At 37.8% G+C, this 57,671-nt stretch carries 36 protein-coding genes (1 of these 36 running past the window's edge); 11 read left to right on the top strand and 25 right to left on the bottom strand.

Going from position 1 to position 57,671, the window contains the following annotated elements; translation table 11 throughout:
- Both Q0093_RS05165 and nadB read right to left on the bottom strand, forming a co-directional pair.
- Positions 1 to 1,371: the 5' portion of an anaerobic ribonucleoside triphosphate reductase gene (locus Q0093_RS05165; protein ID WP_294178060.1), read on the bottom strand. Its footprint begins 837 nt before the window's first position; 1,371 of the gene's 2,208 nt are visible here — the first part of the coding sequence; its start codon is at positions 1,369 to 1,371; its stop codon lies off the left edge, out of view.
- Between the two features lie 331 nt (positions 1,372 to 1,702).
- Positions 1,703 to 3,277 carry an L-aspartate oxidase gene (gene nadB / locus Q0093_RS05160; RefSeq protein ID WP_297928772.1) on the bottom strand — a complete coding sequence of 525 codons (1,575 nt, stop codon included), beginning with the start codon at positions 3,275 to 3,277 and terminating at the stop codon, positions 1,703 to 1,705.
- Between the two features lie 104 nt (positions 3,278 to 3,381).
- Here nadB and Q0093_RS05155 point away from each other — a divergent pair, with 104 nt between their 5' ends.
- Positions 3,382 to 3,810 (top strand): PH domain-containing protein, encoded by a 429-nt coding sequence (locus Q0093_RS05155; protein WP_294178064.1) that lies wholly within the window; start codon positions 3,382 to 3,384, stop codon positions 3,808 to 3,810.
- A 76-nt stretch (positions 3,811 to 3,886) separates the two neighbouring features.
- On the opposite strand, the gene xyl3A is transcribed toward Q0093_RS05155, so the two are convergent.
- Both xyl3A and Q0093_RS05145 read right to left on the bottom strand, forming a co-directional pair.
- Entirely contained in the window at positions 3,887 to 6,493 is a 2,607-nt protein-coding gene (xyl3A, locus tag Q0093_RS05150; RefSeq protein WP_297928769.1) for a xylan 1,4-beta-xylosidase, read from the bottom strand.
- 38 nt (positions 6,494 to 6,531) lie between these two features.
- Entirely contained in the window at positions 6,532 to 7,542 is a 1,011-nt protein-coding gene (locus Q0093_RS05145) for an NAD(P)-dependent oxidoreductase (protein ID WP_297928767.1), read from the bottom strand.
- Positions 7,543 to 7,739: 197 nt separating this feature from the next.
- Between Q0093_RS05145 and Q0093_RS05140 the strand changes: the two genes are divergently transcribed.
- The 3 genes from Q0093_RS05140 (at position 7,740) to queG (ending at position 12,618) form a co-directional block, all read left to right on the top strand.
- Positions 7,740 to 10,997: a DUF2723 domain-containing protein gene (locus Q0093_RS05140; protein ID WP_297928766.1), complete on the top strand. Its 3,258-nt coding sequence runs from the start codon at positions 7,740 to 7,742 to the stop codon at positions 10,995 to 10,997.
- Positions 10,998 to 11,072: 75 nt separating this feature from the next.
- Positions 11,073 to 11,696 carry a polysaccharide deacetylase family protein gene (locus tag Q0093_RS05135; protein WP_294178070.1) on the top strand — a complete coding sequence of 208 codons (624 nt, stop codon included), beginning with the start codon at positions 11,073 to 11,075 and terminating at the stop codon, positions 11,694 to 11,696.
- The gene (gene queG / locus Q0093_RS05130) at positions 11,677 to 12,618 is read left to right on the top strand and encodes a tRNA epoxyqueuosine(34) reductase QueG (protein ID WP_297928763.1); all 942 of its coding nucleotides are present in this window, start codon (positions 11,677 to 11,679) and stop codon (positions 12,616 to 12,618) included. Before Q0093_RS05135 ends, queG begins: the two co-directional genes overlap by 20 nt.
- Here the strand turns inward: queG and nadA are convergent.
- Complete coding sequence (nadA, locus tag Q0093_RS05125; protein WP_297928761.1) at positions 12,607 to 13,596, bottom strand: quinolinate synthase NadA; 990 nt, start codon at positions 13,594 to 13,596, stop codon at positions 12,607 to 12,609. The genes queG and nadA overlap by 12 nt on opposite strands.
- Before the next feature lie 472 nt (positions 13,597 to 14,068).
- Here nadA and Q0093_RS05120 point away from each other — a divergent pair, with 472 nt between their 5' ends.
- The gene (locus Q0093_RS05120; RefSeq protein WP_297928759.1) at positions 14,069 to 14,596 is read left to right on the top strand and encodes an RNA methyltransferase; all 528 of its coding nucleotides are present in this window, start codon (positions 14,069 to 14,071) and stop codon (positions 14,594 to 14,596) included.
- Positions 14,597 to 14,606: 10 nt separating this feature from the next.
- Here the strand turns inward: Q0093_RS05120 and Q0093_RS05115 are convergent, their stop codons facing one another.
- Complete coding sequence (locus tag Q0093_RS05115) at positions 14,607 to 15,110, bottom strand: DUF4294 domain-containing protein (protein ID WP_022600061.1); 504 nt, start codon at positions 15,108 to 15,110, stop codon at positions 14,607 to 14,609.
- Positions 15,111 to 15,452: 342 nt separating this feature from the next.
- On the opposite strand from Q0093_RS05115, the gene Q0093_RS05110 reads away from it, so the two are divergent.
- A complete protein-coding gene (locus Q0093_RS05110; protein ID WP_297928757.1) occupies positions 15,453 to 16,232 on the top strand; it encodes a radical SAM protein in 780 nt (259 codons plus the stop codon).
- A 52-nt stretch (positions 16,233 to 16,284) separates the two neighbouring features.
- Here Q0093_RS05110 and Q0093_RS05105 read toward each other — a convergent pair whose 3' ends face one another.
- From Q0093_RS05105 to Q0093_RS05095, 3 genes are read right to left on the bottom strand one after another with little or no spacing between them, the layout of a single operon-like run.
- Positions 16,285 to 16,806: a DUF4251 domain-containing protein gene (locus Q0093_RS05105; protein WP_297928755.1), complete on the bottom strand. Its 522-nt coding sequence runs from the start codon at positions 16,804 to 16,806 to the stop codon at positions 16,285 to 16,287.
- A gap of 32 nt (positions 16,807 to 16,838) precedes the next feature.
- On the bottom strand, positions 16,839 to 19,151 hold the full coding sequence (locus Q0093_RS05100; RefSeq protein WP_297928753.1) for a two-component regulator propeller domain-containing protein: 2,313 nt from the start codon (positions 19,149 to 19,151) through the stop codon (positions 16,839 to 16,841).
- A gap of 17 nt (positions 19,152 to 19,168) precedes the next feature.
- Positions 19,169 to 19,750, bottom strand: a complete 582-nt coding sequence (locus Q0093_RS05095) for a non-canonical purine NTP diphosphatase (RefSeq protein WP_294178087.1) — start codon at positions 19,748 to 19,750, stop codon at positions 19,169 to 19,171.
- A gap of 156 nt (positions 19,751 to 19,906) precedes the next feature.
- On the opposite strand from Q0093_RS05095, the gene Q0093_RS05090 reads away from it, so the two are divergent.
- Positions 19,907 to 21,478 (top strand): phosphoethanolamine transferase, encoded by a 1,572-nt coding sequence (locus Q0093_RS05090; RefSeq protein ID WP_294178089.1) that lies wholly within the window; start codon positions 19,907 to 19,909, stop codon positions 21,476 to 21,478.
- A 13-nt stretch (positions 21,479 to 21,491) separates the two neighbouring features.
- Here the strand turns inward: Q0093_RS05090 and Q0093_RS05085 are convergent, their stop codons facing one another.
- Entirely contained in the window at positions 21,492 to 22,361 is an 870-nt protein-coding gene (locus Q0093_RS05085) for a YitT family protein (RefSeq protein WP_297304662.1), read from the bottom strand.
- Positions 22,362 to 22,707: 346 nt separating this feature from the next.
- Positions 22,708 to 25,476 (bottom strand): leucine--tRNA ligase, encoded by a 2,769-nt coding sequence (gene leuS, locus Q0093_RS05080; protein WP_297928750.1) that lies wholly within the window; start codon positions 25,474 to 25,476, stop codon positions 22,708 to 22,710.
- A 328-nt stretch (positions 25,477 to 25,804) separates the two neighbouring features.
- Between leuS and dusB the strand changes: the two genes are divergently transcribed.
- Together dusB and Q0093_RS05070 are read left to right on the top strand one after the other, a co-directional pair.
- Positions 25,805 to 26,788 carry a tRNA dihydrouridine synthase DusB gene (gene dusB / locus Q0093_RS05075; protein ID WP_297928748.1) on the top strand — a complete coding sequence of 328 codons (984 nt, stop codon included), beginning with the start codon at positions 25,805 to 25,807 and terminating at the stop codon, positions 26,786 to 26,788.
- 26 nt (positions 26,789 to 26,814) lie between these two features.
- Complete coding sequence (locus Q0093_RS05070) at positions 26,815 to 27,561, top strand: head GIN domain-containing protein (protein ID WP_294178096.1); 747 nt, start codon at positions 26,815 to 26,817, stop codon at positions 27,559 to 27,561.
- Between the two features lie 102 nt (positions 27,562 to 27,663).
- Here the strand turns inward: Q0093_RS05070 and Q0093_RS05065 are convergent, their stop codons facing one another.
- The 8 genes from Q0093_RS05065 to mnmD form a co-directional block, all read right to left on the bottom strand.
- A complete protein-coding gene (locus tag Q0093_RS05065; protein WP_297928746.1) occupies positions 27,664 to 29,430 on the bottom strand; it encodes a T9SS type A sorting domain-containing protein in 1,767 nt (588 codons plus the stop codon).
- 56 nt (positions 29,431 to 29,486) lie between these two features.
- The gene (locus tag Q0093_RS05060) at positions 29,487 to 30,806 is read right to left on the bottom strand and encodes a RagB/SusD family nutrient uptake outer membrane protein (RefSeq protein WP_297304668.1); all 1,320 of its coding nucleotides are present in this window, start codon (positions 30,804 to 30,806) and stop codon (positions 29,487 to 29,489) included.
- Between the two features lie 12 nt (positions 30,807 to 30,818).
- Positions 30,819 to 34,097 carry a SusC/RagA family TonB-linked outer membrane protein gene (locus tag Q0093_RS05055; protein WP_297928743.1) on the bottom strand — a complete coding sequence of 1,093 codons (3,279 nt, stop codon included), beginning with the start codon at positions 34,095 to 34,097 and terminating at the stop codon, positions 30,819 to 30,821.
- Between the two features lie 215 nt (positions 34,098 to 34,312).
- Positions 34,313 to 36,961, bottom strand: coding sequence for a zinc-dependent metalloprotease (locus Q0093_RS05050; RefSeq protein ID WP_297928741.1), 2,649 nt, complete (start codon positions 36,959 to 36,961; stop codon positions 34,313 to 34,315).
- Positions 36,962 to 37,326: 365 nt separating this feature from the next.
- Positions 37,327 to 39,672 (bottom strand): type I DNA topoisomerase, encoded by a 2,346-nt coding sequence (gene topA, locus Q0093_RS05045; RefSeq protein ID WP_297928739.1) that lies wholly within the window; start codon positions 39,670 to 39,672, stop codon positions 37,327 to 37,329.
- 378 nt (positions 39,673 to 40,050) lie between these two features.
- The gene (locus Q0093_RS05040; protein WP_297928738.1) at positions 40,051 to 41,787 is read right to left on the bottom strand and encodes a hypothetical protein; all 1,737 of its coding nucleotides are present in this window, start codon (positions 41,785 to 41,787) and stop codon (positions 40,051 to 40,053) included.
- 20 nt (positions 41,788 to 41,807) lie between these two features.
- Positions 41,808 to 44,807, bottom strand: a complete 3,000-nt coding sequence (locus Q0093_RS05035; RefSeq protein ID WP_297928736.1) for a tetratricopeptide repeat protein — start codon at positions 44,805 to 44,807, stop codon at positions 41,808 to 41,810.
- Positions 44,808 to 44,922: 115 nt separating this feature from the next.
- Positions 44,923 to 45,591 (bottom strand): tRNA (5-methylaminomethyl-2-thiouridine)(34)-methyltransferase MnmD, encoded by a 669-nt coding sequence (gene mnmD, locus Q0093_RS05030; protein ID WP_297928734.1) that lies wholly within the window; start codon positions 45,589 to 45,591, stop codon positions 44,923 to 44,925.
- Between the two features lie 81 nt (positions 45,592 to 45,672).
- On the opposite strand from mnmD, the gene Q0093_RS05025 reads away from it, so the two are divergent.
- Complete coding sequence (locus tag Q0093_RS05025; protein ID WP_297928733.1) at positions 45,673 to 48,066, top strand: TonB-dependent receptor; 2,394 nt, start codon at positions 45,673 to 45,675, stop codon at positions 48,064 to 48,066.
- A 55-nt stretch (positions 48,067 to 48,121) separates the two neighbouring features.
- Here Q0093_RS05025 and Q0093_RS05020 read toward each other — a convergent pair whose 3' ends face one another.
- Genes Q0093_RS05020 through mutS form a run of 3 tightly spaced genes read right to left on the bottom strand, consistent with a single transcriptional unit; the run spans position 48,122 to position 52,957 of the window.
- The gene (locus Q0093_RS05020; RefSeq protein ID WP_297928730.1) at positions 48,122 to 49,015 is read right to left on the bottom strand and encodes a TIGR01777 family oxidoreductase; all 894 of its coding nucleotides are present in this window, start codon (positions 49,013 to 49,015) and stop codon (positions 48,122 to 48,124) included.
- 50 nt (positions 49,016 to 49,065) lie between these two features.
- Complete coding sequence (locus Q0093_RS05015; protein WP_297928728.1) at positions 49,066 to 50,328, bottom strand: peptidase U32 family protein; 1,263 nt, start codon at positions 50,326 to 50,328, stop codon at positions 49,066 to 49,068.
- A 13-nt stretch (positions 50,329 to 50,341) separates the two neighbouring features.
- Complete coding sequence (gene mutS / locus Q0093_RS05010) at positions 50,342 to 52,957, bottom strand: DNA mismatch repair protein MutS (protein WP_297928726.1); 2,616 nt, start codon at positions 52,955 to 52,957, stop codon at positions 50,342 to 50,344.
- Between the two features lie 286 nt (positions 52,958 to 53,243).
- On the opposite strand from mutS, the gene Q0093_RS05005 reads away from it, so the two are divergent.
- On the top strand, positions 53,244 to 54,083 hold the full coding sequence (locus Q0093_RS05005; RefSeq protein ID WP_297928725.1) for a hypothetical protein: 840 nt from the start codon (positions 53,244 to 53,246) through the stop codon (positions 54,081 to 54,083).
- 78 nt (positions 54,084 to 54,161) lie between these two features.
- On the opposite strand, the gene Q0093_RS05000 is transcribed toward Q0093_RS05005, so the two are convergent.
- The 3 genes from Q0093_RS05000 to Q0093_RS04990 form a co-directional block, all read right to left on the bottom strand.
- Positions 54,162 to 54,689 carry an NUDIX domain-containing protein gene (locus Q0093_RS05000; RefSeq protein ID WP_297928723.1) on the bottom strand — a complete coding sequence of 176 codons (528 nt, stop codon included), beginning with the start codon at positions 54,687 to 54,689 and terminating at the stop codon, positions 54,162 to 54,164.
- Between the two features lie 11 nt (positions 54,690 to 54,700).
- A complete protein-coding gene (locus tag Q0093_RS04995) occupies positions 54,701 to 56,395 on the bottom strand; it encodes a S41 family peptidase (RefSeq protein ID WP_297928722.1) in 1,695 nt (564 codons plus the stop codon).
- A 75-nt stretch (positions 56,396 to 56,470) separates the two neighbouring features.
- On the bottom strand, positions 56,471 to 57,451 hold the full coding sequence (locus tag Q0093_RS04990) for an adenosine kinase (RefSeq protein ID WP_297928720.1): 981 nt from the start codon (positions 57,449 to 57,451) through the stop codon (positions 56,471 to 56,473).
- Between the last annotated feature and the right edge of the window lie 220 nt (positions 57,452 to 57,671).

Genomic DNA, 57,671 nt, shown 5'->3' with positions numbered 1-57,671 from the left:
GCTTTTATCTCGAATATTCATACATTCGATCGCCAACCGAACGATATTGATTGTCGTAAAAGAAATATTTCCACGTCCTATCGATGTTTTTTCTCCGAAACGATTCTCAAAAACACGGGTACGACAACCCATTGTCGCCACTTCATATTTATAACGCTCCGGATCATCGATACGCCATTCCTCATGGTTATTGAAAGTTGCATCCAGATTCAAGAAATTAGGGAAAAAGCGACGGGCACTTACCTTACATGCCAATTTATAAAGGTCATAATTACGGTCTTCCGGCAAGTAACTTACTCCACGTTTTTTCTTCCATATCTGTATAGGAAAAATAGCTGTCGCACCATTACCTACACCCTCATACGTAGATCCCAGCAATTCACGAATGATGCAACGTCCTTCGGCCGAAGTATCAGTTCCGTAATTAATAGAGCTGAACACCACTTGATTGCCTCCCCGAGAATGAATCGTATTCATGTTATGAATAAAAGCCTCCATAGATTGATGCACCCGACTTACCGTACGGTTGATTGCATGCTGCACGACACGTGCATCCCCTGTAAGACCATCAAGAGAACGGATAATATAGTCATCCAAATCTACTTGATAAAGATGAGAATAATCAGTACCGTTCATATCGGAAATTACTTTTATTTCTTCGATAAAACTGTTTCTTACGAACGGAGCTAAATAGAAATCAAAAGCCGGAATCGCCTGTCCGCCATGCATCTCGTTTTGAGCCGTTTCCAAAGAAATACACCCCAAAATACTTGCCGTCTCTATTCGTTTTGCCGGCCTGGATTCTCCATGTCCTGCGAAAAATCCATTCTTTAAAATCTTATCCAACGGATGTTGTACGCACGTGAGGCTTTTAGTAGGATAATAATCTTTGTCATGTATATGGATATATGAATCTCTTACTGCCGTTTTGACTCTTTCACTTAATAAATAGTCATCTACAAAAGGTTTTGTAGTCTCACTTGCGAATTTCATCATCATACCTGCCGGAGTATCGGCATTCATATTAGCATTTTCGCGAGTTATATCGTTCGATTTAGTCTCTATAATTTCAAGAAAAATATCGCGGGTTTTCGCTTTGCGGGCAATACTTCTTTGATTACGATAGGCAATATAACGCTGAGCTACATCTTTACGGCTACTTTTCATCAATTCCACTTCGACACAATCCTGTATCGCTTCCACACTCATTTGTTCGCTTCCCCGACATACGATACGATCGGTGATCTGACGGATCAAACTCATATCTTCACCCTTATCGGTATGCAACATTGCCTTACGAATAGCTGCAATAATCTTTTCTTCATTGAAACCCACGATACGTCCATCGCGTTTTACTACTGTCTGGATCATTTTTTTGAGACTAAAATTTATTTTTTATACCGTTTTTATTATCTCTGAATAATGATGTAAAGGTAAAAAATTTATTTCTTATATAACAAGATAATTTCTATTTTTGAAAACTTTTTATATCAATAAAATTTTTATATAACTAATTATCAAACTTTTAATTTTTAAAATTAGAAACTTTTTAAAATAATATCAATACAAAATTTTTCAAAATTGAAAATTATGTATATCTGTAAAACAAAAAAGTTACCGAAAAAATATTACGGTAACTTTCTCAAAGTTTATGATAACAGACTAAGAGTCTGTCTAAATTTTCCAATAAAAAAATATCTGATTAAATTTTATTTTTCTTCGGATAATCTATCGTATAATGCAGACCTCTGCTCTCTTTACGTGCCATAGCCTGCTTGATGATCAAATACCCTACATTAATGATATTACGCAATTCGCATATTTCCCGAGTCACGACCGAACGCTGAAAAAGGTCTTCCGTCTCACGATAAAGAATCTCTAACCTGTCCAACGCTCTTTTCAGGCGCAGATTGGAACGCACTATACCGACGTAAGCCGACATAAGTTGTTCTACTTCCCGCACACTTTGCGTTATCAATACCATCTCTTCGGGCAATGATGTACCCTCATCGTTCCAATCGGGAATATTTTCTTGTATCTTTATATCGGGCAATACTTTCACCGCATGTTTTGCCGCAGCATCCGCGTAAACTACCGCTTCTATCAACGAATTGGAAGCCAATCGATTCGCACCGTGTAAACCGGTACAGGAGCATTCGCCGACAGCATACAAATTTTTTATAGACGTACGGGCATCCAAATCTACCTTAACACCTCCGCATAAATAATGTGCGGCCGGAGCTACGGGGATATAATCTTTTGTTATATCGATTCCGAGACTCAGGCATTTCTGATAGATATTAGGAAAATGTTTTTTGGTCTCTTCCGGGTCTTTATGCGTCACATCAAGATATACACATTCATCTCCGCGAGTTTTCATTTCGTTATCGATGGCACGGGCTACAATATCACGAGGAGCTAACGATCGGCGGTCATCGTATTTCTGCATAAACTCTTTTCCATCTTTAGTTTTCAATACAGCTCCATAACCGCGCATCGCCTCGGTAATCAAGAAACTGGGACGCTCTCCCGGATTATATAATGCAGTAGGATGAAATTGGATAAATTCCATATCTTTTACATCGCCTTTTGCACGATATACCATGGCGATACCGTCTCCCGTAGCAACAGGCGGATTTGTAGTAGTCCGATAAACATTTCCTACACCTCCCGTAGCAATCAGGGTAGTTTTCGAAAGAAACGTATGGATATGGTTTGTATTTTGATCCAGTACATAAGCACCGTAACACTCTATATTACCGGAATGACGGGTTACATTTACTCCCAGATGGTGTTGTGTTATAATTTCGATCGCAAAATGATTTTCAAAAACTTTAATTTTCGGATGATTTTTCAAAGCTCTGATTAAACTATCCTGAATTTCAGCTCCGGTATTGTCCTGATGATGCAAAATACGAAATTCGGAGTGCCCTCCTTCTTTGTGAAGATCGAACTTTCCATTCTCGTCTTTATCAAAACTTACTCCCCAATCGATCAACTCTTTAATCTGACCGGGAGCTTCCCGCACCACTTTCTCGACCGCAGCCCGATCGCTGATCCAATCTCCCGCAATCATCGTATCTTCAATGTGCTTCTCAAAATTATCGACCAACGTATTGGTTACAGATGCGATTCCTCCCTGCGCATAAAACGTATTCGCCTCTTCAAGGCCTGTCTTGCAAATCACAGCTACACGACCTTTTTCAGCTACTTTCAAAGCAAAACTCATCCCTGCTATACCCGAGCCTATTACCAAAAAATCAAATTTATGTGTCATATTTTTCTTTTTTTCGATACGATTGCCGAGCGTATCCGAACTTTTCTAAACACAAAGGTAAAAATAAAGTAGCAATGTTGTATCTTCGTAAAAAATCTATTTTTATGCAACGTACATTCAAATCAAAAATAGGGATTCTCACCCATATATTACTGCTGATAACGATCATTCTTCTTTTTTACAGCATGTGGATAAAATCGATCGTTTTTTTAGTCATCATGCTCATTATAAACGTATTGTTCGTTCCTTCTTTTATACATACGGAATATATATTCAATAATAATATGTTATATATCAAATCGGGATATTTACCTGTAATAAAAATCAAGTTAGATACTATATCGGAAATTATTTCTTACCCGAAGAAAACTTCATTATTTTCTACGAATCCTATAAAAAGATACGCTTTATCAAGTGACCAGATTATACTATACTGCAAAGATAATCGGAGAATAGCCATTTCCCCTTATGATAAAGAAGGGTTTATTCGTGAAACAATCAAACGCAATCCCGATATAAAAATCTCTGAATAAAATTGATAGAAACAAAAAGATCTGCTTAAGCGAGACTATTTAAGCAGATCTTTTTCATATTATATTTTTCTATTTATCATTTGATTTCTAAACCGAGTTTTTTCAACTGCTTATCATCGGATGTTCCGCCATAAAGAATTTCATATTTTCCCGGTCGTACTTCCATTTTCTCAGTCACTGGATTAAAAAACTCGAAAGAAGAAGCCGGCAAATCTATTTTTACAGGTACGGTTTGCCCCGCTTTTACCGAAACACGTTTATATCCTCTTAATGATTTAGAAGGACCTTCGGGATCTTGCAAATTGCGTATATATACTTGAACTACTTCATCCCCGTCTCGCAGACCCGTATTTTTCAAATTCAGACTCAAAAATACCGAATCATTTACGTTCATAGACTTTTTATTCAATTTAGCTTTCGAATAACTGAAACCGGTATAACTCAATCCATGTCCGAAAGGATATAAGGGTTTTCCTTTAAAATAACGATAAGTACGCCCTTGACCTTCGGACATATTATAATTTTCAAAATCAGGAAGATCATCGGAAGATGCATAAAAAGTCAACGGCAAACGCCCGGCAGGATTGTAATCTCCGAAAAGCACATCGGCAACCGCTGTACCTCCCTCCTGTCCCGGATACCAAGCCTGAAGAATAGCATCCATATTTTTATCTTCCCAAGATAAAGCCATAGTACTTCCCGAACACAATACAAAAATTACGGGCTTTCCTGTTTCTTTCAAAGCTTTCATCATATTTTTCTGTACTTGAGGAAGATCTATATTCGTGCGGTCACCATTTTTGAATCCGGGATATTTCACTCCCATTTCTTCTCCTTCGAGAGAAGAAGATATACCTCCTACAAAAATAATAGCATCTGCATCTTTCACTTTTTCAGCGACAGCTTTATAATCGATTTGACGGCTCAACCCTACATCGAATTTAAGTGCTCCTTTTCCTCCTCCCTGATAGTATTCGATAAGAATATCATATTTCTTTCCTTTTTCGACATTCATGCGATAATCTTTTCTGGAAGCAGGTCCGTTTTTCCAATCCGAAATAATTTCTTTTCCGTCGACATAAACACGACAACCGTCATCTGCCGATATAGTAAAGACAACCTCTTCGGTTCGTTCAGGAACAAATACAGACTCGAAACGGGCTGAGAAATCTTTTAAATTCACTCCGGGCATAAAGACTGTTTCTCCTCCCGTATCGAAATTAAATGGTTCGCTCACTTGACCAGTTGCCACAACATCTCCCGACAAATCCCGATTATTCCAGAAAGTCGCTTTAAAGCCTTTTTTACCATCATATCGGCACTGATCGAAATAACTGAGAAAAACTTCGGTATCTACATAATCGCATCCCTTTTCATAAATTACGCTTCCTTCAGGCAACTTAGCTTTAATTCCTTCCAATATAGTAACCGATCTGTCGGGCGTTCCATTATAATTTGCCCAAAGCATTACCGAATCATTGGCATTCGGCCCCATTACCGCTACTTTCTTTATATTTTTACTCAGAGGCAACGTATTATTTTTATTACTCAGCAATACCATACTTTTGCGTGCCATTTCCAAAGCCTTTGCTTTATGTTTATCACAACAAACTACCGAATAAGGAATAGAAGACCAAGATACCAAAGAGTCGTCATCGAACATTCCCAATTCGAAACGGGCACGAAGCAAACGGAAAACAGATTCATTGATCTTAGTTTCGGTAATCAATCCTTTTTCCAGAGCTTCATCCAAAGCCCAATAAGAACCTCCACATTCTAAATCTGTTCCGGATATAACCGCATCCGCCGATGCTTCTGCCGCAGACGCATGAGTTTCATGTCTGCCTTTGGTATAAAAATCGGCAATAGCTCCACAATCGGAAACGACAACATCATCGAATCCCCATTCATCTTTCAATATATTTATCAACAGAGTCTTATTAGAACAGCAAGGTTCTCCTTCAAAACGGTTATAGGCACACATCACCTCTTTTACCTTTCCTTCGGTAACAAGAGCCTTAAAAGCCGGAAGATATGTTTCTCTTAAATCGCGTGGAGATATATTTTCGGCATTGTAACTATGCCTATTCCATTCAGGTCCGCTATGAACAGCATAGTGTTTCGCACAAGCATGAGCTTTATCATATTTTTGAGTGCCGTCCCCTTGAAGACCTTTTACAACGGCAAGTCCCATTTTTGTCGTTAAGAAAGGATCTTCTCCATACGTTTCCATACCGCGTCCCCAACGAGGATCACGAAAAATATTGATATTCGGAGTCCAGAACGTAAGTCCTTTATAACCGTTATACATTCCTTTTCTCTGAAAATCATGGTATTTTGCCCTACCCTCATCCGAAACCATATCGAACATTTCATAAACCGCCATATCGTCAAAAGTCGCCGCCAAACCTATTGCCTGCGGAAAAACCGTCGCTTTTCCTGCACGTGCAATTCCATGTAAAGCTTCATTCCACCAATCATACGGACGAACACCTAAACGTTCTATACCTCCAGTGTTATTGTGCATTTGGGCAAACTTTTCTTTCAAAGTCATTCTGCTCAACAAATCCAAAGCTCTTTCATCCGGAGATAATTCCGGATTTTTATACGGAGGATTCTCAGCTTTAAAAGAAAAAGCCGAAAAAAACAGCAGTGTAAATAAAATTACTTTTTTCGATTTCATGTGTGTGTTATTGTTTTATGTAACTAAAAATTTATCGATTATAACCAACCCGATTTTTTATACCAGTTTACAGTTTCATAAACACCTTTTTCCAAAGGAAAATCAGGTTCAAATCCAAGTTCCTTTTGTAAAGGAGTTATATCACAAATCCAGTTACGCTGCTTCATAATATTATACTTATCTCTATTAAGCGTACTGGCAGAACCTGTCAGAGATGCAAAAAACTCGGCACAATAAGAAACAATTTTTAGGAAGACAAGAGGCAAACGGATAGGTATGACAAACCGCTTTTCCATAGCTGAAGCTATATATTTGCGAAATTGGGTAGAAGTATAAGCTTCTCCGTCAGAAATGAAATATCCTCGTTGTTTAACACCTTTATCTATAGCCAGAAAAATAGCCTTTACCAAATCTCGAACATAAATGAAAGTTATCAATTGCTTTTTATATCCGACAGAAAAGTCAAATCCGAATTTGATAGTTTTCATCATCAAATAATAATCTTTTTCACGAGGACCATATACTCCGGTAGGACGCATTATCACATAAGGAAAATTCGATAAGGAATAGAGATGTCGTTCTGCTTTAAGTTTACTTTTCCCATAACGAGTATTGGGATGCGGAATATCACTCTGCCGTATAGGAGTAAAACCTGTTTCATCACCTATTCCCCATGCTCCCAGACTACTCATCATGATAAATTGTTCAGGTACGGTTTCGGTTTCGATCAGAGCTTCGGTGAAATTTTTTACGAAACCGTAATTGATTAGATCAAAGTCTTCTGGATTTTTACATTTTGTCACTCCTAAATTATGAACAATATAATCCCACGCACCGAACTTTTCTTTTTGTTCTGAAAGTTGCTTTTTTAATAGCTCCTTATCATTAAACTTAAGATCTATAAATTTTATATTTTCGTCTTTCAAATATTCTCTATTGGTAGAGGCGCGAATACCAGCCCAAGTCTCATAACCTCGCCTCAAAGCTTCTTCTACTATAAAACCTCCTATAAAACCTCCTGCACCTGTAACCAATATTTTTTTGAGCATAAATATTTTCATTTTATATGTGATAAAAGTAATAATAAAAGAAGAATTAACAAAAAATCATATCTTATTATTGCATTTTATTCTCTTGAAGAGCTTTAATAGAGAGATTATTACAATCTTTAAAACATTTTGTTGACAATCTTTTCCTATATTTGCAACGCATATAGAGCTTATAGCCTCTTCATCAAATAAAATCTATGAAGCAATACAAATTACTGAACAACGTTTTTGGTTGGGTCGTGTTTGTCATATCGGCCGTAACTTACATTTTAACGCTGGAACCGACAGCCAGTTTTTGGGATTGCGGAGAATTCATTTCTTCCGCATATAAACTCGAGGTAGGACATCCGCCCGGAAATCCTATTTTCATGTTAACGGGAAGATTTTTCGCAAATTTTGCCTCTGATCCTACTCAGGTAGCCTACATGATAAATCTGATGTCGGGACTGCTTAGTGCAGGTACTATATTATTATTATTTTGGACTATAACTCACCTTGCCCGAAAAATAGTAGTAAAAGAAGGGGAAGAAATGAGTATGGGACAAATGATCGCTATTTTAGGAAGCGGACTTGTAGGTTCTTTAGCCTATGCCTTTAGCGATACTTTCTGGTTCTCGGCAGTAGAGGGTGAGGTTTATGCTTATTCTTCTTTCTGTACGGCTCTCGTATTTTGGCTCATCTTGAAATGGGAAACTGTAGCCGATGAACCTCATTCTTACCGGTATATAGTACTTATAGCTTATCTTATAGGTATATCTATTGCCGTACACCTTCTTAACTTATTATGTATTCCGGCCATCGTATTGGTATATTATTATAGAAAATTCAAAAATCCGAATGCAAAAGGCTCTCTTATAGCCATTATCATTTCATTCGCTATAATCGTAATTTTATTATATGGATTGATTCCGGGATTCGTAAAAGTTGCCGGATGGGCAGAACTTCTATTCGTAAACGTATTCGGTGCACCCTTCAATACCGGTGTCATTATTTATTTCTTCCTCGTAATAGGATGTATTTCTTGGGCTATTTACGAAACATACAGCCAAAAAAACAAGTTCCGTTTACGGCTCTCTTTCTTAATAAGCGTCATTATGGTAGGTATCCCTTTTATAGGAGATAAAATATGGGTAGGCATATTATTATCTATCATTTTAGCTTGTTATCTTTTCTTTAAAGAAAAACTACCGGTTCGTGCCCTAAATACTATTTTGGTATCTATTATGGTCATTTTCATAGGTTATTCTTCTTATGCTCTGATAGTGATTCGTTCTTCCGCAAATACTCCTATGGATCAAAATTCTCCTGAAGATGTATTCAAATTGGCAAGTTATCTGAATCGTGAGCAGTATGGAGATCGCCCTCTTCTGTTCGGAAATACATTCGTATCGGATGTAGCACGCGACAGTAACGGAGCACCTATGTCTAAAGAAGGTCCGGCAATATGGAGAAGAAACATAAAAACCGATAAAAACGAAAAAGACAAATATGTAATCATCGACCATAAACGGGATTATATATATACTCCAGAACTGGATATGTTTTTTCCTCGTATGTACAGCAGTAGTCCTCAACATATAGAAGCCTATAAAGAGTGGACTAATTTCAAAGGAAAACCTGTTAAAGTAAAAAATTATCAAGGAGAGACCCATACCGTCTATAAACCTACTTTCGGAGAGAATTTAAAATTCTTCCTCGATTATCAATTGAATTTTATGTATTGGCGTTATTTCATGTGGAATTTTGCAGGACGCCAAAATGATTTGCAAGGAAACGGGGAAGTAAGTAAAGGTAATTGGATCAGCGGTTTTAATTTTATAGATAAACACCTGGCCGGGGATCAGACTAATCTTCCTTCTGAACTGGCGAACAATAAAGGACGCAATGTATTTTACATGATGCCACTCATACTGGGTCTTATAGGATTATTCTTTCAAGCATATTCGGGGAAAAAAGGTATAGAAGGATTTTGGGTAACATTCTTCTTATTTTTCATGACCGGTATAGCTATCGTCATTTATTTGAATCAAACTCCTTACCAACCGCGTGAAAGAGATTATGCTTATGCCGGTTCTTTTTATGCATTTGCGATTTGGATAGGCTTAGGCGTAGCGGCAATAAGTAAAGGACTCGAAAGGTATCTTTCTCCGAAAGTAGCATCTTCCATAGCCACTGTACTTTGTCTTATAGTACCTATACAAATGGTAAGCCAAACATGGGACGACCACGATCGTTCGGGGCGTTATACTTGTAGAGATTTCGGTAAAAACTATCTCTCTTGTATAGAAAAAGACGGAATTATTTTTACTAATGGAGACAACGACACCTTCCCTTTATGGTACGTACAAGAAACAGAAGGTTATCGTACCGATGTACGTGTATGTAATTTAAGTTACTTGCAAACCGATTGGTATATAGATCAGATGAAGAGTCAGGCTTATGAATCAACTCCTCTTCCTATATCTATGAAAGAATACCAATACGGTAACGGAAAACGCGAATATGCTTACTTATATAACGTTACACAACAACCCATGTCGGTAAGCGATGCAATGAACTTCTTCTTGTCCGATGAAGAATGGACTAAGAAAATACCTGAAGCACAAGGTACTTTCAACTATTTCCCCACCAATGCTTTTTATATACCTGTAGATTCTGCATCTGTATTGAAATCGGGAACTGTAATTCCTGAACTGAAAGACAGTATCGTTAAAAGAATGGACTTGTCATACGCGAACAAAAATTCCATGACATTAAACGAAATAGCCATTCTGGATATGATCAATACAAATGCGAAAGACGGCTGGAAGCGTCCTATATATTATGCAGTGACTGTAGGACCGGAAATGTATATGAATCTCAAACCTTATTTCAGCCGTGTAGGATTGGCATATCGTATCTTACCCATCAAAAATCCGAATGGAGACAGTTCTATCGATACGGAAAAAATGTACGACAATATGATGAATAAATTCGTATGGGGAGGCATAGAGAATCCTAACGTTTATTTAGATGAAAATATAAGAAGAATGTGCTTTACCCTACGTATGATGTTTGTAGAACTCATCGGCCAGTTAATGGAAGAAGGTAAAACAGATAAAGCACTGAAAGCGTTGGATTACTGTATGGAAAAAATTCCGAGTACAGCAATTCCTCATGACTACATTTCTACTCAATTGGCTATGAATTATTATCAATTGGGACAAAAAGAAAAAGCGAAAAAACTATTGGAAGAGATAGCCGACAATTCTTTTGAATACCTCAAATGGTACACGACTCTCACTCCCAATCAATTGAGATCAATAGATAGAGATGTACAAATCAATCAATTTATTCTTATAAAAAATGTCATACCGATGTTTATTTCTCAGAATGATCAAGAATCGGCAATGAAATATGTCAATAAACTAAAAAGCATAGGTATAGATCCTACTGCCATGCTGCAACAACAATAAAAATATAAATATTAGGTAAATAGGATATTCTCGTTATAAGAGAGAATATCCTATTTGTTTTAAAAAGTTTTGGTCATGTTGATAGAACAGCCGCCCTATTTATACAGAATGCTTTACCCGGAAACAATATGGCGTATTCCTGTTCCGGGAAAAGAGAAAAATATATATCTTACTTTCGACGATGGTCCTATTCCCGAAGTAACTCCTTGGGTACTCAATTTATTAGATCATTATCAAGTAAAAGCCACCTTTTTTTGCGTAGGAGAAAATGTTGCCCGAAATAAAGAATTATACGAAGAGATAAAATTGCGGGGACACTCTACGGGAAACCATACAATGAATCATATACAAGGTATAAAATATACTACTCAAAACTATGTGAGAAATGTAGAAGCAGCTAATCAACTCATAAAAAGTCAATTATTCAGACCGCCTCACGGCCACATGCGTTTTTCTCAACTTCTTACTCTACAAAAACTCGATTATCATATTATCATGTGGGATGTGGTAACTCGTGATTACAGTAAAAAGTTAAACGGAGAAGAAGTTTTTAATAATGTGAAGAAATTTACAAGAAACGGATCTATTATAGTTTTCCACGATTCCCTCAAATCTCAAAAAAATTTACGCTACGCTCTTCCAAAATCAATCGAATGGTTATTAGAAAAAGGATATAATTTTGAACGAATTTTCCCTTAAAAATAAAATCTTCGAAAAAGCCTTCGCCTTAGGTTTTTCGGCTTGCGGCATAACTCCTGTAAAAGAAGTCGACGCAACTCATCGTTTACATTTCGACAAATGGCTGCAAAAGGGTAAAGAAGCCCAAATGCAATATATGAGAAATTATAAGGACAAAAGATTCGATCCTCGTTTATTGGTAGAAAATGCACGTTCTGTTCTCGTTGTAGCTTTGAATTATTATCCTTCTATACACATTCCTGAAAATCATCCTCAATTCGCATTATATTCTTACGGACAAGATTATCACATCATCCTAAAAGAAAAATTAAGCGAACTGTTTTCCTACATAAACACATTGATTTCCATAGAGGGAAGAATATTCTGTGATACAGCTCCTGTTATGGAACGTTATTGGGCTCAACAGGCCGGTATAGGATTTATAGGAAAAAATACACAACTGATCATACCGGGAAAAGGGTCTTTTTTCTTTTTAGGAGAAATAATTTCTTCTCTCGAACTACCATGGGATACTCCCATGCAAAACAGATGCGGACATTGCAATTCGTGCATCGAACACTGTCCTACACAAGCATTGATTCCGGGCGATTTTACGACACTTGACTCTAATAGATGTATATCATACCAAACGATAGAGAACAGGTCTGATATTCCATTTGAAATAGGCTCTAAAATGAATAATAGAGTATATGGTTGCGATACTTGTCAGAAAGTATGTACTTGGAATAAGTTCTCTGTCCCTACGGCAATACCTGAATTTGAACCTTCTGCCGAGTTTTTATCTCTCGATAAGGAGAAACTCGAACATCTGACGCACGAAGACTTTAACCGTATATTCAAAAAATCGGCTGTCAAACGGGTAAAATACGAAGGACTTCTAAGAAATATAAATATACTTCGAAAAAATAAATCAAAGTCCTAATTTGGCCGAAATATCGAGCATTCTCTGAATGGGTAATACAGCCTTTTCTCTTATTTCGGCATCTACCGTAATTTCAGGTTGCTCATATTTAAGACAATTATATAATTTCTCTATCGTATTCAACCGCATAAAATTGCATTCATTGCAAGCACAAGTACTGTCATTAGGCGGTGCGGGAATAAAAATCTTGTCAGGATTTTGTTTTTGCATTTCATGTAAAATACCTGATTCCGTAGCCACGATAAATTGTTTTGCGTCAGATTGAGTAGCAAATTTCAGCAATGCAGCCGTAGATCCTATTTTATCGGCCAATGTCAATATCACGTTTTTACATTCGGGATGAGCCAACAACAAAGCATCAGGATACTCTTTTTTCAATTCCACAATCTTTTCAACAGAGAACTGTTCATGGACGTGGCAAGCTCCATTCCATAATTTCATATCACGTCCTGTAACGCTATTTATATAATTTCCGAGATTTCTATCAGGACCGAATATGATTTTTTCTTCAGCAGAAAAACTTTCTACTATTTGACGTGCATTTGTAGAAGTAACCACTACATCGGTGAGTGCCTTAACTGCTGCAGAAGTATTAACATAAGAAATAACTGTATGTCCGGGATTTTCTTTGATAAATTCGGCAAAATCAGCAGCATCGCAACTATCGGCCAAAGAACATCCGGCATTCAGATCGGGAACAAGAACCTTTTTATCGGGACAAAGAATCTTTGCTGTTTCGCCCATAAAGTGAACTCCGCATAATATGAGGATATCGGCTTTTGTCTGGGATGCCCATTGAGCCAAAGCCAAACTGTCTCCTACAAAATCGGCCATGTCCTGTAAATCGCCCGATTGGTAATAATGAGCGAGTATTACGGCATTTTTTTCTTTCCGTAACCGATCGATCTCTTTTTTCAAATTCATACCTTCCGGAACGGGGAGATCGACATATCCCTTATCGATGTTCACAATATTCATAATTATATTTCTTCTTTTATTTATTTAAAACTTAAAATAGATGATGATGATAGCTTGTTGATAGTATTCATATCTTTTTGGTACGAACTATTGTATATTAAGTTATTAAACTTTTATGTTCTTTTATAAAGAATATATCAACATCTGTTTTATCTTATTATGAGGGTTTTATAGTTACAATTAACGATACGTTAATAAGTGGCAAAGTTAAAAACTTTCTTTTATTTACTGTATGGATAAACTCTTATTTTGCAGTTGATATATTCATTTAAAACTTTTGTGTTTTTAATTTGTAACTTCGGTTTCTCGTTTCATATAATAGAATATTTTAATTGTCCTATGTTTAATGAGAAAAAGTTATTCTTTATTTATCCGATGTTTTTCACAAGTTATCAGCATATTTTTAATAGGGTTTGCACAAAGAGAAAATTATATCTTTGCAATATATTAAGATGCGTAATATTTAGAGATAATGAAAAAGAAGACTATTTTAGAACTTGATAGAATTTCGCAGGAAGAATTTAAAAAGAAAAACAAGATACCTCTTATAGTGGTTCTGGATAATGTAAGGAGTCTGAATAATGTAGGATCGGTCTTTCGTACGAGCGATGCTTTTTTAGTGAAGGCTGTTTATTTATGTGGCATTACCGCTACTCCTCCTCATCCTGAGATACATAAGACGGCTTTAGGAGCAGAAGATAGTGTCGAATGGCGTTATTTCGAAGATACTAACGATGCTGTTGATAAATTACATGAAGAAGGGTATGTAGTGTATGCCATAGAACAGGTTGAGAACAGTATCATATTATATGATTTACAGTTGAATAAAAATTCTAAATACGCTGTCGTTCTGGGTAATGAGGTGAAAGGAGTGCAACAAAATGTTGTTGATAAATGTAATCAAAGTATAGAGATACCTCAGTTCGGGACAAAACACTCCTTAAATGTATCGGTGACAGCAGGATTAGTTATATGGGATTTCTTTAAAATGTTGAAATAAATTTTATGTATTAAAGTTGTCCCGATTCTACTAATATACATATTCTTTCCAGCATTTTGTCGCTACCTTCCGGTTCCCATTCTTTTTTAAGGCTTACTCCGAATAAACTTCCGAAGGTTTGCCATACATTTGCCCGGAAACCTCCTAAAAAAGCTTTTATAAGATTGAAGGAAGATTGATTACATTCTCTGTCTATGAGTTTTATGAGCAATTTAGCTTGAGAATATGTAAATGTTTTCAATACGGGTTTATATTCTTTGAAAAGTTCTTTTTCCATACGTTTTAAATGAGCTTTTCTTTCTTTTTCAGGTAGGGTTTGTATATACTCATAAGTTTCTATCAGTGCATTATATACGAGTTTTGCATAAGGCAGAGTTTTTTTTACATCACGTACGGTTCTCCAATAGTATTTTTCTTCTTTACTATTCTTGAATTTTAAAGGAGGAAAACAATAAACAGGTCGCATAAGTACCATCCATACAGTATCTCCGTTTTCTATAATTGTTCTGTACATCTGGTTATAAGCTACGGACTGACTATGTATAGGGGAGATTAATCCGCATAAACATACTATGCTACATATTATGACTACTACTTTCTTCATCAGTTACAAAAATAGTGTATTAGTAAGTATGAATTTTATTTTTTGCATTATTTATTATATAGTTTCGGCTTGTTAATAACTAGTAATTTATCTGTTTATAAGATATTGATTATATTATATAATATATTGTATATAAGTTTATTATTTTGTTTATTAACAATTAGAGTAAAATAGTTGATATAACAATTGACAATTCGTTTTTGTTACAGAAAAAGCGAATGATTATTTTTGTAGTCGGTAAAAAGGAAAAATATGTCAACTATTCTATTCAGAGAGATTGTTTTCGGACCGGTACACAGCCGGAGATTGGGTGTTTCTTTAGGAGTGAATCTTTTACCCGATGACGGTAAGGTATGTTCTTTCGATTGCATTTATTGCGAATGCGGTTATAATGCCGACAAGCGGGGTAAAAACGGTTTGCCTACTCGGGAGGCTGTATATAACGCATTGGATGATAAATTGAAACTTATGGCCGAAAGAGGTGAAAAACCCGATGTCATCACTTTTGCCGGTAATGGAGAACCTACTTTGCATCCGCAGTTCGAAGAGATTATAGAAGACACCATAAATTTGAGGAATAAATATTTTCCGGAAGCCAAAGTAAGTGTTTTGTCCAACGCCTGTCATATAGGAAAAGAGTCTGTTTTCAGGGCTTTGAACAAAGTGGATAATAATATATTGAAATTGGATTCTGTGTTTTTAGATACTATAAAGCTCATTAATGAACCTAATCAACATGAATTTTCTGTTGATAAGTTAGTTGATAATCTGAAACGTTTTAATGGAAATTTGATTATACAAACTTTATTTTTACGTGGAGAACATAAGGGTAAAAGAATTGATAATACAACAGATAAAGAAGTGGATGCATGGTTAGAAACCGTAAAATCTATAAATCCTAAACAGGTAATGATTTATAGTATAGATAGAGAAACTCCAGAGAAAAATCTTGAAAAGTTATCTAAAGAAAAACTTGAAGAAATAGCTCGAAAAATACGTCAAGCCGGTCTGGATGTTTCAGTTTCGGCTTGACGTTATGATATTTATTTTTGAAATTAAGAGCCTGTCTTAATTTTGTTTATAATTAAAAAGGCTCTAAAACAATATTTCCATTGTAAGAAATGCCTTGTTTATTGTTTGGTTGCACATGTATGTATGCACTACCTGACGAAGGCCACATATCTATGGATATTTTGAAAACATCTTCGTTTCCTCTTATATTGAAGTTAACGGCATATTTTCCTTTTTTAAGAGCACGAAGTTTATAATTTTCGTATTTATTCTGTGCTTTTATCCCTCCTTCTCCGCCACCGTAAGGAACGGAATAGGCAACTCCGAAATAAGGAAGTTCTATATATGCCGAATCATTACTTATTTTTACAAAATAAGGAGAGGTGAGATATACTGTCTTTCCGTTCATCGGAGAAGCTGAAATGACCGATATTTTATATTTTTTATTCTGTATGGCATCTAATATTTTTTTACTCTCCGTTTGTTGTGTTTTTTCTTTCTGAATAGAATTTGCCGATACTGATTTTTTGTTTTGTGCCGTTGCAAAAGCGATGCAGATAACGGCTGACATACATAATATTAAAATCTTCTTCATAACAAATTTTTTTTAAGTTCAGGAAAAAGTCATCAGTTTACTATTAATATTTTGGTAACGACACCTTCTTTTCCATTGCTAGACGAAGCGAATACCAAATATACTCCTGTTTTTACCCTATCTCCGTTTCTGTTCAGTCCGTTCCAAACCATTTGACCGCCTTCCGAATAATTTTGATAAATAAGATTTCCGGTCGTATCGGTAATTTTGACTAAAGATCTTTCTTGTAATCCTGTAATTGTTATAACTCCTGTATAATCGGGACGAACGGGATTCGGGAATGCATATACATTGGAGAAATCTTCTTTAGGTTCGGTCGCATCGGAACGATAAGAAACCAATCCTTTTTCAGTTCCGAAAAATACCTCTCCGGTAATTTTATTTATGGCTATCGACAGGACGTTGTTCGAGGGTAATATGCTATTGTCCATATTAAAGTGATGTATGGTTTCAAGACCATCTTCACTAACTAAATATACTCCCGAAGATTGAGTAGCAATCCATTTGCGGTTAGCTCCGTCCACAGCGATGTATTGTATATTTTCATCGTTTAGGAGTAAATCTGCCGCGTTTGTTCCGTCATTTCTCGGTATTTTTATTCGTGTACATCTAAAATCGGATTGCATGAAATTATCGGGATTATTTAGTACGATAGGCCCTCTGTTCGTACCTATCCATAATTGTCCGTTTCTGTCTTCTGCAGCGCAAATAAAGTCGTTTCCGTCTATTTGTTTATTATCCTGATCCGAAAAGGTAGAAAATTTTCGAGTCTGGTCATCACTCATATTTTCCAAAGTATTATTCGTATTAAAAGCGAAAACAAAAGAAGTTTTGGGAACGATAACCCATTTGGAAGAAGAGTGTTTGCATAATATTATTTGTTCGGTATATTGCTGTGTTACTATATCGGGGTAATTTAGTTTTATCCAATTTCCGTCTTTTTTCATGACGAGAATGCCCGGTGTACTGTAATTAGCCATCCACAAGTTTTTAGATGAATCGAAATTTAAACAATTTACTTTATGACTCCATCCGCCGGAAATGGGAGAACTATCTTCTGTTCCGTTCCAATGAGTATCATATTGATTGTTTTTAAAACGGTACAAACCTTCGAACCACGTTCCTATATAAAAAGTTTCAGGATCTTCAGGATCTTCGGCAATATTGTAAGTCGTACAGAACTTTATATCCGGATGTATGGTCGTAGGGATATTATCAGTTTCTATATTAGACCATTTATTATTTTCGTAAATCGATATGTGGGAATCTATATATTGGTCATAAATATTTTTACTGCTTACACCCTGTGTACTGACATATAATTTGCCGTTGTCGGTCATAGTTAAGAAATAGGGAATATTGACAGTAGAGTAGTTGAGGTTGTCTATATTTTTAGATTGCTGAAAAGATTCGTTGTTTCTTTTAAATGCGGCAATGCCTTTTTTATGCAATATCCAATATGTATTTTGTCTATTATTCATACTTACATCTATCGGAATAACGTCCGACATATTATAATCAGAATAAATGATTTCATCGGTTTTTTTATTGTTTTTATCATATACTATTATGTTATTTGTTCCGCAAGCCATATAGCCGGTATTCGTTTCTTTTATAGAGGATATATCGCCTTTATTGTAAATAGCGGTAGGATTATTTTCTGTATCGAAGTAAATGATATTCTTATTAATATCCAACATCCACATCCCGTTTTCTAATGAAAGCAATTGAGTGCCTTCGGTCGAATAACATTTTTCCCAATTGTCGAAATCATATAATACATCATCCAGTTTACAACGATAAAGCCCTTCTCCTTGTACCAGACAATAAAAATATTCTCCCATTACTGCAGCAGAATTAATGGCTTTATTGAAATTATAGGTCGTTTTTATCTCTTTTTTGGGAACATTCAGTATAACGATGCCGAAATCTGTAGAAAGATATATTTCATCTTTATAGAAAGTTATGTCATTAATACTTTTAGAAGAAGTTATGGCTGTATTTTTTATATAGGGTATGTTATATACCGATTCTCCTATTATAAGATCTATATTGCTGTTTGTATAAGCAATTGTCATTATATCGTGTTCATCGTTGTATTTTATGAGTTTTATATCGTTATCGAAAAGTATGTTTAACCGATTCAATTCTCTGAATTCTTCATCTTCTTTACCATAAGAAAATAGATATCCGTCCGAAAGAAAATATATTTTGTCTTTTGTCTCTGTTATTTGTGAGGGAGTAAGAAATACCGGATAAATTTTCCATGCTCCTACTTCTGTCTGGGCAAAAGACAGAAAAGAGTAAAGTAATATACCGACAAAAAAGAATAGTTTTTTCATCATAATCGAGTCACTCTTTTTTATTGTGTAGGTTGTAAAAAGTTTATAAGTTTCTTTACAGCTAAAGCTCTGTGGCTTATTTTATTTTTTATGTCATTTCCTAATTCTGCAAATGTTTGAGTATATCCGTCCGGTACAAATATAGGATCGTATCCGAATCCTGATTCTCCTTTTTTTTCGGTGATGATTTGTCCTTCTATTTTTCCTTCGAAAAGATACTCTTTATTACCTGTTATTAATGCTATGCAAGTTCTGAAACAGGCTGAACGATCGTTTTTGTCCTTTAAATTTTCAAGGACTTTCTGCATATTTTTCTCTGAGTTATGATCATTTCCGGCATATCGTGCCGAATATACTCCGGGTTCATTGTTTAAGGACTTTATTTCGAGCCCCGTATCGTCTGCAAAACAGTCGTAACCGTATTTTTCTTTTATATATCGGGCTTTGATAAGAGCATTTTCTTCTATTGTGCTTCCGGTTTCAGGAATGTCTTCATGACAATTTATATCATCAAGACTTAAAATATTCAGTGTATGATCGAGAATATTCCTGATTTCTTCTAATTTGTGTTTATTATTTGTTGCGAAGACGATCTGTTTCATAATAGAATAACTTATTGTATATAACGTTATAAATAAACTTATTATTGTTGTTTCTTTCTGAAACAAAAGTATAAAATATAAAATGAATATTCTATATAATGATTATCTTATTGTTATAGGATAAAATTATCTATTTTTGTTTTTAAAATAGATTTTATGAAATCGATATGGGGATATAAGTTTTTTCGGGAGTTCGGAAATATATTATATAAGAATAAAAGTTATTATTGTTTTTTGATCGGTATAGGCTTTTATTGGGCTTTGTTTTTTACATTATCCGATTTTATATCTATACCATGTTCTTCTTTTAAGGATTACGTAGGTAACGGAATTCAATGGGCTTGTGTTTCGTTTGTTCCGTTTCTTTGTTGGGTATTTGTTTCTATGAACAAATATCTGTTTGCTCTTCTTTTTCCATTATTCAGTATTATATGTGCCGTACTTACTTATTTTAGATATGCTTATAAATTCGTTTTAAACAGTATGATGCTATATACAGCCTTTAATAATGATGTGCGTATAACGGCAGAGCTTATTTCTCCTTATTTGGTGTTATTTGTATTGATAAATCTGGTTATTTCGTTTTTATTCGTACGGTATCTTTGGAGAATGAAGATATATAGAAAGTCTTGTTTGTTTTCTTTTAATGCATTTTGTGCATTTTCTCTTTTCTTTCTGATGTTTCAGGGTAATTCTCCTGTAAAAAGAATGATAGAAAAACGTATTCCGGCTAATCTTGTTTTTACTACTTTAGATTATTATAAAGGAAAGATGGATATAGCTAAAGAGAGAGAACGCTCTTTTGACTATGTAGAGTCGGAGTGCGATTCTATTACTGTGGTTTTAGTTATAGGGGAATCCCTTCGTCCCGATCATCTTTCGGTAAACGGGTATTTTCGCAAAACTACTCCTAATCTCGATACTTTGGGTGTTATATCATTTCCTAATGTAAATTCTTTATATTCTATTACAAATCAAGCTCTCCCCTATTTAATGACTCGTACCGATACGTTGCATGCAGATAGAGCTTATAAAGAGAGGTCTTTTATAGATGTATTCAAGGCCGGTGGATTTCATACTTCATGGATAAGTAATCAAGATTCGGAAAAGTCGTATGTTTATTTTATAAATGAAGCCGACACAGTTTTTTATGTAAATCGATCCCATGATGTTTATAGTTTCGATCAATGGCTTGATGAGGATATATTACCTTATTATAATCGAATGATAGACTCCGAGTATTCTAAAAAACTGATAATTCTTCATACTATCGGTTCACATTGGTGGTATAATTTACATTATACAAAAGAGTATGAAGTATATAAGCCTGTTTTGAAGAGTAAAATCATTGCTTATTGTACGGATGAAGAAATCAGAAATTCGTATGATAATACGATCTTATATACCGATTATATTCTTTCTGAAATAATCGACAAATTAAAAGATAAAAATGCTGTTTTGATATTTGTTTCGGATCATGGTGAAGCTTTAGGAGACGATTCTTTTTATTTACATGGAACTTCTCATCCGACAATGTTTCGTACGGCAATGTTTGTATGGATGTCTGAAAAATATAAGTCGTTGCATCCTGAGCACTTGAAGAACGCATTGAAAAATAAGGATAAATCTTATATGACAGATTTTGTTTTTCCTTCTATTATAGATGCCGGATGTTTGGATACGGATATACTCGTTAAGAGTAAAAGTATTTTTGAAAGTTCGGAATAAAAGAAAATAAATATCATCCTTTGATTTTATCGAAACCTTCTCCATATACGCCGACTACATTGGATTGAGATATAAATGCATGAGGATCTATCTCTTTTACCAGTCGGAAAATCGATAAAGATTCATTCCTTTTGGCAAGGATAACCAATACTTTCTTGGGTTGTTTAGAGTACCATCCCATTCCGTCGAGAATAGTGACGCCTCTGTTGATATCCTTGTTGATACGGTCTGCTATTTCCTCATACTTTTCTGAAAATATCAATATTTGTATAGATCGTCTGACTCCGTTTATAATCATATCGCAGGTATAAGTCATTACTGCCATGACTACGATCCCGAAAACGATTTTCTCGATGCTATGGAAAAGTACGTAAGAGGACGATATGATAAGAAAGTCGCAATACAAAATAGATCTTCCTAAAGATATTTCTTTATACTTATTTATCATGGCGGCAATAATATCTGTTCCTCCGGTGCTGCCGTTATGGGTGAAGACAATACCTATTCCCGCTCCGCAGAGTATTCCTCCTATAATACACGACATAAACGGTTCTCCGGTAATGAGCGGTTCTTTTATATACATTCCGAAAAATGAAAGAAGCAAAGTCATGACTATGACGCTGAATATGGTGCGTATGCAGAACTGTATTCCCAAAATACGTATTGCTGCTATTAACAGTAAAGCATTTAGTGTAAAATAAGATATTGCTACCGGTATTTTAGTCCCGAAAAAGATGAGTGCCGAAACTCCGGCAATACCTCCGGTGGTGATTTCATTGGTAAGTAAAAAACTCGTCCATCCGAAAGCATAAAGAACTAATCCGAAAACGATGATCGTGTAGTCTTTTATTTCGATCCAGGCTTTATGAGAATTTAAATTCATAATGCTGATATTGTTTATATCGTTACCATCGAGAATCTGTATAAATTTTCCAATAAGAAAATATTATCAAATCATTCTTGTATTTTTTTTCGGTCTTTTTTCGTTTCCTCTTGTCAGATCGTCCGATATACTTCCCGTAAAAACAAAGAGATATACTCAAAAAAACTCTCAAACCTGATAAGTAAAATTTAGATAGACTCTGAAAATAATTTCAAAGTTACATCTTTTTTATATTTTTCCAAATTTCATATTTGGCTAAACAGGCTGATATTCATAAATATCCCCGAAAAATATAGTTACTATACTTTTCGGGGTATTTTCATAAAATCTTGTGAAGTTTTTTCGTTTAAAGAACGATATTGACGATCTTTTTAGGGACAATAATAATCTTTTTAGGAGTCTTTCCGTCTATCCACTTTGCCGATGACGGATGTTCCAATACTGTTTTTTCTATTTCTTCTTTAGAAGCATCTGCTGCGAATTCAATATTAAAGCGGGCTTTTCCATTGAATGAAATTGTATAGTTGACAGTATCTTCTTTGAGATATTCTTCATTGAATTCCGGCCATTGTGCATCGCATACCGACGTCGTGTGTCCTAATTGCGACCATAATTCTTCACATATATGCGGTGCGAACGGAGTCAGCAGTATTATGATTTGTTCCAGTATTTTACTGTTTCTGCATTTTAATGCTGAAAGCTCATTTATGCAAATCATAAAAGCGCTGATAGAAGTATTGTATGAGAAATTTTCTATATCCCAGCTTACTTTTTTGATAAGTTTGTGTAACGATTTCAGTTCTTCCCGTGTAGGTTCTTCGTTGTTTACGGTCAATTGGTCTCCGTCGAAGAACAGATTCCAGAATTTTTTTAAGAAGCGATGTACACCGTCTATACCGTTTGTATCCCAAGGTTTGCTTTGTTCGAGCGGACCTAAAAACATTTCATATAAACGGAGAGTATCTGCACCGTATTTTTCTACTATATCATCCGGATTTACGACGTTGAACATCGATTTCGACATTTTTTCCACTGCCCATCCGCAAATATATTTTCCGTCTTCTAAAATAAATTCTGCCGTTTCAAATTCGGGTCTCCATTTTTTGAAAGCCTCTATATCGAGAATATCGTTACTTACGATGTTTACATCTACGTGTATAGGGGTCGTATCATATTCTTTTTTAAGGTTGTATGATACGAATGTATTGGTATCTTTTATTCTGTAAACGAAATTAGACCGGCCTTGAATCATACCTTGATTTACTAATTTGCGGAACGGTTCGGCTTCACAGACAATTCCCAGATCATACAGAAATTTGTTCCAGAAACGGCTATAAATAAGGTGTCCGGTGGCATGTTCGGTTCCACCGATATAAAGATCTACATTGCGCCAATATTCATTAGCCTCTTTCGATACGAGCGCATTGTTATTATGCGGGTCCATATAACGGAGATAGTATGCTGATGATCCGGCAAATCCCGGCATGGTGCAAAGTTCTAAAGGAAAGTGATCTTCTGTTTCCCAATTTTTCGCTCTTCCCAGAGGCGGCTCACCTTGTTCGGTCGGTAGAAACTTATCTATTTCCGGCAATAACAAAGGCAATTTGCTTTCGTCCAGCATATAGGGCATATCGTCTTTATAATAGACAGGAAACGGTTCGCCCCAATATCGTTGACGGCTGAAAATGGCATCGCGCAGACGATAATTGACTTTGATCCGTCCTAATCCTTTTTCCTGTATAAAAGCTTTTGTTTTAGCTATAGCCTCTTTTACTTCAAGGCCGTTGAGGTCGAGACCGTTTCCGCAAGAATTGATCATCTTACCCTCTTTGGCATCGAAACTTTCTTCGGAAACGTCGCAGCCCTCTATCAACGGGATGATCGGCAGGCCGAAATGTTTGGCAAAGGCATAGTCGCGGCTATCATGTGCCGGTACTGCCATAATTGCTCCTGTTCCGTATCCGGCGAGCACATAATCGCTTATCCAGATAGGAATTTTTTCATTATTCAGCGGATTTATAGCGTATGCTCCGGAGAATACTCCACTTACGCTTCTATCCATTAATCGTTCGCGCTCTGTTCTATGTTTGATACTGTCCAGATAGGCATCTACCTCTTTTTTCTGTTCGGGAGTAGTTACCTGTGCCACGTAATCGCTTTCCGGAGCTAATACCATAAAAGTAACACCGAAGATCGTATCGGCACGTGTTGTGAAAATAGTAAACTCTACATCCGATTCTACTACTTTAAATTTCATTTCAGCACCTTCGGATCGTCCTATCCAATTTCTTTGCGTTTCTTTGAGAGATTCGCTCCAATCTATGGTATCGAGTCCGTCGAGTAAACGTTGTGCGTAGGCCGATACTCGTAAACACCATTGACGCATGATTTTTTGTTCTACGGGATAGCCTCCACGAACCGACAAACCTTCGCTGACCTCGTCGTTAGCGAGGACCGTTCCAAGTTGCGGACACCAGTTTACCATCGTATCTCCTAAATAGGCAATACGATAATTCAGCAAAGTTTTTTGCTGTTCCTTGACACTCATCTTTTTCCATTCGTCCGCCGTAAAAGAAAGCTCTTCGCTGCAAGCGACATTCAGCCCTTCAGTTCCGGACGTTTCGAAGGTTTTAATTAAAGTTTCTATGGGTAGAGCCTTTTGTTCATCATAGGAATAAAAGCTGTTGAACATTTTTTCAAAAGCCCATTGTGTCCATTTATAATATTCCGGATCGCACGTGCGTATTTCACGACTCCAGTCATAACAAAATCCTATTTTATCAAGCTGTTCTCGATAACGGTTGATATTTTTTTCGGTAGTTATTGCCGGGTGCTGTCCGGTCTGTATCGCATATTGTTCGGCCGGAAGCCCGTATGCATCATATCCCATCGGATGCAGAACATTGAATCCTTTCAGGCGTTTAAAACGGGAATAAATATCTGAAGCGATGTATCCGAGAGGATGCCCGACATGCAAACCTGCACCGGACGGATACGGGAACATGTCTAAAACATAAAATTTCTTTTTTCCCTCTTTCTCGGTTACTTTATACGTCTGGTTATCTTTCCAGTACTGTTGCCATTTTTTTTCTATTTCCCTGAAATTATATTCCATTTTATATCTGTTTTATCTCTTTTCGTAAGTATATTATTTACAATATGTTGGTTTTGATAGTAAATATCTTTGCAAAAGTAATAAAAATATGCTGTATATAAGAGTCCGTCTAAATTTTCCTTCTGTAAAATTCAGACGAAGCCCTAAGCTTCTTGTTTTGTTCAAAAAGATAGTTTATGGTTATAAGAACGGGATAACTTTAAAAAATGTGTGAAAAGAGAGTTCTGTACAAGAGGTGATTGTCTGTAAAATAAAAAGTTTTTGTACGTTTGTAAAGATTATCTCTTGTATATACGAGAATAGTCTTAATCTAATGACAGATTGAATAATGAAAATAGGAAATATGGATTTGGGCAGATACCCGGTCTTATTAGCTCCTATGGAGGATGTTACGGATGTGTCTTTTCGACTCATGTGTAAAGAGTTCGGAGCAGATATGGTATATACCGAATTTGTGTCGAGCGATGCTCTTATACGAAACGTGGACAAGACGCAAGCTAAACTTTCTATTCGGAACGAGGAGCGCCCTGTCGCAATACAGATTTACGGTCGCGAGACGGCAGCTATGGTTGATGCTGCCCGTATTTGTGAAGAGGCTTGTCCTGATGTGTTAGATATTAATTTCGGATGTCCTGTGAAAAAAGTGGCAGGGAAAGGCGCCGGAGCCGGAATGCTGAGGGATATTCCTAAAATGCTCGAAATTACCCGAGCTATTGTAAATGCCGTAAAAATTCCCGTGACAGTGAAAACTCGGTTGGGATGGGATCATGATTCCCGAATAATCGTAGAGTTGGCAGAACGGTTGCAGGATTGCGGTATTGCTGCATTGGCGATTCACGGACGTACTCGCAGTCAAATGTACACCGGAGAGGCAGACTGGAGTTTGATAGGCAAAGTGAAAGAGAACCCTCGTATGAGAATACCTATAATAGGAAACGGTGATGTAACGACACCGCAAATCGCTCGTGAAAAATTCGAAAAATACGGTGTAGATGCTATTATGGTAGGCAGGGCTTCTATCGGTTCTCCTTGGATTTTTAAGGAGATAAAACAATATATAGAAACCGGGCATTGCGAACCTTTGTCTGTTTCGGATAAAATGTCTGTTTTGCGTCGGCAATTGAAAGAAAGTATCGACCGGTTAGATGAACGTCGCGGGATTTTGCATATCCGCAGACATTTGGCTGCAACGCCTTTGTTTAAGGGCATTCCTAATTTCAGGGATATACGTATAGCTATGCTCAGAGCTGAAAATTTTATTGAATTGTCTGCGATTTTGGATAAAATAGAGTCTGAAATATTGATAAAATAGAATTAATGTAAAAATAATCAGAGATCATGAGAATGAAAAATTTTGGGAGAATTGCAGCGGTATGCTGTCTCTTTTCATTATCGTTATTTTCAGCACAGGCTGTTGTTTCGAATGTCGGTGACGGAAATGATAAATATGTTACTAAAGAGATAAAAGTAGATGATTTTTACAGGGTAAAAATCAATACGGCATTCAATGTCGTATATCATCATAGCAAGGATTCTGCAGGATTGATACGGATGTACGGTGAAGAAAATATTTTGGATGAAGTGAAGCCGGTTTCGAAAGACGGAACATTAGAAATAAAATTCATCAACACGGCTAAACGTGAATACGGGGTTATTATTTTAGATGTTTATTCTTCCGATTTGCAGGAAGTGCAGAGCGATGCGGGCGGAGTTTTCGAGACTTCCGGTAGTTTATCCGGTTCAGAATTGAATATTTTGTTGATGGGCAATGGTCTTATTCGTTGCAATAATCTTGATTACGGTATCGTAAAAGCTCGTATTATGACCGGTTCGGGGGATATATTTCTAAGCGGTACATGCCGCGAAGCCCGTTTGTCTATTGCCGGTTCGGGAGAGATAAAAGGTCATGAGTTGAAAGCCCGTGATGTAAGTTGCAATATTACCGGAAACGGAAGTATAGGCTGTTGGGCTGAAGAAAATCTGAAAGCTTTTATTACCGGGAAAGGTGATGTTTATTATAAGGGAAAGCCTACTGTCAAGAAACGTGGAATCGGGTCGGGTCGTGCTATTCCTCTGATTGATTAATCTGTTTTTTTGTCTTTGCACGCATCTGATATATAGACAATTATTTAATAAAAAAACCGGGAAAATTATTTCCCGGTTTTTTTATTAAAAGGCTTCTATTCTTTATTTTTTGATGAACGGAATTACTGTCGTTCCATCAGCAGTTTTGATTTTTGCGATATAATAACCGGCAGCAAGGTCATCTACCGAAATTTGAGTAGTTGCAGAAGCTGCTTTTACTTCACTACCTTGTCCGTTTACGATGGTCACGTCACAAGCTTCAGAGAAGTTAAGAATGTCCTTCACCGGATTAGGATAAGCTTTGATAATAGTTTTATCGGCTATATTGTTGTCGATAGCAGAGCTTTCTCCATCTATAATTTGATCTACGGTAAATGTTCCTTCATCAAATTCACTATTTGTTATATTTATCGTTACAGTAGATACTTTATTATCGCATGCTCCTACACCATTCTTATATACATTTTCAGCTTCTTTTGTAGATGTTGTTTCTCCGCTTTTATAATCATAAACGATGGAATAAGAAGAATAGGTAGTAACTACTTTGTCTGCTTGATCTCTGGAGCTGAATCCATAATCAACAGTCGAATAAATTTTATTTGTAGAGAATGTAGTTCCCGTAGGATATACGGTTATGTATTCTTTTTTTGAAGCATCAATAGCAGGAGTCTCTATATTTCCTTGTCTTGCTGTTTCTACAGAGAGGTCGGATGGATTTATTTTTACTGCATACGAGTCGAATTTTCCTTTACAAGTTAAATCGTTTTGGAAAGGAAGGTTTTCATTAAACAATCCGGCTACGACAATTTTACCATCTCTTTCTGAAATACCTCCGATTACATTTTGAAGATCATTTGTTGATGCATTGGCTGATTCATATACGTTTTTCTGATTCAGCGTACCATCGATATTAATATCGGCAAGAATAATACCTCTGCTGTATAATTCTCCTTCGATAGGCAATTCTATCTTGTCAGAACTATTCCCTACGGTCAGGGTTTGATTACCCATCGCACCGAATATAGCGTATATGTGATCTGCATTAGCATACATTTTGGCATCCGTAACCGAGTAAAGGGCATTTGTTCCTTCTGCGACAACAGGACTTAAATCTGCTAATTTTGCATCGATTGCGAGGTCGGTAGTCAATGAGATTGCACAACCGCTATATAAGTCGGCAGCCATGCCTGTACCGTCATCAAAGGCTTTTGCATTAAAAGTGAATCCGTCTTTTTCTGTTTTCCCGGCATAAAGAACAGATGCATATAATTTACCATTTATAAATTGTAGATCTTGTATGTTAAAGCTTGCGTCCACTATTAGAAACATAAAAGATGTACCGGGCATATCTGCCAGATTGGTTTTAAAAGTTTCCAATTTCAACAAAACACCAGTATTACTGTATTTTGCAATGAATCCGGAATTTGTATATAAAGTTCCTTCTCCTAATGGAGATTCGTATGTATTACAAGTTGCTGTTTGTTTGCTATTGTCCTGGCCATTGAATGTGGTTGTTTCTCCTGTATATGTACCGGCTACGTAAATATTCCCATCGTTATCATAAGTGATGGCGTTGATTTGAGTCGATTCTCCGTTAATTACATTTGCCCATACCGGTTCACCCGTAGCACTGTATTTAAACAGGAACGAATCTCCTGTGTTTTCAAAGTTCAATGCTGTATTTCCAAAACTGACATCTTCTTTAGTTAAACTTCCTGCCACGTAAGTTTCACCGGATGGTGTAACAGCAACGGCAGAGGATGTTGTGGCATAGGATGCTTTTGTCGGAGTATCTATGGTTTTACTCCACTGTGCTTGTGCCGACGTTACTAACGCTGCACAAAAAAGAATAAGTAGTCCTTTTTTCATAATCACAATAATTTAAAGTGGATAAATAGTATATGAGAAAAATACCTAATCTGACTTTAGTTGGTCAGATTAGGGTTACTTTGTATAGCCTCGTTCGGTATGCGGATAGTATAACGCTCGTCACCCTGTTCGAGTTTATATTCTTTCTCGTTTTCTGTTTTTGTAATTGCCGGTTGAGTAGTACGGCGAAGGTCAAACCAGCGGTGTCCTTCGAAAGCCAGCTCACGATAACGTTCGTCATATATTTCCTGAAGCAATTCATCCTTATCCATTGCCTCTACTTTTGTTTCTTCTTCGGCATAACCGGTAGCATTGAACCGTTTTGCTTTTAGTTGTAAAAGATAATCTTTCGCATCAATCAGATTATCATCCTGACAGGCTGCTTCGGCAGCATTCAAATATATCTCTCCGGTTCGGAATGTACAGGCATATTCGTTGCTTCCGCCCTTTCTTACCGTATATCTTCCGCTTCCTTCTGAAGTGTAAAAGCGATTTCTTCTTCTGTAATCGTTAGAGTTGTAGAGATTATATAGATCTGTAGAGATGTAGATAGCCTTGTTTATATCTGCAGAGGAATATTCCAACGCCATAATCGATTCTACAGATTGGTAATTGTTCGGCATTGTGGTTTGCGAAAGATCTACAAGTTCTTTATTTATTTCCAGAACTTCTTTAGATGCATTTAAAGATTCGCTCCATTTCTGCATATACAGGTATAATCTCGATCTGAATGCTTTTAAAGCCGTAGTGGTGAATCTGTAGTTAAAACCTGCATCCCACTTTTCTACATTCAAGCGTTTCCCGGCTTCAACGATATCCGACTCTATGGCTGCGTATATTTCTGCTACCGTATTCCGTGAAGGAGCGTCTTCAGTGTTCGAATTCAGTTTAAGAGGAACGGCTTTTGTATTTAAATTTTCTTCGTTATAGGGTTTTCCGTAAAGGTTGACCAGCATAAAGTGTATATATGCCCGCATGGCGTATGCTTCCCCTACGAGTTGTGCTATTTCTTCTTTACTTCCCCCAGTCATTTTATTTTCGTTTTCTATTGTATAGTTGATGAGGAAAAGGGCTTGGTAATATTGCCGCCAACCAAAATCAGAAGAATAGTCGGGACTGTAATCATCCCATGTCCATTCTTCGAAATAAAGACTTCGGCTTTCCGTATCGGTAAAAGATCCTACTTCATCGCTGCGGAATGCTGTACGTGCTCTTCCGTTTTTAGGAGTACTTACGTATGCCTGTGTCATTAGAGCTCTGAATTCTGTAGCAGTAGTAGGAATTACTTTTCCGACGGGAGTAATGTCCAAAAAATTGTCGCAGGAAATAAATCCTGTTGCCAAAAATATTGACAGTATATAAATTATCTTTTTCATCGGATTCGTACGTTAAAAGTTTAAATTAAGACTGAACGTAACTGACTTCGGAATGGGTTGTGCATATACATTACCCATTGTTTCCGGATCGAGATAATTGGTATAGTCCGATCCGACTACAAACAGGTTGCGTCCTTCTAAAGAAATAGATCCGGAACTCATGTGGAATAACTTCAGCCAATTTTCAGGCAGTTTATATCCGACACGAATACTTTGTATTCTCATATAGTTTCCTTTTTTTACCCAAGTGTCCATCGAATTATAATAATTCAAGTCATTGAAAGCCGTATATTCGTTGTGGCGATAAGACTGTCCGTTTTTCGTATCACTGATAAGCGCAGGGAAGCGTCCGTTCGGGTTGCTTGGCGTCCATCTGTCTAAAATATCACGATTCGTATTCATTCCCCGATCATAACTTGTGATGGAGTATGAAGGTTGTGTCTGGACGTACTGACCTAAATTGAAAATACAGTTGACCGCTATTTCGAAACGTTTGATAGTAAATGTGTTTGTAAACCCTCCTGAGTAAAGCGGTTCTGTAGTTCCGATATATTTGAATAGAGCCCGATGTTCTTCGGCCGTAAGGTCTGGACCATCATTCTTCATATTGAAATATTGTTCTGCGGTAACTTTTTCTCCGGCACTATTTAGGAACAGAGGGTATCCTTCGCTGTCGAGACCGGCAGACGGATAGGCGAAGATAGCGCCGATCGGGTAACCTACCAATGACGGTGTCGTTTGGTTGGCAGGTACGGACATTTTCAAAATCTTGTTATTGTTATATCCGATGTTGAAATTAGTGAACCATGTGAAATTTTTTGTATGTATGTTTCTTGTCGTCAAACTCAACTCTATTCCTTGGTTTCTCAACGTCGCCCAATTGACAGTGGTGGATGAGAAGCCTGTTTCCAAAGGTGTCATTTTTGTCCCGATCAAGTCGCTGCTATAACGATAGTAATAATCTATTCCCAAGCTGATAGCCTGATCAAGTACCGAGAAGTCGAGACCTGCATTTACCGATTGAGTTTTTTCCCAACGCAGTTTATCGTTGGGCGGAGAATCTACCCGGATGGTACTCTCGCTGTTGCCCGGTAATATCTGTTCTACTTTGTAAGTTCCCATAACGTATGGGGATGTATTTTTATCGATATTTCCCTGAATACCATAAGAAGCTCTGACCGCAAGGTTATCTATCCAATCGGCCGAGCGCATAAATTCTTCACTGGAGATTCTCCATAATCCGCTGACCGAATAAAGCGGGAGATAACGGTATTTTTTATCTACGCCGAAAAGGTCAGAACCGTCAAACCGGATACTTCCTCCTAATGTATAGCGTTGCAGCAACGTATAAGAGAATGTTCCGAACCATGACGCATAAGCATTTTCAACATAAGTTTTTGAATGCAGGGGAACAGATGAAGCTTGCTCGTTACTTGGGAAAATAACCGGTTGTGTAGTCAAAGTTTTTCGGTCGAATCCATAACCTGCAGAGAACAAGGTCTGATACCAAGTTTTTCTTATCTCAGCTCCTGCCATAGCTTCTATTTCATGTATATTCTTTATTTGAGTACGATATTCAGCCATTGTTTTCCAAGTGACCTGAGAAGATTTATTTTCGTATTGTTTGTGAAAACCTCCGTCCGGAAGAAATGATTTGTCTCCTAAACTGGCAAGACGAGTTTTTCTCTTTTCTTTACGCATAGCATAACTGTCGTGGTCTGCTATTTTTTCGATCGAGCTGTTATTTACCTGTAAACCTACTTGAGATGTAATTTTGAAATGGTCGTTTAACCTTAAATTTACATCGAATATAGAAGAAAACGATTGAATCGTATTTTCGTTTGAGGTATTATTCCTTTCTTCGAAAATATTGAAATTTTCTATTTCATCGTCACCTTTGCCCGTGATGTTGTCATCATATATGTAATTATTATTTTCGTCATATACCTGTTGATACGGATTTGCTCTCCGAGAATAAAATGTCGGGCTGGTAAAGCTGTCCGCATCGGTTAAGTATGAATGGTTCTTCATCTGGTTAGCATATATATTAGCTCCCAGTTGCAAGTATTTATTTACCTTGTAAGTGGTTTTACCGGTAAAATTGAATCGGCTGGCGTCTACACCGATAACATTTCCTTTTTCGGTATAATAGCCCAAAGAGGTGTAATAAGTAGCACGATCGCCTCCACCGGATAAACTTAGGTTGTATTCCTGATTGAATGCATCCCGGAAAAGAATATCATTCCAGTCTGTATTTATTGTGCGTAATTGGTTTATTGCGGCTTGGGCTTCGGGAGAAATGGCTCCAAACCCTCCTGCCTTGAATGCGTCGAGTTGATTGTATTGCTGCAATATTTCCGATACACCGCCTTTTTTTTCGCGATAAGTATAGTCTGATTGCAATAAATCCATTTCTAATTGAACTTTTTCATCAGAGTTCAATAAGTTTAATCTATCGATGTTAACATTGGGAACATAAGATAGTTTTGTAGAGAAGGAGACACGAGTTTTTCCTTTTTTCCCGCTTTTGGTCGTAATAACAATGACTCCATTGGCAGCCCGTGCACCGTATATCGCCGTAGCAGCAGCGTCCTTTAGAACGGTAACATCTTCTATATCGTTCGGGTTGATACCGGCAATAGATGTAGAATATATATTATCTATATCTTGCAAGTCTTCCATTTTAGGTATATCCGTGCCTTCTAACGGAATACCGTCCAATACCCATAACGGATCTTGTGTTCCGTTTAAAGAAGAAGTTCCGCGAATTCTTATTTTTACCGGAGCACCCGGAGCACCGGTTGATGTTACCGCTGAAAGACCGGCTACTTGCCCAGCTAAGATTTGATCGATAGAATGAGAACTTCCGATCAGTTGATCTGTCATTTTTACTTTAGATATAGCAGAGGTAAGTTTCCGTCGTTCGATATTCTGATATCCGGTAACAACGATATTGTCAAGCTCGTGAGAGGATGATTCTAATTTGATATTATAAAATGTTTCTTTCCCGAGTTTGATCTCTTTTTGGTTATGTCCCAGATAACTACAGAAAATGCGGGTAATATTATCGGGGACATTGATAATAAAGCTTCCGTCGATAGCAGTCATTACACCGATCGATTCTTTAGGATAATTTATCTTTTTCAGATCGTCGGGCGACACGAATACAGATGCTCCGATAAGCGGCATGTTGTCTTCATCTGAGGTAACAAGTCCTTTGATTTCACGGGTAGCCGAGAATACCGACATTGTATAAACCATCAGTGTGGAAATCAATAAGAATTTTTTCATCTGACAAAATCTGTATGTCCAAAAAAACGTTCGTTTATTCGGACGGTTTATAATATTTTACTCTTCAAGGATATAATTTATATAAATCCCTTTATTTCAGTTATTTGCTAATTCTCTGATTTTATCTGACTATTTTGTTTTTCATGCTGAAAAAACGAACGTTTGTTTGAATAGAATCGAGAATAAGCAATTATAAAAAAGTTCGGCTATGGATATTATTTGTTTAATCCTAAACCGGTATCGATACGTAATAAAACGTCTGTATAGTGATAACGAGCTGCCAAATCGGATGTTGTATTTACTCGTTTTTGTAACAGCTCTCTTACTCTGAGCAATTCTCCGCGTTTTACGGATACGGCATCGGAAGTACGATTCGATTGTCCGCTGTAAAAGTTTACATTACGGACAGAACGTCCTTCATCTCCTTCAAAATGCTGTCCGCAGCAAGGCAATACAAGATCTTGCAATCCGGTTCCGACTAGTTTCGGAGCGCTTTTGGTCGTTGCTTCTTCTTGTGCGGCGACTAAAAGAGCATCGATAAAGCCTTTTTGCAAAGCTCTCATGTTTGCATCGGGAATTCCTCCTCTTTCTGTAATACCGAAGATGTGCTTATGCATCATGTCCAACATTTCGATAGCGGTGAAAGCTTTTTTGCCGTTCTGTTTTTCGTTTTCTATCATGCGGATGATCCGGTTATTTGTGAGTAAATCCCAGAAAATATATCCATGCATGTTTTTTAACGTGTATGAGGGAGAATTTTCAATAGCTCCCATCATCGAATTTTGTATCGGAAATGTATATTTGTTTATATCCGCTTTTAGCAGCCACTCCGGACTGGTAAGTACCTCATCTAACAAAAATTGCAACGCTTCTTTTTGACGGTTTTTTTCAACAAAAGCATAGGTTTCTTGTCCGTCTCCGATCGACGTATTTTCAAGATACATGCCTCCGATATTCGAGAGTACGTGATAGGAGTAAAGATTCCATTGCCCGATTATTGCATTATATAATCTTCCGGCATCGGTGTAAGTTTGCCCTTTTTCTCCGGTGGTTGTCCATTCGATAATATGCGGCATGATTCTTTTAATATTTTCCATCCCGTAACGGGCGGCTTTTACATTATCATCACCGAGGTCTTCTATCATGGCTCGCGGATCGGTCGCATCTCGCATTGATTGGGCATCGGCAAATCGGTATAACGGTCCGGTGTGTTTACTCAAGAATTCGTAAACAGCATCTTTTTCCTGATCGGGAGATTCGATGTCTCTCCAACGGTATCCGAATTCTATGGCGAATATATCATACGGACCGATATGTGGTGCGAGATCTGTAATTCCGTCTCCGGGTTGTGCAACATAATTATAACGTGCATAGTCCATGATAGACGATGCCGTCGATTTCATTTTGCTTGTGAATGTCTTGGAGCGCAATGAATCGGTCGGATAGGCTGCCGAGGCGATCATATTGTGGCGTAAACCCAAAGAGTGTCCGATTTCATGACAGGCTACAAAACGCATGGCATCTCCCATGAGACTATCCGGTAATAGACATTGTTGTGCGGCCGGGTTTACAGCTCCGGTTTGTATAGTGATCCAGTTTTTAAGTATGGAAATAACATTATGCCACCAAATAACGTCGGCTTCGATAATTTCTCCTGAGCGGGGATCGTATATCGAGGGTCCCATTGCATTCGATTCTGCTGAAGCCACATAATTGATAACGGAATAATTGATGTCATCTTCATCCGCTTCAATGCTGTCGGGGAGTTGTTTGGCAATTATAGCATTTTTAAATCCGGCTTTTTCAAAAGCGACTTGCCAATCTTCTACACCTTGTTTTATATATTTTCTCCATTGAACAGGAGTCGTTTTGTCGATATAAAAAATAATCGGCTTTTGCGGTTCTACCAGTTCTCCTCTAAGGTAAGCTTCCTTGTCTTCCGGTTTCGGTTCGAGTCGCCAACGTGTTATCAGTTTTCTGGAGTCTAATCTTTGTTGCCGGTCACTAAAAAAGAGTTGCGGTACGTAAAAGTAACCGACCCTTGGCGTTACATAGCGACCTGTCATCGGTTTTTCCGGTAACAATACAATAGAAGAGCTGACTTCTGCTGTCAGGTTATTGACTTTGTTGAACTCTTTTACATGAGTCGTCAATTCGGATATAATAACTACATTATTTTCGAATGCTTTGGTTTTGATTATTCTGGAAAGGTTCTTGTCAACTGAAGAAGATACATTTAAGTTCGGGAAGAATCTGTTGATAGGAGATTCTCCGTTGTAAATATCGTTAATCTTGACAACAAAAGCGGTTGTGTCTTTATTGTATGCTTCTATTTTGAAACTTGTCATTAACGGCGAGATGTAATTTTCATCGACTGATTTGCCGATAGCATCGCCTTCCGGATATTGGGGTTTAGGCTGTATTTCCCGAACAAGAATTTTATTTTCGTCTTTATTCCATTCGAAACGTACTAACTCGGTTTGGTAATTGATTCCTTTATTTATTCCTGATCCGTTGATGACAGCCGGAACTTTTCTTAGTTTATTAACGATCAGCATGTCCCGGTTAAGTAAGCTTGCCGGTATTTCGAAATAGTAGTCGTTTTTCTTTTTGTGAATACGGAACATACCTTCTTGGCTTATCGTTCCCGGTCCTACGATTTTACTATATTCGTTTTTGGTTTTTGTAGAATCGTTTTTTGCAGTAGTATCACCTTTTCGGGATTTGCGGTTTTTTTTCTTTTTGAATATATTTAATTGTAATTCTTCTTGCTGAATCGTATTGTTTACAGGCAATTCGCCGGCATAGCTGAATCCAATAAAAGAGAACATTATTCCCCACAAGATAAACTTGCTTTTCTTCATATGAGTTAAATGTTTAAGTTAATTTCTTGTTTTACAGTTTGATGCGACGGTTTATTATTTAGTTGAGCTTCTGTCGAGTTTATTATCCTGTATTTCTGTAAACCTAGCATTTTCAATCCTTTTCAAAAGGCAAAGGTATATATTGTTTTTTTATTTGCAAGCAGTTGTTTCTATTTTTATGCATTTTCAATCAAAAATGATGTCCTTAAAACGTTTTTTATGACAAAAACTTACAGAAAATTGTGTTTTTATGGCAAAAAACAGAGACGTTTGAAAACAGCTTATGTTGTAAGTTGTCGGTTTATATATATAAAAACGGTGCTATCTTATTGTAGCACCGTTTTTACAAGTTATTTTTTATACCATTATTTCGCTGATTTTCTGCCTGTTGTCCGTTTTTTTGTCGCTGGTTTTTCTTCACTGTCTTTTATAATTTGCAAGCAGGCTTCCAATGAAAGAGAAGCCGGTTCGCTTCCTTTAGGGATTTTATAATTTTTCTTTTTGTATGCTATGTATGCACCGTAGCGACCATTCAATATTTCCAAATCAGGTTCTTCCGTGAAACTTTTAATTAGTCTTTGACTTTCTTGTTCTCGTTTTTGGTGGATGATGTCGATAGCCTCTTCTAATGTCACGGAAAGAGGTTCGTAAGTTTTTGGTAACGAAACATATTTGTTATCGTGTCGAATATAAGGTCCGAATTTTCCGATTCCGACAGTTACGGGTTTATCTTCGAAGTCTCCTAATGTTCGGGGCAAATCGAAAAGCCTGAGTGCTTCATCCAGTGTAATGGAACTCATCGATTGCCCTTTTAACAAGGAGGCGAATAACGGCTTTTCTTCGTCTTCCGGAGTTCCGATTTGTACCAGTGGTCCGAATCTTCCTATTTTGACCGATACCGGACGACCGCTTTTAGGGTCGATTCCCAATACCCGTTCTCCCACTTTATGCTCCATTCGGAGAGATTTTGCTTCTTCTACAACCGGATGAAATAATTTATAGAAATTATCGATTGCATTCGTCCATTCCAATTTGCCTTCGGCTATATGATCGAATTTTTCTTCAACGTTTGCCGTAAAATTATAGTTCAAAATATCCGGGAAAAATTCGGTGAGAAAATCTGTTACGACCATTCCGATGTCGGTAGGGAGTAGTTTTGCCTTTTCTGTTCCGGTGATTTCGGTCTTGGTTTTGTCTGTAATCTGATTATTTTTCAGGGTCAGGATATTATATGATCTTTCTTTTCCTTCCCGGTCACCTTTTTCAATGTACTCACGTTGCTGTATCGTCGATATTGTCGGGGCGTATGTTGAAGGTCGTCCTATACCTAATTCCTCTAACTTCCGTACCAAACTTGCTTCGGTATAGCGTGCCGGGCGTTGGGTAAAACGTTCTGTCGCTTCGATCTCGGATATTGCAAGGCTTTCGTTTATGTGGATAGGCGGCAGCATCTTGCTGTTATTTTCTGTATCTGATTCTTCATCTTGAGATTCGAGGTAAACGCGTAAGAATCCGTCGAATTTTAAAACTTCACCGATAGCTACAAATTTTTCGGCTCTGTTCGAAATTTTTATGGTTGCTGTCGTTTTTTCTAATTCGGCATCGCTCATTTGAGAGGCTATGGTACGTTTCCATATCAGTTCGTATAAACGTCGTTCTTGAGAGGGTGCATCGATCTCATGATTATTGATGTAAGTCGGACGGATTGCTTCGTGGGCTTCTTGCGCTCCTTTCGACTTGGTATGATAATTTCTTATTTTCAGATACTTTTCACCTAACGTAGAAATAATCTCATCTTTTGCCGTATTGATTGCCAAATTAGACAAATTCATCGAATCGGTACGCATATAGGTGATGAACCCTGATTCGTAAAGACGTTGTGCAACCAACATCGTTTGAGATACCGAAAAACCGAGTTTACGGGCTGCTTCTTGTTGTAACGTAGATGTCGTAAACGGTGCGGCAGGTGATTTATGCACCGGTTTTACGGCAATGTCTTCGATTGAAAAATTTGCGTTTTTACATTGTTCGAGAAAGTCTAAAGCCTCTTCTTTTGTTTTGAAACGTTTGTTCAGTTCTGCATTTAGTTCGACAGGAGTGTTCTTTTCTCCCGGAATCAAAAAAGTCGCAATAACCCGGTATGCAGCTTCAGGAACGAAATTTTGTATTTCTCTTTCTCGTTCTACAATAAGACGGACGGCAACCGACTGTACCCGGCCGGCCGATAGTGCAGGCTTTACTTTTTTCCATAATACAGGAGAGAGTTCAAACCCGACGATTCGGTCGAGAACTCTTCGTGCCTGTTGCGCATCTACACGATCTAGATCTATATTTCTCGGATGTTCGATAGCGTTCAGTATCGCACTTTTCGTAATTTCGTGAAATACGATTCGTTTCGTATTTTCCGGTTTTAGTTTCAATACTTCATATAAGTGCCATGCTATAGCTTCTCCTTCCCGGTCTTCATCGGATGCCAACCAAACGGTTTCAGCTTTTGCGGCTTCTTCTTTTAATGTTTCTACCAACTTTTTCTTATCGGCAGGTATTTCGTATATAGGTGTATAATTGTGTTCTATATCAATACTGAAATCTTTTTTCTTCAAATCGCGGATATGTCCGTAACTTGAGAGTACCTTGAAATCTTTTCCTAAGAATTTTTCAATGGTTTTTGCTTTTGCTGGAGATTCGACTATTACTAAATTTTTTTGCATATAGCAGTTTTTATTTTTTACTCTTGAGAGTTTGTTTCTTATTTATAACTGTTTTTTGAGGCACTTGTTTTCTTTTTCTCAGATTTATTGTGCCGTTTTTGTTTCTGAAATAATGAGAATAGACTGAAAATATATTCGGTATTATTTCAGTTGAAATCGGACAAATTTCAAGCGTGCGGCAAAATTAGAAAAAAAACTGATTGAATTTCAGAACTTTTGCTGTTAAAAATTTTTATGATTATCAAAAACAAGGCGATAAATAGAGTTTTTCCTTTATGAAAAATTCTATTTACCGTCTTTGTGATTTGCCTTTAAAGGGAGGTGATGCCTACAAATTTGTTTATTCTGTGTCTGTTTTTACAGCCTTTTATATTTATGTTAGAAGCATACCCCTACTCCTGCCATGATGTTGAAACGCTGTGCCGGCATGCCGTAGTACAGGTTGTAATGTTGTGCGAAAATGTTATTGGCTTGTACCAATAAATGAACACTATCATTGAAGCGATAAGTAGCTCCTAAACTGACATTAAAGATGTTTTTCATTTTTCCGGAAGAGAAATAGTCTGCATCCGGTTTCAAATCTGTCTCTATGATATTCCGGTATTCACGTCCGTTTGCTAAATAAATATCCAGATCGAAAGTCAGATGTTTTGTCGCATTTACATCAAGACCCAGATTCCACTCGTTTACCGGAAGAGCTGTGCGTATTTTTCCCTTTCCATGTCGGTAATGCCATTCATTATGAGCCCAGTTGATCTGAGCTTTTACCCGATCCTTATATTTGTAATTTATATCGAAACCGACTTTCCATGCATAGGCATCCATTGCGAAGAAAGAAATGACATCTCGTGAAAGTATCCCATCGTAGGCGATCAAAGTCCGGTAATCGAATAATGCATCTGTCGTTGTTTTTATTCCGGTATATAAGTTTACATTAAAATTTGCCAGATAATTTGTTCTGAGACCGAATGTCCAATCTGCCGGAGTGTAAGAATTTGTTGCCGGACGGGACGGGTCGGCATATATGCTCCGTACGGACATTTTGTTCATTGTGTTGAGCTCTTTGCCTCCTTCAAGAGATGTAAACAGGAAGAAAGATTTTTCGAATTCCCACTCCAGATTCAGATCCGGAGCAAAACGAAAAGCCGTACCGTCATCGAACGAGATATCTACATTAAGTCCTGCCCTGAATTTCAGATTGTTTTTGGTAATATTGAAATTCGGATTTAGGCGAATGACGGTATAGTTATATTGATCTTGACTGTAAATTAGGTTATCCATTCCTACTCCTAACCCGATAGCATAATATTTGCCGAACGGTGCACTGAGGCTAAAACGTGTTTCTATATGGTTTTCTGTCAGTCCGTTTTTATCCTCGTAAAGAAACCCGAGCCTGCTTTTATATCCGTTGTATCCTACCGATAAGTCATAATTCAGTTTTTCGTTGTTTTTGGATTCTATTCCCGTATGCAGAGAATATTGTTGCACGCGTTGTTGATTTGTCATTTTGAATGTTTTCATACTTTCGGGAATAATATCCATTATTTCAGGAATAAGAGGCATACCGTAATAATTGAACGCATTGCTACGGTATGCACCGGCTATTTTCCATGACAGTTTTTCGAAAGTATGTTTGTAACTTAAATTCAGAATGTTATCATTTCTTCGTTGAGTTACTTTTTTATCGTTTTCCAAATATTTCAGCTTTCCGTTTGTCGAACTGTGTTGATACCATACTCCTAATTGGTCGGTTTCACTGTCGAATATTCTGAATCCGGCATTGGCTGCAGCATTTAAATAGTTTCCCATTGCCAAATTTATATAGCTTTGTTTCGGATTGACGGCCGGCTGCATTCCGAAATTTCCGGAAGGGAGTATTTGCAGTATAGGTCCTGTAGTCATCGGTACAGCCCAATCCGAATAACGGATAGACGGTTTAGTGACTACGGGATTATCTATTTCGGGTAACGTGTTTATTTTGGAGGCGTCGTTTACGATTGGGGTAAATTCTTTCTCTATCGTTACTTCCCTTTTCAGGGATTCTTCTTTATTCTCTTGAGCCGAAGCAATACTGCAAGTTGACAGTAGTGCTACAAATACATACATCTTTTTCATAGGCTTTCTGTTTTACGAAGTTATTTACCTATTTGTTTCAATCGGTTTTCTATCATGTTTTGAATATCGTCTTGAGCGTTGTAATTATTTTGAAGACTCAAAAGATATTGTTTTGCTTGGAAATTTTCTTTTTTGGCAATATTTATATCCGCTAATAGAATAAATGCCCGAGCAAGCCAGTATTGATGGGAAGTTCCTGCTTCGATGAAAAGGTTTATCTCTTTTTCGGCATCGGCACTTTTCTGTTGGTCAAAATAATATTGGGCTAACCGGTAGGCTGCTTCAGCTCCTTGGGAGGTACGGGTATCTCGGGAAAGAATTTTCCATTCTTCTGCCGCTTTATCGATGTTTCCTGTCGAAACAAGAGCGTTAGCCTTTTCATATCGGGCTTCGGATATCCATTCCGGAGATAGGTTCTGATCTTCTAAAAGTTTATTGGCTATGGCGATTATTTCTTCGTTTTGTTTCAGCTCTTTTGCCATTCGCAATATACCGAGTCTTGCTGTGAGACGGTTCTCTTTTCCTGTCGCTTTTATTTCGAGTACTTTATATGTGTTCAGGGCGGTCGGATATTCTTTTCGGATTACTTGTATGTCGGACAGTTTTACCAATGTTTCTTCTGCTAACGGAGAATCCGGCTGTTGCAGCACTTTTTGAAGTTCTGTTTCGGCTTCGTCATATTTTTTCTGATCATAATAGAAACTTCCTAAATAATAGTGTGCCGGAATTAAAAATGCCCCTTCGGGATAAGTCTGAATATATTTTATCAGTCCGTCTGCCGAAGAGTTTGTAGGGGCTTTTAAAAAAGCCCTTTCTGCAGCTAAAAATGCCAAAGAATCCAGTTCGGAGACTTCATATTTGATAGTCCCTCCGAGAGATTCTAAATAAGATGCGTAAGCTGCGATATCGTTTTGGTCGAGATAAACAGCCTTCAAGTCATCGATGGCGACTTTGGCTTCATCGCTTCCGGGATAATTCCCTATGACTTGTTTATAAGCGGCAATCGATTTTTCCGGTTGGTTGTTATTGAAATATGCGATACCTAATTGTATGCCGGCTTTGCGGGCGGGTATCGTTTGGGGGAATTCCCGTATCAGTTTTTCAAAAACCGATACAGCCCGATCGTTTTGTTGTATCGCCGTATAGGTAAGTCCTTGTTCCAATAAGGCATCATCGACATATTCTGAGTGCGGATAATCCTGTAAAAGATTCTGGAGTATAGATATTTTTTCATCGTATTTTTTTTGAAGTCCCGCCATTATTCCTTTCTGGTAAAGTGCATAATCTCCGGTTGTCGGAGCGATTTCTTTTGCTTTGGCGTAACTTTCTTCTGCCTGTGCAAATTGTCTTGCAGAGTAGAAACAATCTCCGATTCTATTCCATGCATCGGCTATCATGTTTGTTGCCGATCTTTCTTTTGAGGAATTGACATATTGTTGGAAGCTGTTTCGAGCGGAAACAAAATCATGCTGTTTGAAGTAGGCATATCCGAGATTATAGCGAGCTAAAGGGTCGATATTTTTGTTTGAAGAAAGGTATTGGCGGTAATTAGTTGCCGCATCTGCGAATTTCCCTTCGCGGTAGTCGCATTCTCCTTTCCATAAATATGCTTGTGAGCGGGCGTTTGCATCATAATTGCCCAATTGAATCGCACTCGAAAAATATTTTCGGGCTTCGGAAAGATTATTGTTAGTGAAACTTTCAGTACCAAGCCGGAAAAGAATGCGTTGTTTTGCCTTCATAATTTTATCGGTGGGCTTTTTGATTTTGTTGATAGAGTTCAATGCCGCAGTATAATTTCGGGATGTCATATAGACATCGACCAGATAATCATTAATTGCATCTGCATATCTCGAGGAAGGAAATAGATTCAGGAATTTCTCGAAAACGGTTACCGATTCTCCGAAAGGCGATACTGTGCTTTCGTGAATATTTAAAGCATAGTTGTATAATGCCGTTTCTTGTACTTGACGGTCAAAATCATATTGCGAAGCTATGTCGAAAGCAAGTCGGGCATTCGTTTTATCTCCGGTTTTAAGATAACTTTGTCCTAAATAAAGATATGCGTTTTGCATTAAAGCGTCATTACCTGTCGTTGTCTGTTTCAGATATTCGATGGCAGACGGGTAATTGCCCGATTTGAAATATGCGATACCTAATAAATATAAACTTTCGCGTAGCGGATTTTTTGTATTTGCTACATAACGGTTCAGATATTCGATGGCTTTATTGTTATCTCCTTCGTTATAGTAACTTTCACCGACAATACGGTTTATCTCGGAGTTGAATTCATGGTCGGGATATTCAGATAATAGTTGTAGTCCTTCTTGTATAACTTGGTCGTATTGTTGGTCGTTAAGAGCTATTTGTGCTAAATAATATTTTGCATTAGCACCGAACTCGGGATTGTTTTTTACTTGTGAGAAACCATTTTTTGCTTCATTATACTGTTTGCCGGTGTAATGGATATAAGCATTGTAATATATCGATGCTTCACGATATTTTTTTCCTACCGAACTAAGTGCGGAAAAGTAAGGCTTTGCTTTTTCCGTATTTCCGCTTTTTAATTGGGATAATCCGGCTTTGAAAAGATATTCTTCTTGATCTTCGGGAGATAGTCTTTCCATATCTACTAAAGCATATTGTCGGTTGGCCTTTTCATATTGCCGGTCGAATAGGTACAGATTTCCGATCAGCATCCGTGCTTTATGGATACCGGAGGACCATCCGTATTGTTCTATGAATTTTTCCAAAAGCTTTAAGGCTTGCGGACTTCGGTTGGCATAGGACGATACAGCAATCATATAGTCGGCTTCCTGATTCAGCCTCGTGTCTTTACTTAATGTTTTGAAACGGGTCAATAAATCGATGCATCCGTTATAATTGTGTACCTGAAACATTTTCTTCCCTTTCGCAAAAATGATGTAGGGTGTTTCACTTCGGTAAGACACTTGTCCCTGAACGGAATACAGAGATAAACTTAAACAGAACAATAAAGTATATAATAAACTCCGTTTCATGTCGATTTTCGTTTTGTATAGATTGTGTTTGCTTTATCAAACAAAAATAAAAAAACTTTATGGTTGCCGTCTTAACTTCTTATTTATTAACTTTATTTTTTCGATCATTTGTATTTTATGGTTTTACGGCTCTCAATATTTCCCGTTTTCCTCCCGGAGGACCTTGCAATCTTTCTACGATAAATCCAGCCCTCTGCAAACGTCTTCTTACCTCGCCTTTTGCACAATAAGTTGTGAGTATTCCCTGTGGTTTCATCGATCGACTTATTTTATCGAATATCTCTTCGTCCCATAGTTGTGATTGTTTTTCCGGAGCGAAGGCATCGTAATATATCAAATCGAAAGATTTGTCGGGTAAAATTATTTGTTTCAGATCTCCTTTTATTTTGTGTAGAGTGAAATTCGGTGTTATTTCGATCGGTTTATTCCATTCTGTCAGATGTATTGTTTCGAAAAAGGTTGCCTGTTCCGGAGCGATCGTATCTTGATATTTCAGGCTGTTTGCCTGTTCTGCTGTCAGAGGATAGAGTTCTATTGTGTGATAAACGGTTTTTCTTTGAAACTTTTCACACTCGAGTAATGTGAGAAAAGCGTTTAGTCCTGTTCCGAACCCGACTTCGAAAATTGTTAAAGGATCGGCTTTTGAGTAGTGGAATCCTGTTTGTATGAATATATGCAGCGATTCGGTCAATGCACCTTTAACGGAATGATAGTGCTCATCTATTTCGGGAAGATATAGAGTCGCCGATCCGTCTGCCGTTATTTCGATTCGAGGTTGTCTCATATATTTTGGAGCTTTATGAAAAATAGAACTAAATTTGTCCGCATTTCGTTATTTTACACAAAGGTATAAAAACCGGATGTTATGAAAAAGTTCTTTATTTCTCTTCTTCTGATGTGTTTATTCTTTTTTGATGGACAAGCACAACAAACTTATGCGGTAAAAGGGAGAGTGGTGGATCGGGAGAACCGAGAGCCGTTGTCTTTTGTGTCGGTATCTGTATGGAATTCTACGCAGGGGGTAATGACTGACAGTCTTGGAAATTATGTGATTGAGAATCTTGTTCCGGGAATGTATCGACTGCAGTTTTCTATTGTCGGGTATAAGACGTATGTGACACCGGAGTTTAGGATTTCATCTCATGATTACCGTATTGATGCAGAGTTGGAAGAGAATCAGGTCGATTTAAAGGAAATCGAGGTGGTTGCTTCTCCGTTCAGAAGATCGTTGGAAAGTCCTATTTCTTCTCGCGTGATCGGATTACAGGAGATAGAGAAAAGTCCGGGAGCTAATCGGGATATTTCTAAAGTTGTCAATTCGTTTCCGGGAGTAGCTTCTGCTGTCGGGAACGGATATCGAAATGATTTATTGGTGCGAGGGGGAGGTCCATCGGAAAACCGATTTTATTTAGATGGAGTGGAAATTCCGAATATAAATCATTTTAGTACACAAGGAGCTTCGGGAGGACCTGTCGGCATTATAGATGCCGATTTTATCAGGGAGGTTAATTTTTATACCGGGGCATTTCCTGCCAATCGGGGAAATGCGCTCAGTTCGGTATTGGATTTTAAATTGCTCGACGGAAATACGGAAAAACGTACCGTAAAAGCTACGGTCGGAGCATCTGAGGTATCTTTGACATCTAATGGCTATATTACTAAGAATAAAAGGACAACTTATCTGGTGTCTGTACGACAGTCTTATCTACAACTTCTTTTCAAAGTGCTCGATATGCCGTTTCTTCCCCGTTATACGGATGCTCAGTTTAAAATTAAGACTCGTTTTTCTCAAGCTCATGAGCTGACGTGGATAGGGTTGGGGGCTATCGATAATATGAAATTAAATACCGATACAGATCCTAAAGATGAGTCTAAACAATATTTATTGAATTATCTTCCGGTAATTAAGCAACAGACATACACGCTCGGAGCTGTGTATAAACATTATGCCGGCCGGCATACTCAAACGTTGGTATTGAGTCGGAGTTTTATGAATAACAATAACCGGAAATATCTGAATAATGACGAGTCTTCTCAGGAAAATCTGACCTTACGTTATAATTCGGATGAAATAGAGAATCATTTCCGTTTCGAGAATCGTTCATTACTCGGAAATTTTAATGTGAATGCCGGAGTGAATTTAGATTATGTGACTTACACAAACCGGACTTTTCAGAAAATTTTTTCGGAGCAAGCGAAAGAGATTCTCTATGATACAGATTTGAATCTTTTTAAATGGGGTGTTTTTGCAACTGCCGGATATGAGTCTCCGGATGAACGTTTTACGGCTTCTCTCGGTGTCAGGTTTGATGCGAATACATATTCTTCTAAAATGAATAATCCGCTAAAACAGTTCTCTCCCCGACTCTCTCTTTCATATAATTTTTTCCCGAATTTTTATTTGAACGGAACGGTCGGGCGCTATTATCAGCTTCCTGCTTATACGACAATGGGCTATAAAGAGTTCGGTATATTGGTGAATAAAATGAATGGGTTACTTTATCAACGTTCAGATCAGACTTCGCTCGGAGTGGAATATCATTTTGGGAAAAATGCTGAAGCTACAATCGAGGGTTTTTATAAAAAGTATAGTCATGCTCCGCTTTCTTTGCAAGATGGCATTCCTTTGGCTTGTAAAGGTGTAGATTATGGCGTTTCCGGGAATGAGGCGGCTGTTTCTACTGCACGTGGAAGGGCTTATGGAGTCGAGTTTATGTTTCGCTGGTTTGGCAGCGGAAAATTTAATTTGTTAACTTCATATACTTATTTCCGCAGTCAGTTTATTCAACCATCTACAGGGAAATACCTGCCTTCAGCTTGGGATAACAGGCATTTGCTTACTCTATCGGGCACTTATAAATTACCGAAGAATTGGGATATCGGGTTAAAACTCAGAGTTATGGGAGGTGCTCCTTTTACGCCGTATGATGAAGATCTCTCTTCTATTGTGTCGGCATGGGATGCTACCGCCCGTCCTTATTATGATTATGGTTTGTATAATACCGGACGATTGAAAACGTTTTCTCAAATCGATTTCCGCCTTGATAAATCGTTTTATTTTAAAGGGGTAATGCTCGGTATCTATATCGATCTGCAAAATATCGGAAATTTTAAATATGACAATCAGCCCGTGTTGGTAAGTACGGGTGTTGTCGATCCGCAAATATACCCTGACGGAAATCAACATTATAAAATGAAATATATCCGGCAGCAGAGCGGTACGATATTACCTACGTTGGGATTGACAGTCGAGTTTTAGAGGCTGTATAAATTTCTTGATAGAGTATCGACTCGGATAAAGTTTAAACAGTTTTTTAATATTCCAGGACGTGGGAGGTTATATCGGACTTTTTTTCACAAAGGCGATCTAATGCGTCACATATATTGGTATATTCGAAAGTGAAACCGTTTTTTTCTAATTTGTAAGGAATGGCATGTTGTCCTTCAGTAAGCAGCACAGATCTTTCTCCTAATATCGCTCTGAGCAGACATGGCGGAATTGTCCACAATACCGGACGATGGAGCTCTTGCCCGAGTGATTTTGTCCATAGCGCATTGTCTGTAATATCCGGAGCTGAACAGTTTAGAACTCCTCTCAGTTCGGTTTGTTCGATGATGAACCTGTATATGCGTAACAGATCGGTTAACATTATCCATGGAAAAGCTTGTTTACCTGATCCTATTTTTCCTCCTAATCCATAGCGGAACAAAGATGCTAAAGGCGGGAATATACCCCCGTCGGTTGATAATACCGGAGCTAAACGGGTAATGACCAGACGAGTTTGAGAGGTTACTCGTTCTGCTTCTTTTTCCCATTTGCGGCAAATATAACCTAAGAACGTAGGAGTGTAAACTTCTGCATTTTCAATATAAGCACCATCTGACGGGTAATAGCCGATAGCAGACGTGGATACGAATAGGGACGGAGGAATTGGCTGTTCGTTAATTGCAGCAACGAGTTTTGCTGTTGTCTGTATGCGACTATTGAAAATCTCTTTTTTATATTCACGTGTCCAACGGCGATTTAGCGAAGCTCCCGCCAAATTGAATATACGGTCTGCACCATTGAGTTTATGAACGAGAAGATCGAATTTACCTGTAATGAAATCTTCTCGAGAAAGGGTTATGATTTCGTCACCGATGCTTTTTAACATAGAGCAAAGGTGTTGTCCTATGAATCCGGATGCTCCGGCTATTATTGTTTTCATACACTTATATCATTTGGGAAATCCCCGGAATGATATAAGTTTTTCATTCATCAGGATTTCCGGTTTTTTAATTCTGCCGAGTCCACCCACTTAAAAAGTTTGTCGGAAGGTCTTATCTTTTCGTTTAACTGTATAGAAAACCGTTCTCCTTTTACTGTTTTATTGACGGGTTTAAGATTTACCCTTATCTCTTCGACTTTTGCCGTTATAGCTCCGGTTGTAGGTCCTGTAATCAGAATTTCTTCTCCTACACTCAGAGATGAGGTTTCCATTTGAAATTCGGCTACACCCAGTTTAGAAAAGTATTTAATGCCTTTTCCCAGATATACCTTGACTTTGGTGGCTTCAGAACCATAGTTTTTACTCCATTCTCCGAGCCGTTGTCCTAAATAGTAGCCGTTCCAAAAACCTCTATTGAAGACGGTGGACAGACGATTGTTCCAGTTCTCGATTTTTTCGTCGGTGAAACTACCGGATAAGCAGGCCTCGATCGCTTCCCTGTAGCATTCGGTTACAGTGCGTACATATTCTGCTCCCCGAGCACGTCCTTCTATCTTAAAAACTCTAACACCGGAATCGATCATTTTGTTTAGAAAATGGATCGTTTTCAGATCTTTCGGGGACATGATATATTGATTGTCAATATCCAGTTCTACCTCACTGTCTTTATCTTTTACCGTATATCCCCTCCGGCATATTTGCATACATGCTCCTCGATTGGCAGAGGCATTCATTTCGTGCAGACTCAAATAACATTTTCCCGATACGGCCATACAAAGAGCTCCGTGTGCGAACATTTCGATGCGGATAAGTTTTCCTCCCGGACCTTTGATTTGCTCGTCGCAAATGCGTTGATATATATGAGATACTTGATTCATGTTCAATTCTCGAGCAAGTACGACTACATCTGCGAATTGAGCATAGAATTTCAGAGCTTCGGCATTAGAAATATTGAGCTGAGTCGAAAGATGTACTTCAACTCCAATGCTTCGGGCGTATGTCATTGCAGCTACATCGCTTGCGATGATCGCCGATATTTCGGCTTCTTTGGCTGCATCGATAATACTTCGCATTAGTGTGAGATCTTCATCATAAATGACCGTATTGACGGTGAGATAACTTTTCATGTTGTTTTCTCTGCAAATACGGGCGATTTCATGCAGATCGTGTATTGTGAAATTATTAGATGAGCGGGCTCTCATGTTCAGTCCTTCTATGCCGAAATAAACAGAGTTAGCTCCTCCTTGAATCGCTGCGGTCAGTGATTCGTAAGAGCCTACCGGAGCCATTATTTCAAAATCGGTTATGTTCATTTTAATGAAGTATTTATTTCCCGGTGATAATTTTCCGGATATCGTTGAGTTTGTTCAAGGCTTCCATTGGTGTCAGATTGTTGATATCGATATTTATAATTTCATCTCTTATCTGACTCAATACGGGATCATCGAGTTGAAAAAAGCTGAGTTGCATGCCTCCTGCAGCGGTAGGAGTTATTTCCGGAGTCTTTTTAGACACAGTTCCTTGTCGGTTATTGCTTTCGAGTTGTTTCAGTATATCCCCTGCCCTTTTGACGATACTTTGCGGCATTCCCGCCATTTTGGCCACATGGATACCGAAACTGTGTTCGCTACCGCCTTTTACCAGCTTTCGGAGAAAAATAACTTTGTTATCTATTTCTTTGACCGAAACATTGTAGTTGGCGATTCGTTTGTAGGTCTTCTCCATGTCGTTAAGTTCATGGTAGTGAGTTGCAAAGAGTGTTTTAGCATGAGCTCTCGGATGTTCGTGAATGTGTTCTACGATTGCCCATGCGATCGATATTCCGTCATAGGTGCTTGTCCCTCGTCCCAATTCATCGAAAAGTACCAGACTGCGGTTCGATATATTGTTTAGAATATCAGCGGCTTCGTTCATTTCTACCATGAATGTAGATTCTCCTAAAGAGATATTATCTGAAGCTCCTACCCGTGTGAATATTTTATCTACGACACCGATATGTGCAGCTTCGGCGGGAACGAAACAGCCGATTTGCGCCAAAATCACGATCAAAGCAGTTTGTCGTAATAGAGCCGATTTACCTGCCATATTCGGCCCGGTAATCATTATAATTTGTTGTGTATCATTGTTGAGCAGTACATTATTCGTTATGTATGATTCTCCCGGCGGCAGTTGTTTTTCGATAACGGGATGTCTGCCTTCTTTGATGTCTATCTCTAAAGAATCGTTTACTTCGGGACGGATATAACGGTTTTCTTTCGCTATTTTTGCAAATGACAGCAGGCAGTCGAGTCGGGCTATTTGCGTGGCATCATGTTGAATGGCCGGTATATATTCATTCAGTGCCAGTATAAGTTCGTTAAATAACCGGGTTTCGAGAGTTATGATTTTTTCTTCTGCTCCTAAGATTTTTTCTTCGTATTCTTTTAATTCTTGGGTGATATAACGCTCGGCATTTACTAAGGTTTGTTTCCGTATCCATTCTTCCGGAACTTTGTCTTTGTGCGTATTGCGAACCTCTATGTAGTAGCCGAATACGTTATTGAAGCTGATTTTCAAGCTCGGAATGCCAGTTCGTTCTATTTCTCTCTGTTGGATATGAAGCAGATAGTCTTTTCCGGAGTAAGACATTTCTCTCAGTTCATCGAGTTCTGTATTTACACCTTTCCGGATAATTCCTCCTCTATTGACTAATGTCGGAGCATCGGGATTTATCTCTTTCTCGATGCGGTCTCTTATCAGTGAACAAGGATTTAATTGTTCTCCGATACTTTGCAGGACAGGCTCGCCTGATCGAATGCAAATGTTTCGTATCGGCTCTATTGCCGATAATGCCACCTTAAGCTGTACTACTTCTCGGGGAGAAATACGTCCTACGGCCACTTTAGATATAAGCCGTTCCATATCTCCAATCAATGAAAGTTGCTGATCTATTTCTTCTTTTACTTCCGGTTCTTTAAAGAAGTATTCTACAACATCCAACCTTTCGTTTATGGGACGTATATCTTTTAGAGGAAATACAATCCAGCGTTTGAGCATGCGTGCACCCATTGGGCTTGTTGTCCGGTCTATTATATCCAATAGACTTTTACCTCCCTCATTCATTGTATTGAGTAATTCCAAACTGCGGACTGTAAATTTGTCGAGACGTACGTAGCGTTCCTCTTCGATACGGGAGAGAGCTGTTATGTGGGAAATTTGTTTATGTTGTGTAATATCGAGATAATAGAGCAATGACCCAGCAGCAATGATTCCGTTTTTTAAAGTGTGAACACCGAATCCTTTCAGATTTTTGGTTTCGAAATGTTTTAATAATCGGTCGGTTGCCGCATCTTCGGTAAAAATCCAATCGTCTAATTCGAACGTGAAAAATCTAGTTCCGAAGTGTTCTTCGAATTGTTTTCGTTTACTGCGCTCGAACAGAACTTCTTTAGGTCCGAAATTGTTGAGTAATTTGTCTATGTAGTCATAATTCCCTTCTGCAGTCAGAAATTCTCCGGTAGAGATATCAAGGAATGCGATTCCGCAAATATTTTTTCCGAAATGAATGCCTGCCAGAAAATTGTTTTCTTTATGGTTAAGGATGTTGTCATTTATGGATACGCCCGGAGTCACTAATTCTGTGATTCCCCTTTTTACCAATTTTTTTGTCAGTTTAGGGTCTTCGAGTTGCTCACAGATAGCCACTCGTTTACCGGCACGGACGAGCTTGGGCAGATAAGTGTCGAGTGCATGATGCGGAAATCCGGCTAATTCTACGTATTGGGCAGAGCCGTTTGCCCTTCGGGTTAATGTGATTCCTAAAATTTCAGATGCAGTTATGGCATCTTCCGAAAAAGTTTCATAAAAGTCTCCTACCCGAAATAACAATATGGCGTCGGGATGTTTCCCTTTCATCTCGATATATTGCTTCATCAGCGGAGTCTCGACCATCTCTTTTGCCACAGCTTTAATGATTTATCGGTTGTTGTTATGCGTTATTCAGACAAGCAAAGATACGGATATATTGTGAAAAAAGAAAGTTCGGAAAAGATCGTTTCTTTTGAGGTTATCGAGAATTTATCTTGGAGTCTGTTTTAATTTTCTGTGAAGTAATCTCTTCATGATTATTTGTGAAATCTTTTTATCCATAAAATTTAAATGGCTGTTTGTTCTATTTGTCAGATTCTGAAATATCTTATATTTTTGCATATATCCTGTTCGGGATAAGATTAATTGAAAGATATATATAATGAATCAGGAAAATAGAGAGGTCTGTTTAGTTCCCGTCGGTGGTTTGGCGAACCGAATGCGTGCGATTGTTTCGGTTTTAAACGCTTGTCAGAAAGCCGGAGTAAAGTTGAAGATCGTATGGTTTCGTAATCGGGAATTGAATGCTCCGTTTTATTCGTTATTTAATCCGTTGAGGAGTTTAAATGTTACGGTAAAAGAAGCTGCTCAAATTGATTTTCTCCGTTATTACCGTCCGGTAAAAAAAAATTTATGGCTTTCTAAATATTATCTTCGTTCGCATTTCGATAAGGTATTGAGTATGACGGATTGTATTCCTATCGTGCGGGATGAGCAGAATCTTGTGAATTTGATTTCTGAAACGGAGTGTTTATATATAGAATCTTGTTATGATATGGGAAGTTATCGGAACATAAGAGAGATTATGTCTCCTAATCGAAGACTGTCCCGTAGAATTGATGATTTTGTTGCTGAACATTTCGGAGAACGTACTATCGGGGTTCATGTTCGCCGAACGGATAATAGTAAAGCGATACAGTGTAGTCCTTTGGAACTGTTTATAAAAGCGATCGGGCACGAATTGGAAATCGATGGGAACGTCCGTTTTTTTGTCGCTTCCGATTCGGACGAGGTTAAACATGAACTTTTAGACAGATTCGGAGATCGCATTATTACGGTTTTCGAGAGTTGCGATCGGAATAGCCGACAGGGAATAGAGAACGGATTGACTGATTTGTACTTACTTTCGCGGACATGCAAGATTTATGGTTGTGTCGGAAGCTCTTTTACCGAGGTTGCTGCTTTGATCGGAAATATCGAATTGATCGTGCTGTCGATATAGAATTTTGTTTTGGGAAAGATACATTTTGAAGTTTACATTCTGAACACAAAATTAAAAGTGATAAAAACTGATCGTATTTTATACTCTTTTCTCTTTGAGGATTCTTTGAATACCTTTTTGTATAGATGCCAAACCGAATTGTGACGGGTCGATCTCGTTTCGGGGTATAAACCATGCTTCGGCGACATCATCCTGTGCCGTAATACCGGATGTTTCTAATACGTCGCATTCGAAAAACAAGTCCATAGTAGGAACATCTAAACCTGAATATTTATAGGTATTGGGTAGAGAAAAAAGGTATCGAGTTGCCATTACGGTAAGTCCGGTTTCTTCTTTGACTTCTCGTATAACAGCTTCTTCTGCCGTTTCATTCAAATCTGTGAATCCTCCGGGCATATCCAATGTCCCTTTTGCCGGATCTTTGGCTCGTCGGCATACGAGAATATCTCCTTTTGTATTGGTTATTACTGCTACAACAGCTGCTTTCGGATTTATATAATCGATAAAGCCGCAGGTTTCACAACGTTTCGATTGATTGTTGTTTTCGATGAATTTATTCGACCCGCATACGGGACAAAATCGAAATAATTCTAACGGGTGTGACATTGCTTTGGATTCTATTTTTTTGATTTTAGGTTCTGATTAATATTCAGCGTTTTATCATAATCCGTTTTGTTATTCAGTATTTCCAAGGCTTTGTCCAGATCTTCGTCTTTTCGTAATGATTGACGTATTTCTCCTTTTTGATAATAATATCTTTTTACTATTTCTATAGTAAGCAATTCTTCTATATCTTTTCGGAAAGTATCGAGATCTTTGTCCAAGTTATGATTCAGCTTGTTTTCAAGAGCTTTGAATTCTTCGGATGCATCATCGAGATAGCCTTCAAATTGAGCGACTTTTCGTAATTCGTTGAGTACTTTGTCGCTTTGACGATCATATTTAAAGTCCTTGCTTTTTACAAATTCTTTGAAATCATTATAATCTTCATCTGTCAGTTTAAATTCTCCTATGGGAGCTATTGTCGGATGTTTTGCCGCATATTGGTTGGCATAGTCGAAGATTATCAAATCGTTTACTAAATAGAAGCAGATATTTGCCGGATTCTCTTTTTCGACTTCGATATCCGGTTTAATTCCTCCTCCGTCTCTAACAATACGACCGTTAGCTGTTTTAAAGGCTGTGGTCAAACTATCGGGAATACGCCCTACACTTCCGTCCGGATTACGGTGCGAATAGTCTATTGCTTGTATCAAGCGGCCACTGGGAATATAATATTTTGCCGTAGTAACTTTTAATGTTCCGTTGTACGGAAGAGTTCGAGTAGATTGTACTAATCCTTTTCCGTAAGTTCGTTCTCCTATGATGACTGCCCTATCGAGATCTTGTAATGCTCCGGATACGATTTCGGATGCAGATGCAGAACCGCTGTTTACCAGTATGGCAAGCGGTATCTCTGTATCGATGGGTTCTTGAGTAGTTTTGTAAGTTCTGTCCCATTGTTTTATTTTTCCACGAGTGGAGAGTACTTCTTTTCCTTTGGGAACAAAATAGTTGACGATCTGTACAGCTTCTTCCAGAATTCCTCCGGGATTTCCCCTCAAATCGAGTACCAAAGATTCTATTTGATGATTTTTTTTAAGATCGAGCAATGCCTCTTTTACTTCTCCGGCAGCCTTGTCCGTAAAGTTAGAAAGATATATATATCCGGTTTTATCTCCGACAATTCCGTAATAAGGAACAGCATTCATCTGGATTTTTTTCCGGGTGATCTCTTTTGTAATAGGTTCTTTGACATCAGGACGTTCAACGGTTACTTTAACAATCGTATTTGCTGTTCCTTTAAGCATTTCGCTTACTTTATCTGATTTTAATCCGTGAGTGGGAGTTCCGTCAATTTTTATTATTTTGTCTCCTGGTTTCAATCCTGCAATTTGTGCCGGCATGCCTTCATAAGGCTCGGATATGTAAGTGTCGCTGTCACGATAAACGATTAGCGAGCCTATACCGCCGTATTCTCCTGTCGTCATAAACCGGAAATCTTCTTTTTCGGATTCGGGAATATAGTTGGTATAAGGGTCTAAGCTTCCGAGCATGCTGTTTATCCCTTTGGTAATAACTTTTTCTGAGTTTATCGTATCGACATAAAACATATTCAATTCTTTCATCAAGGCATTGAATATTTCCAAATTTTTGGCGATGTCAAAGTTCTTTTTGTCCGGAGTGAATGATCCGAACAAAATTATTGCTGATAAACAGACTGCCGGAATACCGGCTTTATTCAAAATCGTGCGTTTATTAAAACGTATCATTGTTTTTGTTTACTTGTAAATTATTTTGTCTGAGAGCCTATATTTAAACAGCCTCTAAGGTAGAAAAACTCTTTCCTATTTTCTTAAAATTTCGCCGACTTTTAACTTTATTTCATCCCAACGTTTATTATCCATGCCAGTCCCGATAACTTCTATAACATTTCCGGAGAGAATCGATCCGATTTTTCCGGCTGTTTCAAGTGGTAGATTCATGGATAGTGCATAAAGAAATCCTGCGGCATACAGATCGCCAGCTCCTGTCGAATCGATACATTTCGCTTTAGTTGCTTTTACTTCTGTATAATAGTCTCCCTGTTGTATTATAGACCCGTGTGAACCGCATTTTACTACTGCTATATCGCATTCCCGGGATAAGATCGCTACAGCTTCTTTAGCTTCATGTCCGGTATAGGCATAGGCTTCTTCTTCGTTTGCAAAAGCAATGTCGATATATTCTCGGATCAATTCTTGGAAAAAATCGTGATTTTCTCTGATGACATTGTAACTTGCCATATCTAAAGAAATTTTCAGTCCGGCATCTTTGGCTAATTGTACGGCACGGCGGATTAGATGTGGATCTTGTACCAGATATCCCTCTATTTGCAGAAGATCATATCCGTTGAACATTTGGGGAGAAAGTTCTTCAGCCGTAAGAGTTGCTGCTGCTCCGAGATAAGTTCCAAATGTGCGTTCTCCATCGGGAGTGATTAAAGTCATAGCGCATCCTGAGGCAACGTCTCCTTCGATAAGGTGGGTTTGTATCCCGTTTTTTTCGAGAGCTTTACGATAAAATTTTCCGTAACTGTCATGACCGATTTTTCCGATAAAACCGGTTTCTATTCCCATACGGGTGAGTCCGGATAATGTATTGGCGGTAGATCCTCCGCTTGCCATGAATGTGTCGAAATCTTCGAACATCGCCATTATTTTCAATAGCTTATCTTCGTCGATCAGTTGCATCCCTCCTTTTAGAAGTCCCATCTCTTGGATACATTCGTCAGAGTTCAGAATTGCTAATACGTCTGTCAGGGCATTTCCCAGTCCTATTACTCTCATCTGTCTGTTTTTGTCGTGCCTTTCTCCGGCCGGCACGATGTTTGCTTCCGATTTATTACGATTTGTAAAAACGGGTATTTTATATGAATAAAAAATTTTTCTGCAAATATATTGCATAATTGGAAATAACACATTACTTTTGCACTGCATTTTTAAGGGAATGTAATCTTCTTCAGTAGCTCAGTCGGTTAGAGCATCTGACTGTTAATCAGAGGGTCGT

This window comes from uncultured Coprobacter sp., assembly GCF_947855755.1.
Taxonomy (GTDB): Bacteria; Bacteroidota; Bacteroidia; order Bacteroidales; family Coprobacteraceae; genus Coprobacter.
Note: the sequence above shows the minus strand (reverse complement) of the source record. Positions and strands in the feature narration are given on the sequence as shown.

What these genes read in the sequence shown, in the direction of transcription:
- nadB (WP_297928772.1), bottom strand. Translation starts at nt 3,277, where the DNA reads ATGACACATAAATTTGATTTTTTGGTAATAGGCTCGGGTATAGCAGGG.
- Q0093_RS05155 (WP_294178064.1), top strand. Translation starts at nt 3,382, where the DNA reads ATGCAACGTACATTCAAATCAAAAATAGGGATTCTCACCCATATATTA.
- xyl3A (WP_297928769.1), bottom strand. Translation starts at nt 6,493, where the DNA reads ATGAAATCGAAAAAAGTAATTTTATTTACACTGCTGTTTTTTTCGGCT.
- Q0093_RS05145 (WP_297928767.1), bottom strand. Translation starts at nt 7,542, where the DNA reads ATGCTCAAAAAAATATTGGTTACAGGTGCAGGAGGTTTTATAGGAGGT.
- Q0093_RS05140 (WP_297928766.1), top strand. Translation starts at nt 7,740, where the DNA reads ATGAAGCAATACAAATTACTGAACAACGTTTTTGGTTGGGTCGTGTTT.
- Q0093_RS05135 (WP_294178070.1), top strand. Translation starts at nt 11,073, where the DNA reads ATGTTGATAGAACAGCCGCCCTATTTATACAGAATGCTTTACCCGGAA.
- nadA (WP_297928761.1), bottom strand. Translation starts at nt 13,596, where the DNA reads ATGAATATTGTGAACATCGATAAGGGATATGTCGATCTCCCCGTTCCG.
- Q0093_RS05120 (WP_297928759.1), top strand. Translation starts at nt 14,069, where the DNA reads ATGAAAAAGAAGACTATTTTAGAACTTGATAGAATTTCGCAGGAAGAA.
- Q0093_RS05115 (WP_022600061.1), bottom strand. Translation starts at nt 15,110, where the DNA reads ATGTACAGAACAATTATAGAAAACGGAGATACTGTATGGATGGTACTT.
- Q0093_RS05110 (WP_297928757.1), top strand. Translation starts at nt 15,453, where the DNA reads ATGTCAACTATTCTATTCAGAGAGATTGTTTTCGGACCGGTACACAGC.
- Q0093_RS05105 (WP_297928755.1), bottom strand. Translation starts at nt 16,806, where the DNA reads ATGAAGAAGATTTTAATATTATGTATGTCAGCCGTTATCTGCATCGCT.
- Q0093_RS05100 (WP_297928753.1), bottom strand. Translation starts at nt 19,151, where the DNA reads ATGATGAAAAAACTATTCTTTTTTGTCGGTATATTACTTTACTCTTTT.
- Q0093_RS05095 (WP_294178087.1), bottom strand. Translation starts at nt 19,750, where the DNA reads ATGAAACAGATCGTCTTCGCAACAAATAATAAACACAAATTAGAAGAA.
- Q0093_RS05090 (WP_294178089.1), top strand. Translation starts at nt 19,907, where the DNA reads ATGAAATCGATATGGGGATATAAGTTTTTTCGGGAGTTCGGAAATATA.
- Q0093_RS05085 (WP_297304662.1), bottom strand. Translation starts at nt 22,361, where the DNA reads ATGAATTTAAATTCTCATAAAGCCTGGATCGAAATAAAAGACTACACG.
- leuS (WP_297928750.1), bottom strand. Translation starts at nt 25,476, where the DNA reads ATGGAATATAATTTCAGGGAAATAGAAAAAAAATGGCAACAGTACTGG.
- dusB (WP_297928748.1), top strand. Translation starts at nt 25,805, where the DNA reads ATGAAAATAGGAAATATGGATTTGGGCAGATACCCGGTCTTATTAGCT.
- Q0093_RS05070 (WP_294178096.1), top strand. Translation starts at nt 26,815, where the DNA reads ATGAGAATGAAAAATTTTGGGAGAATTGCAGCGGTATGCTGTCTCTTT.
- Q0093_RS05065 (WP_297928746.1), bottom strand. Translation starts at nt 29,430, where the DNA reads ATGAAAAAAGGACTACTTATTCTTTTTTGTGCAGCGTTAGTAACGTCG.
- Q0093_RS05060 (WP_297304668.1), bottom strand. Translation starts at nt 30,806, where the DNA reads ATGAAAAAGATAATTTATATACTGTCAATATTTTTGGCAACAGGATTT.
- Q0093_RS05055 (WP_297928743.1), bottom strand. Translation starts at nt 34,097, where the DNA reads ATGAAAAAATTCTTATTGATTTCCACACTGATGGTTTATACAATGTCG.
- Q0093_RS05050 (WP_297928741.1), bottom strand. Translation starts at nt 36,961, where the DNA reads ATGAAGAAAAGCAAGTTTATCTTGTGGGGAATAATGTTCTCTTTTATT.
- topA (WP_297928739.1), bottom strand. Translation starts at nt 39,672, where the DNA reads ATGCAAAAAAATTTAGTAATAGTCGAATCTCCAGCAAAAGCAAAAACC.
- Q0093_RS05040 (WP_297928738.1), bottom strand. Translation starts at nt 41,787, where the DNA reads ATGAAAAAGATGTATGTATTTGTAGCACTACTGTCAACTTGCAGTATT.
- Q0093_RS05035 (WP_297928736.1), bottom strand. Translation starts at nt 44,807, where the DNA reads ATGAAACGGAGTTTATTATATACTTTATTGTTCTGTTTAAGTTTATCT.
- mnmD (WP_297928734.1), bottom strand. Translation starts at nt 45,591, where the DNA reads ATGAGACAACCTCGAATCGAAATAACGGCAGACGGATCGGCGACTCTA.
- Q0093_RS05025 (WP_297928733.1), top strand. Translation starts at nt 45,673, where the DNA reads ATGAAAAAGTTCTTTATTTCTCTTCTTCTGATGTGTTTATTCTTTTTT.
- Q0093_RS05020 (WP_297928730.1), bottom strand. Translation starts at nt 49,015, where the DNA reads ATGAAAACAATAATAGCCGGAGCATCCGGATTCATAGGACAACACCTT.
- Q0093_RS05015 (WP_297928728.1), bottom strand. Translation starts at nt 50,328, where the DNA reads ATGAACATAACCGATTTTGAAATAATGGCTCCGGTAGGCTCTTACGAA.
- Q0093_RS05005 (WP_297928725.1), top strand. Translation starts at nt 53,244, where the DNA reads ATGAATCAGGAAAATAGAGAGGTCTGTTTAGTTCCCGTCGGTGGTTTG.
- Q0093_RS05000 (WP_297928723.1), bottom strand. Translation starts at nt 54,689, where the DNA reads ATGTCACACCCGTTAGAATTATTTCGATTTTGTCCCGTATGCGGGTCG.
- Q0093_RS04995 (WP_297928722.1), bottom strand. Translation starts at nt 56,395, where the DNA reads ATGATACGTTTTAATAAACGCACGATTTTGAATAAAGCCGGTATTCCG.
- Q0093_RS04990 (WP_297928720.1), bottom strand. Translation starts at nt 57,451, where the DNA reads ATGAGAGTAATAGGACTGGGAAATGCCCTGACAGACGTATTAGCAATT.